This is a genomic window from Pseudonocardia alaniniphila (assembly GCF_022524485.1).
GTDB classification, from domain to species: Bacteria; Actinomycetota; Actinomycetes; order Mycobacteriales; family Pseudonocardiaceae; genus Pseudonocardia; species Pseudonocardia alaniniphila.
This window is the reverse complement of sequence record NZ_JAKXMK010000033.1, coordinates 57,672-105,542: the sequence shown is the minus strand read 5'-3', so window position 1 is coordinate 105,542 and position 47,871 is coordinate 57,672. Positions and strand designations below refer to the sequence as shown.

Below are 47,871 nucleotides of genomic sequence, written 5' to 3'. Positions count from 1 at the left end.
GGGTCGCTGAACCTGTGCCCGGGGGTCGCCGCGCGCCATGATCGGTGCGAGATCCGGCTATCGGCCCTCGCGAGGGCGCAATTCCCAATCTCGCAACGATCTTCGCTAGCGCCGGGGCGTTGGCGGGCGGGTCGCTGAACCTGTGCCCGGGGGTCGCCGCGCGCCATGATCGGTGCGAGATCCGGCTATCGGCCCTCGCGAGGGCAGAAACACCGATCTCGTGGCGATCTTCGCTCCTTACAGGGCGTTGGCGGGCGGGTCGCCCGAACTGCGTCCGCGGGTGGCCCGTTCCTGCGCCGGTCCGTGGGCTGCGCGTCATGATCGCCGCGAGATTCGGGTATCGGCCCTTGCGGGGGCGGAATCCCTGATCTCGCGACGATCTTCGCTAGCGCGGGGCGTTGGCGGGCGGGTCGCTGAACCTGCGTCCGCGGGTCGCCGCGCGTCATGATCGGTGCGAGATCCGGCTATCGGCCTTTGCGGGGGCAGAAGCACCGATCTCGTGGCGATCTTCGCTCCTTCCAGGGCGTTGGCGGGCGGGTCGCCCGAACCGTGTCCGCAGGTCGCCCGTTCCGGCGCCGGTCGTTGGACCCGGCTGCCATGATCGGAGTGAGATCCGGTTATCCGCCCTTGCGGGGGCGGATTCCCTGATCTCGTGGCGATCTTCGCTCACCCGGGGGGCGTCAGGGGGTCAGGTGTTCCAGGGCCTCTGCCAGGTCGATCACGTCGGCGTACTTGGCGTCGAGGTCGGTGAGGTTGGACTCGTGGAGGGCGAGGGAGCGGTCGGCGCACGCCTGCCGGACGACCTGTGGGCGCAGCCCGTGGCCCAGGGCGTCGGTGGCGGAGGCGCGGACGCAGCCGGACGTCGAGACGCCGCAGACCACCACGGTGTCCACGCCGAGGGCGTGCAGGGTGGGGGCCAGCGACGTGGCGAAGAACGCCGAGGCGTACTGCTTCACGACCAGCGGCTCCCCGGGCAGGGGCTTGAGTGTCAGCTCGCCCCAGCCTCCCGCCGCTCCCTCGGCGAACGCGGTCAGCGCGGGCACCTTCCGCACGAAGAGCCCGCCGTCGACGAGGTCGGGGGAGTAGCGCACCACCGTCCAGACGACGGGGTGGCCGCCCGCCCGCGCGGCATCCACGAGCGCGGCGGTGGCGGCCACCGCGGGTGCGGGATCGGGCAGCTCGAAGGGGCCGCCCCGCTCGGTGTAGGCGCGGACGAGGTCCACCACCAGCACCGCGGGACGGGCGCCCCACCCCACCCGTCCCGAGAACGAGCTGCCGTGCGGGCTGGTCATGAGGTCGACCAGACCGGGCGCTTCGGGGCAGGCAGGCCGGTCTCGGCTTCGCAACGTGCCAGGAGCTCGTCGATGGGCGGGCCCATGTCGAATACCGGCAGCTCCGCGGGACGGTCGGCGCGCAGGCGGTTGCGCAGCTCCGCCGTGGCTGCGTCGTCGACCTCGCCGGCCTCGGAGACCACCATGCCATAGCGCTGCGCCCCCGCCGCCGTGACGAGCCCGCGCCGCACCTCCAGAGCGACGAGCGCCGGGTCGCGCTCCAGCGGGTCGCCCCAGCCGCCCCCGCCCCACGTGACGAAGTGCAGCACGTCGCCGGGGAAGACGGGCACGTCATGGCACTTCGAGGGGAGCACCTCGCGGGTGCCGTCGACGCGGTCGATCCACTTCGTGCCACGCGCGCCGGGTGTGCCGCCGTTGACGCCCCACGGGTAGGTGAGCCACCGGTCGTCGTGGATCGCGATGGTGCCCGGCTCCTCGAACACGTATGCGACGTCGACGCCGTTGCCCCCACGATGGAGCCCGGCGCCACCGGTGTCGGCGATCGTCTCCCACTTCTCGATCCGCAGCGGGTAGTAGGACTCCAGGTACTCGCACGGGATGTTGACGAAGCTCGGCCACAGGGAGTGGCCGTCGGGTCCGTCGCCGAGGGGGCGCCCGGGGATGCCGCCGAAGCCGATCGAGTAGAGCTGGAACCACTCGCCCTTGCGGTCGCCGCCGGAGTAGTGCCCCGAGTACATGAAGTGTGGGGACGAGGAGAAGCCCGCTGCGTTGAGCAGCGCCGGGTTGGTCTGGCCCAGGAGCCCGCCGAACAGGTCGAACACACGGCCGATGCCGTGGTTGCGCCCGTTGAGCGACGCCGGGTGCTTCGGCTTCCAGTACGAGCCGTCCGGGATCGTGACGTCGACCAGCGGGTAGAACCCGTCGTTCCACAGGATCTGCGGGTCGGCCACCGTGATCATGTAGATCCCGAAGAACATCCGGGTGAGGTTCTCGTTGATGTAGTAGTTGATCGGCCCGGCGGCCTGCGGGCTCGACCCGGTGAAGTCCAGGTGCACCTTCTCGCCGGTGCGGGTGAGCGAGAGCTTCAGCTCGTAGGGGCCGTTGCCGACGCCGTCGTCGCAGATGTAGTCGGTGAACGAGAGGGTCTTGCCCTCCTCGAACACCATCTCCAGCAGCACCTTCATCGCGTCGTAGTTGCGCTGCAGCAACGCGTCGAGCGCGGACAGGTAGGTGGCCGTGCCGAACCGTTCGCACATCTCGACGACACGCCGGCCCGCCGTCCGACATGCAGCGACCAGCCCGTTGAGGTCGGCGCGGTTCCAGTCCGGCATCCGGACCTGGTTGAGGATGATCCGCAGCGCGTCCTCGTTGAGCACGCCCTGGCGATAGAGCTTGAAGGGCGGGATCACCACGCCCTCCTCGTAGATCGTGCGGGCGTCGGTGGGCATCGAGCACGGCGTCTTGCCCCCGACGTCGGACATGTGCCCGAACATCGACGCCCAGCCCACCACGCGGCCCTCGTGGAAGATCGGCATGACGATCAGCCAGTCGTTGGCGTGGCTGATCGCGGCGCCGCACGCGTACGGGTCGGACGTCAGCAGGACGTCGCCCTCCTCGACGGTGTCGTCGAACCCTTCGAGGAAGTCGGGCACGGAGAGCCCGAACTGGCCGACGACCATTTTCCCGCTGGGGTCGCCGATGAGCGGGAACTCGTCGTGCTGCTCCCGGATGCCCGGCGAGAGCGCTGTGCGGAACAGCACCTCGTCCATCTCGTAGCGGGCGTTGCGCAGCCCGTTCTCGATGAGGTCGAGGGTGACGGGGTCGACTGCGGTCTTCTCGATCTCGCCGGTGGCGGTCTCGATGATCCGTGCCATGCGCTCAGCCCTCCACGGGGTTGATCAACAGGCTGCCGGACGGGTGCACCGTCGCCGTGTGGCCGGGCAGCACGAGGGTGGTGGAGTCCATCTCGGTGACGATCGCCGGACCGGTGATCACGTGGCCCGCCCGTAGTTTCGTGCGGTCGTAGACGTTCGCCTTGACCGACTCACCGGAGATGTGGATCGGGTGCGTGTCGAGCAGCGCGGCGGCTGGGTCGCCGTCGCCGTCGGGCAGGTGCGTGGCCGCCACCTGCGGGCGTGGGCCCGACACGGTGGCACGGGCGTTGACCAGTTCGTGGTCGGTGCTGAGCAGGAACGAGAACAGCCGCTCGTGCTCCACGTCGAACGCGCCGGCGAGCGTGGTGAGCGCCGACGCGGGGTCGTCGAGCCAGCGGGGGTCGACGTCGATGCCGATCTCGAAGCCTTGGCCGTGGTAGCGGACGTCCACCTGGTAGGTCGTGGTCTGGTCGGGCCCGGCGACGCCCTGCTCGGCGAGCCGCCCGCCCGCCTCGGCGGCCAGCTCGCGCAGGATGCCGGCGAGGTCGTCGCCGGTCAGGTCGTGGAAGCGCCGAAGCACCGTGCGGGCCGACTCGCTGCGCTTGGACGTGGTGGCGTCACCCAGAGCGCAGAGCACGCCCGGTGACGGCGGCACGATCACCGGCCACGCGCCGGTCAGCTTCCCCAGCGCGTTGGCGTGCAGCGGGCCCGCGCCGCCGAACGCGACGAGCGCGAAGTCGCGCGGGTCGAAGCCCTGCTGCACCGACACGAGTCGCAGGCCGCCGAGCATGTTCTCGTTGACGATGTCGACGATTCCCGCGGCGGCAGCCTCCGGTGTGGGCAGCCCCATCGCTTCCGCGACCTTGCCGACGGCGTTCCGCGCGGCGTCGACGTCGAGGGTGATCTCACCGCCCGCCAGCGCCGACGGGAGGTAGCCGAGCACCACGTTCGCGTCCGTGACCGTCGGCTCGGTGCCGCCCTTGCCGTATCCGGCGGGCCCGGGGTCGGCGCCCGCGGACTGCGGGCCGACGCGCAGCGCCTTCGTCAGCTCGGGCACGTGCGCGATGGAGCCGCCGCCCGCCCCGACCGTCCGGACGTCCACACTGGACGCTCGCACGGTCAGGTCGCCGACCTTCGTCTCCCGGCCGATCCGCGGCGTGAGGTTCTGTACGAGGGCGACGTCGGTGGAGGTGCCGCCCATGTCGAACGTGATCAGGTCGGAGTAGCCGCACTGCTCGGCGGTCCACACCGCGCCCGTGACGCCGCCCGCAGGCCCCGAGAGCAGCATCGTCACCGGGGCGGCGATCGCGGCGTCCGCCGTGGACAGCCCGCCGTCGCTGCGCAGGATGGCCAGCTCGCCGGCCACACCGCCCTCGGCGAGCTTGCCCGACAGCGTCTCGACATAGCGCTTGACCTGCGGCTGCACGTACCCGTTGGCCACGGTGGTGACCGTGCGCTCGTACTCGCGCAGCTCGGGCAGCACGTCGGAGGAGAGCGAGACCGGCACGCCGGGGAGCATCTCTGCCGCGATCTGCGCGATGCGCCGCTCATGGGTGGGGTCGGCGAAGGAGTTGATCAGGGAGACGGCCAGAGCGTCGATCCCGTGGAGCTTCGCCAGCTGCGTGCGGACGTCGGCCTCGTCGAGATCGCGGATCACCGTGCCGTCGGAGGCGAGGCGCTCGTCGACCTCCACGGTGTTCTCCAGCGCCGCGAGCGGCTCCGGTTTCGGCCAGATGATCCAGCCGGCCAGACCGCCGGGCACGTAGGAGCGCGCGATCTGCAGAACCTGCCGGAAGCCCTTCGTCGTGACCAGCCCGACGGTGGCGCCCTTGCCCTCCAGGATCGCGTTGGTGGCCACCGTGGTGCCGTGCAGCACCTGGGCGACGTCCGAGAGGGCGATCCCGGCCTCGTCGCACACCTTGCCGATGCCGTTCAGCACGCCTACGGCCTGGTCGTACGGCGTGGAGGCGGTCTTGGCGCGCCATGTGGTGCCGCTCGCCTCCTCCACCAGCAACACATCGGTGAAGGTGCCTCCGACGTCGACACCGAGGCGATAGGTCATGGAGCCTCCTGCTCACGAGCGACCCGCAGCATCACGGTGCGGGCGTTCTGGATGTGTGCGGTCATGACGGCCTGCGCCCACGTCGGATCGCCCGCCCGGATCGCGGCGACGATCTCGACGTGGTGGGCCAGGCTGCGGCGCAGCGAGGCGTCGTCGTAGGCGTGGAAGTTGCGCAGCTGGATCGGGGCATGGATGGCGCCGGCGAGCGCGGTGGCGAGCGCGGGCTGGGCGGCGACCACCACCAGCCGGTCGTGGAACCTGCGGTTGAGCGGCACGAGGGCGTCGAGGTCCTGGTCCGGCCCGGGCAGGCCCACGTCGAGCATCGTGCGCGCCAACTCGTCGAGGACGGTGATGTCGGTGGCGTCGGCGCGTGGGACCGCGAGCGCGGTGATCCGGGGTTCGAGCGCCGACCGCAGGTCGAACACGCCCTCCAGTTCGGCCACCGTCCAGCTGGCCACGCGCGCACCGCGGTTGGGAACGATCTCGACCAGGCCCTCCGCGGCCAGCCTGCCCAGCGCCTCGCGCACCGGCGTGCGGCTCACGCCGAGACGTTCGGCCAGCTCCACCTCGCCGAGACGGGTACCAGCGGTGAGGTCACCGCGCAAGATCAGCTCCCGCACCGCGCCCACGGCCCGTTCCGACGCCCTCGTCACACACCCTCCTCGGCTGATTGTGTGCAAAATAGGCCCACCGGTCGTCCCATGGCAAAGCATGGCCGCCATGCCTTAACTTGTTGTATACAAATTGGGAGGTTGGACGTGGGAAACCTGTTGCGACAACCCGCCGCGCCCCGGGCTCGGCTGCGCGAACTGCTGGCCGGGCCGCAGCCCGTGTCCGCCCCCGGCGCCTACGACGCGCTCTCGGCCCGGCTCGTGGAGGAGGCCGGGTTCGACGTCGTGTACATGACCGGCTTCGGCACCACCGCGTCCCTCATCGGGCGCCCCGACGTCGGGCTCCTCTCCGCCGCCGAGATGATCGACAACGCCCGGCGCATCGTCGCAGCGGTGGACGTCCCGGTGATCGCGGACGCCGACACCGGCTACGGCAACGCGATCAACGTGGTGCGCACGGTGCAGGCCTACGAGCAGGCGGGCGTGGCCGGGATCCACCTCGAGGACCAGGTCATGCCGAAGAAGTGCGGCCACATGAGCGGCAAGGCCGTGGTCCCTGTCGCGGAGATGGTGGGCAAGCTGCATGCTGCCGTGGCCGCCCGCCGCGATCCCGATCTCGTGATCATCGCCCGCACCGATGCCGCAGCCGTCGAGGGGCTGGACGCAGCGATCACGCGGGCGCGTGCGTACGCCGAGGCGGGCGCGGACATGCTGTTCGTCGAGGCGCCGACCAGCGAGGACGACATCGCGCGGGTGGCGCAGGAGCTGAAGGGCGTGGCTCCGCTGGTCTTCAACTGGGCCGAGGGTGGCCGCACCCCGCCGATCCCACTGGAGCGGATCGGCGACCTCGGGTTCGCACTGGTCCTCTATCCGATCGGCACCCTGCTGGCAGCGACCACCGCCATCCGGTCCCTGCTGGCGACGATCCGGGCCGACGGCACACCGGCCGCGGCGTTGTCGGGGCTCCCGGCATTCGGCGAGTTCACCGACTTCATCGGGCTGCCCGAGGTGCTCGATCTGGAGCAGCGCTGGGGCGGCTGAACCGGGCCGTCGCGAACGGAATGGTCGAGGGTCAGGCCACGGTGCCGACGAAGACCTCGGGCGGGCAGCCGAAGCCGTAGGGGTCGGGCATGAAGTCCTCGGGGTTGCCGCTCGAGGGCAGGACCTTCCCGCCGGAGACGTCGACGATCAGCTGCGTGCCCTCGCCGTCCTCGATGAGCGCGGTGCCGTCGGCGTTCTGCTGGACGAGCTTCGCGCCGGCGAACCGGGCGGGGTCGACCACGGGGTTGCCGACCCGCTCCGCCTCCGCCCGGCAGGCCGGCTCCTGGGCCTTGAAGAACGCCACAGCGTCGGGCGCGGCCGTTACCGCGGTGGTCGCTGTCGCAACGGTGGTCGGCGCGGTCGCCGTGGTCGTGTCCTGCGCAACCGGCGCGGTGGTGGGCGGGGCACCGGTGGCCTGCGGCGTCTCTCCGCTGGAGGTGCACCCGACGAGGGCCGTGGCCGCAACCAGGCCGACGAGCACCACACGCAGTCGCATGCGATGGAAATCTATTGTGGACCGTCGAGCCGATCTACCGCCGTACGCAGGCAGATTGCGCCATTTCCACGGTTCGTCGCGTCCGGGTCGGACCGACGCTCAGAGCCTCGGATCGACGGCTCGCTGCAGGTGTTCGGGGAGGGCCGACTTCGACCATGGACCCCATCTTGGCCAACTCGGTGGCCAAGTCGGCACGATCCCCTGATCGAAGGCGGCCCCGATCGGTGCCACCGGGTCCGCCCGCCTAGTCTCGGACGTCATGAGCCGGGACAAGGTGCGGGTGGCCGTGGTGTTCGGCGGCCGCAGCAGCGAGCACGCCATCTCCTGCATCTCCGCCGGGTCGGTGCTCTCGCACCTCGACCGCGAACGCTACGAGGTCGTGCCGGTCGGCATCACCAGGTCCGGGGCCTGGGTGCTGGGCACGGACGACCCGCGTCAGCTGGTGATCTCGGGCCGCGAGCTCCCGTCCGTCGACGAGTCGCGCACCGCGCTCGCGCTGCCCGGTGACCCGACGCGCGGCGGGCTCGTCGTCCTCGACCAGGACCGCGCAGGCGAGGTCTTCTCCGGGGTCGACGTCGTGTTCCCGGTGCTGCACGGCCCCTTCGGCGAGGACGGCACGATTCAGGGCCTGCTGGAGATGGCCGGGGTGCCCTACGTCGGCGCGGGTGTGCTCGCGAGCGCGGCCGGCATGGACAAGGAGTTCACCAAGAAGCTGCTGGCGGCCGGCGGCCTGCCCATCGGCGATCTCGTGGTGCTCCGGCGCGGCACCGACACCCTCACGCCCGAGCAACGCGATCGCTTGGGACTTCCGGTGTTCGTGAAGCCCGCGAGGGCCGGGTCGTCGGTCGGGATCACGCGGGTCACCGACTGGGCCGATCTGCCCGACGCGATCGCCACGGCCCGCGAGCACGACCCGAAGGTGCTGGTGGAGGCCGCGATCGAGGGCCGCGAGGTCGAGGTCGCCGTCCTGGAGTTCCCGGACGGCACCGTGCGGGCGAGCGTGCCCGCCGAGATCCGGATCGTCGGCCCCGGTGCAGGCGGCGCCACCCCCGAGTTCTACGACTTCGAGGCCAAGTACCTCGACGACGTCTGCGAGTTCGACATCCCCGCCAAGCTGGGCGACGCGGAGTCCGAGCGGTTGCGGGAGCTGGCCGTGGCCGCGTTCCGGGCGCTCGACGGCCAGGGTCTGGCGCGTGTCGACTTCTTCGTCGGGCCGAACGGCGAGGTCACCGTCAACGAGGTGAACACCATGCCCGGATTCACCTCGATCTCGATGTTCCCTCGGGCGTGGGCGGTGACCGGCCTCGACTACCCGACGCTGCTCACCACACTCGTGGAGACGGCGCTCGCGCGGGGCACGGGCCTGCGCTGACTCAGACCCCGGAGATCGTCCGCCAGATGAGGAAGCCGTTCAGGAGGATGATCACCGCCGCGGCGAGCCCGGCGACCGTGGTGGTGAGCCGCCGGTTGACCAGCTCGGCCATGATGTCGCGATTGCGGGTGAGCAGCACGAGCGGCACCAGCGCGAACGGGATGCCGAACGACAGCACCACCTGCGAGAGCACCAGCGCCTCGGTGGGGTCCACGCCGATGCCCAGCACCACGAGCGCGGGGGCGAGGGTGAGGAGCCTGCGCAGCAGGAGCGGGATCCGGCGCCGGATGAACCCCTGCATCACCACCTGCCCCGCATAGGTGCCCACCCCGGACGAGGCGAAGCCCGAGGCCAGCAGGGCCAGCGCGAATGCGAACGCGGCCGGCTGGTCGAGCACCCGGGCCAGGCCCGCGTAGACGCCCTCCAGGGTGTCGGTGTCCGGCACGCCGCTGCCGAAGAACAGCGCCGCGGAGATCACGAGCATCGACGCGTTGACCAGCCCGGCCAGCCCCATCCCGATGAGGACGTCGATCTGCTGGTAGCGGAGCAGGAAGCGCCGTTCGCTCACGGTGGTGGCCGGGACGCGGGTGTTGGTGAGCGCGGAGTGCAGGTAGATGACGTGGGGCATCACGGTGGCCCCGAGGATCCCCGTGGCCAGCAACAGGCTGTCGGTGCCCTCGAAACGGGGGACGAGCCCGGCGGCGGCTGCGCTGGGGTCGACGCCGATGCGCAGCACCGTGCTGAGGAACCCGAGCAGGATGACGCCGAAGAGGCCCGCGATGGCCAGCTCGAACGGCCGGTAGCCGCGGCCCTGGAGGCCGAGCAGCGCGAACGCGACGATCCCGGTGATCACCCCGCCGGTGAGCAGCGGGATCCCGAACAGCAGGTGCAGCGCGATCGCCCCGCCGATCACCTCGGCCAGGTCGGTGGCGATGGCCACGAGCTCGGCCTGCACCCACATCACACGGGTCACCGGCCGCGGGAACCGCTCGCGGCACATCTCCGGCAGGTTGCGCCCGGTGGCCAGCCCGAGCTTGGCCGAGAGCGTCTGGATGAGCATCGCCAGCAGGTTGGCGGCGACGATCACCCACAGCAGCAGGTAGCCGAACTCGGCGCCTGCCGAGAAGTTCGTGGCGAAGTTGCCGGGGTCGACGTAGGCGATCGCGGCGACGATCGCCGGGCCGAAGAAGGCGAGCCGGCCCCGTACTCTGCCGCGGGCCCGCAGTTCCTCGATGGTGGACGGGGCGGGCTGCGTGGCCGTCACGACTGCGGCACTTCGACGCCGGGGGACTCGTCGACGACGTGGCCGTGCACCAACCTCGTGAGTGGGTCACCGAGGGGATGACGCTCGTCGCCGATCCGCACCCAGCGCGGACCTCCGAACGGGGCCTGCTCCTCGACGCCGACGACGACGCCGGGCACGACCCCGAGGTCGCCGAGGTAGCGCAGCGCCGCACTGTCACGGTCGGAGACGCGTTCGACGAGGAACCGCCGACCGGCCGGCACGGTGGACAGCGCCTCGCCCCAGTTCTCCTCGTGCGGCCCCTCGCGCGGCGGGATGGGGTCGCCGTGGGGGTCGTGGGTGGGGTGGCCGAGCGCGGCGTCGATGCGCTCCTCGAGCCGCTCGGACAGGGCGTGCTCCAGCAGCTCGGCCTCGGCGTGCACCTCGTCCCACGGCACGCCGAGCGTGCGGGCGAGGAAGGTCTCCAGCAGGCGGTGGCGACGCACCACGCGGAGCGCAGCGCGTTCCCCGCTGGCGGTGAGCTGCAGTGATCGATGGTCCGGCCGGGTGATCAGCTCGCCGTCCTCCAGGCGCTTGACCATGGATGAGACCGACGGGGACGAGACGTGCAGCTCGTGGGCCAGCTGGCCGGTGGTGACCGGGCCTTCGCGATGGGCGAGGTGGTATATCGCCTTGAGGTAGTCCTCGGTGGCCCGCGACATAGTCACCATGAAGAACGATGGTAGACGCGTCTAACGACTACCGCTAGCGCACTCTCACGGGCACCGCAGGCAGCTCTGCGCGGATCACGTCGGACAGCTGCTGGAGGGGACCGCTGCCGGAGTCGACCGGTTCGGTCACCACCACGTAGATCGGACGGTCCACGGCCACGTAGGTGACGACCTCGGGGTTCGGTGCGTCGTCGGAGAGCTGTAGCCACTGCACGCCGTTGATCTCCAGGAGTGCCGAGGCCGGGTTCAGCTCGGACGGGCGCGGGAGGCCGCAGCGCAGCACCACGGGCTGGGGCGCCGCCGCCCACGCATGCACGCCGGGCTGCGCCGGCTCGGCCTGCTGGCGGGTCGGCAGGGTGCCGTCGCCGGAGGACAGGCCGGCCGGGAGCGCAGCCAGCAACTTCGTGCAGTCCGGGCCCGTCGCGTCCGGTGCATCCACCGGCACCACCGCGAGGGGCCCGGTCTGCGGCGGCGCGGGTGTGGGCTCACCGACCCCCCGAACCCTCGCTGTGATGGAGATCGCGGCCACGGCCACGGCGAGCAGCAGCGGCAGCGCGATCGCGATCACGACCGGTAGTGAGGGCCGGGAACGGACGGTGGGAGCCATGGCTCAGGAGGCTAGGTGCACCACTGGGCACGTCAGGGTGCGGGTGATACCTGCGACGCCCTGGACCTGGGCAACCACGAGCTGACCCAGGAGGTCGACGTCATTGGCCTGGGCGCGCACGATCACGTCGTAGGGTCCGGTGACGTCCTCCGCGGACAGCACGCCCGTGATGCCGGAGATCTCCGCTGCGACAGCGGCGGCCTTCCCGACCTCCGTCTGGACCAGGATGTAAGCCTGCACCACGGCGTGCCCCTTCCACTTCGGTTGAGCTCTCCGGGGTAGGAAAGTCGGAAGCCGAACGTACCGGAGGTACCGCTGTGCCGACATCGTTCCCGCCCCCCACCGGGGACGCCGAGGCGGAAGACACACTTTCGACCCTCGGCGAGTTCGGGCTCATCGCCCGGCTCAATGCCGGCCGCGCCCAGCCCGCAGGCACGCTCCTCGGTCCCGGCGACGACGCCGCTGTGGTGGCCGCGCCCGACGAGCGTGTCGTTGCCTGCACCGACGTGCTGGTCGAGGGCGTCCACTTCCGGCTGGACTGGTCCGCCCCCGACCAGGTCGGGCGTAAGGCGGCAGCCGCCAACCTGGCCGACATCGCGGCGATGGGAGCGGTGCCCACCGCGTTGCTCGTGGGGCTCGCGTGCAGCCGGGACACGCCCGTCGACACGTTGACGGCCCTGGTGGACGGCCTGTGGACGGAGGCGGGGGTCGTGGGCGTCGGGGTGGTCGGTGGCGACGTGGCCTCGTCACCGACGCTGGTGCTCTCCGTCACAGCGCTCGGAACGCTGGAGGGACGAGCCCCGGTCACGCGCGCGGGAGCGCGGCCGGGCGACGTCCTGGCGATCTGTGGACGGGTCGGGTGGTCGGCGGCGGGTCTCGCCGTGCTGGCGCGCGGATTCCGATCACCGGTGGCGGTGGTCGGCGCTCACCGCGTACCGGACCCGCCCTACGCGGCAGGTCCGCAGGCGGCGAAGGCCGGCGCCACGTCGATGATCGACATCTCGGACGGGCTCATCGCCGATCTCGGCCACGTCGCACGGGCGTCGGGCGTGCTGCTCGACGTGCGCAGCCGCGCCTTCGACGTGCCCGCCCGGCTGGTGGACGTCGGTGCCGCGCTGGGTGTCGACCCGCTGCGGTGGGTGCTCACCGGTGGCGAGGACCATGCGCTCGCGGCCACCTTCCCGGGTCCGCTCCCCGAGGGCTGGACCGAGATCGGCACGGTCCGGGCGGGTGATCCCGCCGTGCTGGTGGACGGGCGGCCCTACGAAGGGCCCCAGAACGGATGGGACCACTTCACCCGCTGAGGCGGCGCGGTCGCGGGCGTCGGCGCTGCGCGCCCGGCGGCGTGACGGTGGGCACGTGCCCGGGCGTCGTGCGTCGACCCGGTGTTAGGTTTTCACCGTCAGCTCTGACGGTGAAACCGGGTTGGAGGTGCTCATGACCACACGCGATCACCAGCGTGCGGCGACCTACCGAAGGATCGTCGACGTTGCGGTGGAGTCGCTGGTGGAGTCCGGCTTCGCCGCGACGACCACGGTGGAGGTGCAGCGCCGAGCCGGCCTCAGCCGCGGTGCGCTCCTGCACCACTTCCCCACCAAGGAACAGCTGTTCACCGCGGCCGTCCACCGGCTGGTGGAGTTCCATCTCGAGGCCATGTGGGAAGAGCTCGCGGCCGCCCCGCCCGACACAGACCCGGTGGCGCGCGGCGTGTGGGTGCTGCGACGCGCGAGCCGGCGGCCGTCGTTCGGCGCCGAGCTCGAGCTGTGGGGCGCCGCGCGCACCGACGAGCGGCTGCGTACGGCACTTCGCTCTGCCGAACGCGGCGCACTCGCCGAACTGCATGCCGTGATCGACGCGATCTTCGGTCCCGAGATCGCCGCCCGGCCCCGCTATCCGATCGTCGTCGACCTGACCGTCCAGCTGATGCGCGGGCTGGCGATCAGCGCATCGCTGCAGGAGCGCGTCAGGGAGGAGGAGCCCCTGATCGACCACTGGGCGGACATCGTCCGCGGGCTCCTCACCGCCGACCCCGTCCGACCCGATTCCTGATCTTCGGAGGTGTCCCGACATGCCATCCACGCACGAGGTCGCCAACCAGGTGCCACCGCTGGGAGACGTCGACACGGCCGCCGACCCCGCGCTGCTCGAGGCGCTGCACCGGGAGGGTGCGGGCTGGGCCGAGGCGGAGGTCCACGCGGCCGGCCGGATCGCCGGGAGCGAGCAGGCCCGGGAATGGGGCCGGCTCGCCAACGAGTATCCGCCTGTGCTGCGCACGCACGACCGCGTCGGACATCGGATCGACGAGGTCGAGTTCCATCCGGCATGGCACGAGCTGCTGGGCACGGCCGTCCGGCTGGGCCTCACGGCCGGCCCGTGGCAGGACGACCGGCCCGGCGCGCACGCCGCCCACGCGGCCACCAGTCTCGCCTGGACGCAGGTCGAGGCCGGGCACATGTGTCCGGTCGGGATGACCTACGCCGCGGTGCCGACGCTGCGGCACGCCCCGGAGCTCGCCGCCGTCTACGAGCCGTTGCTCGCCGCGCCGGAGTACGAGCCGGGGTCGCGCCCGCCTGCGCAGAAGCAGGGGCTGCTCGCCGGGATGTCGATGACGGAGAAGCAGGGCGGCTCGGACGTCCGCACCAACACCACACGGGCGGTGCCCGCAGCCGACGGCAGCTACCGTTTGACCGGACACAAGTGGTTCACCTCGGCACCGATGTGCGACGTGTTCCTGGTGCTCGCCCAGGCACCTGGCGGCATGTCCTGCTTCCTGCTGCCCCGGATCCTGCCCGACGGCAGCCGCAACCGGATGTACCTGCAACGGCTCAAGGACAAGCTGGGGAACCGGTCGAACGCCTCGGCCGAGCTCGAGTACGACGACGCCGTGGCCTGGCTGATCGGTGAGGAGGGCGACGGGCTGCGGCTGATCCTGGAGATGGTCGACAACTCGCGCCTGGCCGTCACCGTCTGGAGTGCGGCCGGGATGCGGGCGGCCACCGTCGCCGCCGTGCATCACGCCACGTACCGCACAGCGTTCGGCGCCTACCTCTACGACCAGCCGCTGATGCGCAACGTGCTGGCCGACCTGGCCCTGGAGAGCGAGGCCGCCACCGCGCTGGTGATGCGGGTCGCCGGCGCCACCGACCGTGCCGTCCGTGGCGACGACAGCGAGGCGGCGTTCCGGCGGATCGCGGGGGCCGTCGGCAAGTACTGGGCCTGCAAGCGCACACCGGCCCATGCCGGAGAGGCGCTGGAGTGCTTGGGCGGCAACGGGTACGTCGAGGACTCGGGGATGCCGCGTCTGTACCGGGAGGCGCCGCTGAACTCGATCTGGGAGGGCTCGGGCAACGTCATCGCGCTCGATGTCCTGCGAGCGCTGCACCGCGAGCCCGAATCGGTCGTGGCGTTCCTCGGAGAGCTCGACGCCGCTCTCGGCGCCGACCGCCACTACGACTCCGCCGTCGCGCGTCTGCGTTCCGGGCTCGAGGCGGCGCAGGCGGCCGGCCCGGGGGATCCGGCCGTCCAGTTCGGGGCGCGGCGCCTGGCGGAGCAGATGGCCCTCACGCTGCAGGCGTCGTTGCTCCTGCGCCACGGCCATCCCGCGGTGGCCGACGGCTTCTGCGCGTCCCGCCTGGCCGGCGACCAGGGCCACACGTTCGGCGCCCTCCCCGCGGGAGTCGACGTGGGGCCGGTGATCGAACGGGCCCTGGTCAAGGCTGCGTAGTGCCCGTCGGGAGGGCTCTCGTCACATGGACGAGAGCCCTCCCGGTGGTTACGGCAGCATCCAGCCCAGCACCGGGGTGGCCTGCAGCGTGATGAGCACCGCCAGCACGAGCAACATCCCGAGGCTCCAGCCGACCACCTTGCGCAGGATCACGCCCTCCTGGCCCTCCAGCCGCACGGCGACCGCGGCGATCGTGAGGTTCTGCGGGGAGAGCATCTTGCCGAGCACACCGCCGGAGGAGTTGGCGGCCGCCAGCAGCTCGGGCGGCAGCCCGGCGCCCTGAGCGGCGGTGACCTGCAGCGAGCCGAACAGCGCGTTGGCGGAGGTGTCGGAACCCGTCACGGCCACGCCGAGCCATCCGAGCACGGGCGACACGAACGCGAGAGCGGCGCCGGCGCCCGCCACGAACAGCCCGATCGCGGTGGTCTGGGCCGAGGCGTTCATGACGTAGGCCAGTGCCAGCACCGCCGCGACGGTGAGGATCGCCCACCGCAGCTCGGACACGGTGCGCCCCCAGATGGCCAGCGCCCGCCACGCCCCGACACCCAGGATCAGGGCGACGATGATGCCTGCGATCACCATGAGCGACCCCGCGGTGGTCAGCCAGGTCAGCGAGAACGAGGTGGTGCTGTGCGGCTTGCCGTCGGTGCCGATGACGTCGAGGAACGGCCAATGGAAGGCGAGCTTCAGGGAGTCGAGCGCGGGCTTGAGGCCCGGAAGCTGGGCCAGCGCGAAGACCACCACGATGATCACGTACGGGGCGTAGGCCTTGCGCACCTCGGCGGGTGAGTCGGGCTGGGTGGCGGTTCCCGGACCGCCCGCAGCGGCCACGGCGGGCCGGCGGGCGGCCCACACCGCGTGCGGCTGCGCCCGCGCCAGCAGGAACACCGCGACCGCGCCGAGCAGCGACGCGACGATGTCGGTGAGCTCGACCGAGATGAAGTTCGACGTCACGAACTGCCCGACGGCGAACACGACCCCGCACACGACGGCCGGTACCCACGCTTCCCGGACGCCGCGCCTGCCGTCGACGAGGAACACCAGCACGAGCGGGACGAACAGCGCGAGCAGCGGCGTCTGGCGGCCGACCATGGACGCGACCTGCTCGAGCGGCAGGCCGGTGACCCGGGCGAGCGTGATCACCGGGACACCCATCGCCCCGAACGCGACCGGTGCCGTGTTGGCCACCAGGGCGACCACCGCCGCCTTCATCGGCTTGAACCCGAGCGCCACGAGCATCACCGACGTGATCGCGACCGGGGCGCCGAACCCGGCGAGGGCCTCCAGCAACCCGCCGAAGCAGAACGCGACCAGGATCGCCTGTGTGCGCTCGTCGATCGAGAGCGCGCCGAAGCTGCGGCGCAGCACGTCGAAGTGGCCGGTGGCCACGGTCATGTTGAACACCCAGAGGGCGTTCACCACGATCCAGAGGATCGGGAAGAGCCCGTAGAAGGCTCCGTGCGCTGCGGCCGACAGGGCCATCCCGAACGGCATGGCGAAGCCGAGAATCGCCACCACCAACGCCGCGGCGAGCCCCGATAGCGCCGCCCACGGCGCCCGGACCCGAAGCACACCAAGCAGGACGAGCACGACGGCCAGTGGCACCACCGAGACGAGCGCCGAGAGCCCGAGGGAGCCCCCGACTGCCTCCGGGTTCTGTTCATAGGCGGCCAGCACGATGGCGGCTGTTGGAGATGGGGAGGACGGCACTATCAGCGCAACGGTGGGCCACATGGTCGCGCAGTGTGCGTCTCCACTTCTGATTCAGCACAGCGAGGTGCCCCATTCGGCGTAATAGCTGTGATCAGATCACCCGTTAGATCCCTTTTGTCCGATACAGATCGCGCAACAAAAGGATCTCTGCGGAGTGGTGGATCGCCTCCCGATTGATGTGGAGCACGAGCGTGGCCATCGAGTGCTCGGCATACGGCCCCTCGGCCGGCCCGACCGCACGCTCCAGCGCCTCCGCATCGAGGCCGCGCACACCCGTGATCCAGGCGGCGTACGTCTCGTCGAGCTGGCGCAGCGCCTCGTCGGCCGTGGCGGCGTAGACGAAGCTGTCGTAATCGAGCTTGGGTGCGCCGAAATGCGACCCGGCCCGCGCCCCGAAGACCCCGACGATGATGTGGGCGAGCCGCCACGCAATGGTGGTGACCGGCGGCGGCACGGGCTCGGGAAAGGCGAACTCGAGGGTGAACTCACCGCTTCCTGCCTGCACCGGCGCACTCGACGTGCCGCGCGGACGCAGGCTCCAGGAATCCGGAGCGGGCTCCCAGAAGTACTCCTCGTCGGCGAGCCCGCGTAGCCGCGGCCGCACATGCCCCTGCCAATGCCAATCCAGCTGCTCGACGAGCTGGGGAGTCCAGTCGATGCTCATGAGCAGACGATATGGAGAAACCCCGACAAAACGCCGAAGCCTGTCGAGCGCAGTTGTTCAGCTGCGGGGGACCGGTATCCCTCGGATCGAGGCGTCCAGCAGCTGTACCGGGTGCAGGAGGGGGATGGGGTCGGTGTCGTCGCCTGCGTTCAGGTGCTTGCCGATCTGGAGCAGGCAGCCGGGGTTGGCGGTGACGATCACGTCGGGCTCGACGGAGCGCACGTTGGCCGCCTTGCGGGCCCCGAGGTCCCCGGCGGCTTCCGGCATCACCATGTTGTAGATCCCGGCGGAGCCGCAGCAGAGCTCGGCCTCGGGCAGGTCCACCAGTTGGAGCTCCGGGATCGAGCGCAGCACCGTACGGGGCTGGGCCCGCACCTTCTGGGCGTGCCCGAGGTGGCACGCGTCGTGGTAGGCCACGCGGCCGCGGAACGGGTGGCGCGGCGCCCGTGGCTCCAGGTCGGCGAGCACCTCGTGGACGTCCCGCACGCGCGCGCTGAACGCCGCCGCGCGCTCGGCCCACTCCGGGTCGTCGGAGAGCAGGTGGCCGTACTCCTTCATCGACGAACCGCAGCCTGCGACGTTCGTGACGACGTGGTCGACGTCGAGCCTCTCGTAGATGGCGATCTCCCGCCTGGCCCGGGCGAGGGCGCTGTCCTCCCGGCCCGCGTGCAGCTCCAGCGCACCGCAGCAGCCCTGCCCCGCGGGCACCAGCACGTCACAGCCCTCGGCGGCGAGCACGCGGACGGTGGCTTCGTTGACGCGGTGGAAGAAGACGTCCTGTACGCAGCCCGACAGCAGTGCCACCCGTGCCCGGCGCTCGCCGACGGCAGGCGTGTACGCGGGCAGCTTGGCGAACGCCTCCCGCACCGACACCGGCGGCAGCAGCGACTCCATCGCGGCGAACCGGCCCGGCAGCTTCTCCGCGAGCTTCGCGATGGCGGGGACCTTGCGCATCTTCTGGTACAGCGCTCCGGGCAGGGCCGCGGCGCGCAGCCTGCGCTTGTAGGGGAAGAGCGCGAAGATCGCGTTGCGGAAGAGCCGGTCGGACGTCTCGCGTTCGACGTTGCGCTCGATCTGCGGGCGTACCGACTCCAGCAGCCGGTCGTACTGCACCCCGGACGGGCACGCCGTGACGCACGCCATGCAGCCCAGGCACCGGTCGATGTGCTCGGTGACGGGCCCGGACAGCCCGATGTCGCCCTTCTCCACGAGGTCCATCAGGTAGATGCGGCCGCGCGGGGAGTCCATCTCCTCGCCCCACAGCTGGTAGGTGGGGCAGGTGGGCAGGCAGAAGCCGCAGTGCACGCAGTCGTCGAGCAGCTCGCGCTCCGGCGGGCGGCGGTCGTCGAAGCCGGACGGCCCCGTGCGGGGCAGGTTGGTCTCGGCGGATCCGGCAGGAGTTGTCACCGGGCGTCCTTCCCATCGTTTCCAGTCACGGGCCAGGGGGCGAACCGGCCGGGGCCGAACCGCCCGCGAGGATCCAGCTCGGCCTTCAGTGCCCTGAGCACGGCGACAGCGGACGGCGGCGGCCCCCACGCCGGGGCGTTCGATCCGGCCGGGCGGGCCCGCAGCACGGACGTGCCCCCGGCGGCATGTACGAGTGCGTGGGCGTCGGCGACGGAGTCGGGGGCCATCGTGACCGTGGCGACCCCGGTGCCCAGCCCGGCGGTGACGGTGCCGGGCGGCAGGTCGGTGAGCAGCCCGGGCAACCTGCTCGGTGTGACGCCCACCCGCAGCACCGCGCGATCAGAGGTGCCCCGCACCAGCTCGGAGTGGCGGGTCCACAGATTGTCGCCCTCGTTGCATGCCGCGTGGGGCGAGCTGTCGGCGACCACCCGCGCGCTGAACCCCAGCACCTCGCGCAGCCGCTGCAGCCGGGCCGACACCGCATCCTCCGTGCCCTCGATGCGCAGGAGCAGGCCCCCGTCGCCTCGCGCGTCTTGGGACACCCACTCCAACGCCGCAGGCTCGTACGGACCGCCGAGCACGCGCCCGGCGAGTTCGGCGGCATCGGCGAGCGAACAGTCGGCCAGCAGCGTGGCCGTGCGCTTCGGGACGGGGTGCAGCCGCAGCACGACCTCGGCGATCACCCCTAGCGTGCCGTAGGAGCCGTGCAGCAGCTTCGCCAGGTCGTACCCGGCCACGTTCTTGATCACGTGGCCACCGCTGCGGGCGACCGTGCCGTCGGACAGCACCACGGTGACGCCGATGACCAGGTCGCGCAGCGAGCCGAAGACCAGCCCCGCCGGACCGGCGTCGCCGGTGGCGATCAAGCCGCCCACGGTGGCCCCGTCGGCGACGCGCGCGGCGTCGAACGAGACGTGCTGCCCGTGCGGCGCCAGTTCGTCGGCGAGCCCCCGCAGCGGGGTGCCTGCACGCACGGAGACGGTCATGTCACCGGGGTTGTGGGTGATCACACCGGACAGGCCGGTGGTGTCGAGCACCGCGTCGACCGGCTCGAGCCGTCCCGCCCAGTCGGCGGCCGTGCCGGCACCGGCGATCGCGACGGTGCCCGTCGTGTCGAGCAGGGCGTCGCGGAGGGACCGTAGATCGTCCGGGCGCAGCGTGGTTGACGTCGTCACCGTGACTCCTCACACGCACCTGACGGCGAACTCGCGAACTCGATCACAGGCGCTCGATCACTCCCGACTCCTCCAGCGGGTGGGGCTTGTACTTGCCCGGCCGTTCCCCGCACAGCCGAGGCGTCGGCAGCACCTTGCCGGGGTTGCAGATCCCCTGCGGGTCGAAGGCCGTGCGTACCCGCGCCATGACGGCGAGATCGTCGCGGGAGAACATCTTCGGCATCGAGCACGCCTTGTCGGTGCCGATGCCGTGCTCGCCCGACAGCGAGCCCCCGAGCTCCACGCAGAGCTCGGCGATCTCGCCGGACAGCTTCTCGGCCCTCTCCGTCTCCCCGGCGTCGGCGCTGTAGAGCACCAGCGGGTGAAGGTTGCCGTCGCCGGCGTGGAACACGTTGGCAACGCGGATGCCGGCCTCGGCACCCATCTTCGCGATCCTGTCGAGCACTTCGGCGAGCCGGGTGCGTGGCACCACACCGTCCTGCACGAAGTAGTCGGGCGAGATCCGGCCGACCGCGGCGAACGCGGCCTTGCGTCCCCGCCAGATCGCCGCACGCTCCTCCGGAGAGCCCGCGATGTGCAGACGGGTGCAGCCGTGGCGGTCGCAGATCTCCTTGACCTGCTCGAACTGGATGTCGCACTCCTCGACCGGCCCGTCCAGCTCGACGACGAGCGCCGCGGGCACGCCGACCGTGTAGCCCGCGTGCACCGCCTCCTCCGCTGCCTCGATGGCCAGGGTGTCCATCATCTCCACGGCCGCGGGCACGATCCCCGCCGCCACGATGTCGGAGACGACGTCGCCCGCGGCGGCGACGGACGGGAAGTCGGCGAGCAGCGTGCGCACCGACTCCGGGGTGCGCAGCAGCCGGACCACGATCTTCGTGGTGATCCCGAGCGTGCCCTCCGAGCCGAGGAACACCCCACGCAGGTCGGGGCCTGCCTGCTCACCGGTGTCGGCGCCCAGCGTGACGACCGAACCGTCGGGCAGGACGGTCTCGAAGGACAGAACGTGATTGGTGGTGAATCCGTACTTGAGGCAGTGGGCGCCTCCGGAGTTCTCAGCGACATTGCCGCCGATCGTGCAGACCTGCTGGCTCGACGGGTCGGGGGCGTAGTACAGCCCGTGCGGTGCCGCGGCAGCCGTGATCTCCAGGTTGGTGACGCCCGGTTCGACGACGGCGCGCCGGTTCACCGGGTCGACCTCCAGCACCCGCTTGAGCCGGGCGAGGCTGATCACCACGCCGTCGGCCACCGGCAACGCCCCACCGGAGAGCCCGGTGCCGGCCCCGCGTGCCACGAACGGCACCCGGCGCTCGGCGCACACCCGCACCGCCGCGGCCACCTGCGCCGCGTTGCGGGGCAGCAGGACCAACTCCGGCACGACCCGGTAGCCGGTGAGGCCGTCGCACTCGTAGGCCCGGCACTGCACCGGGTCGCTGATCACGTCGGCAGGATCGAGCGCCAGCTCGAACGCCTGCCGTACTCCGCCGTCCAGCGCCACTGGTCACCCTTTCCACCTCGTGCGCGTCGTTGCCCGGATGAGCCTACGTCTGCGCCGGGTAGATCGTGGACCTTGCGTTGCGCATCTCCTGCTTCCCCGGCGGTACGGCCGCTGTGTGGGGGATCTGGGTGCCCGCGTACGGTACGACCCGCTTACGCACCAGGTGCGTGGCGCGCTCGCCCCAGGAGCTCGTCACACCGCCCGGGCGAATGATCGCTTTGTCGTCGCTGATTCGAGCCCTCAGGAGGCTGAGAGCGTTGGGTCCCCGTCGGACGCTGCAGCTGTCCCTTGTCGTCGCGGCAGCGCTCGCGCTGCTGCTTGCCCTCACCGGCGCGGTCGGTCCCGCGGCGGCAGCCCCCGTGCCCGCATCCACGAGCATGATTGCTCCCTAACCCCATCTTCCGCAATGCGGAAACCACAGTCCGTCTGGTAGAAGAATGTTCGGGGACGGGTCGCGTTCGGGTAACCGCCGGACGGCGACCCTGCCGAACGACGAGCGGATGGTGGAGAAGTGACGGATCTGCAGGTCGACCCCGTGCTGCGCGCATTCGTGGCCGATGAGCTCCTACCCGGCCTGGACCTCGATCCCACCTGGTTCTGGTCCACCTGCGCCGCCCTGCAGGAGCGGTTCGCCGGCCGGACCACCGAACTGCTCGCCCGTCGCGCCGAGCTGCAGGAGCGGATCGACGCCTGGCACCGGGAGAACGGGGCGGGTGACGTCGAGGCGCTGGAGGCCTTTCTCACCGAGATCGGCTACCTGCTCCCGCCGGAGTCGCCGCAGGTGAACGTCTCGCGGGTCGACCCGGAGATCGCCCAGATCACCGGCCCGCAGCTGGTGGTCCCCGCCACCGTGCCGCGGTACGCGCTGAACGCCGCCAACGCCCGGTGGGGCTCGCTCTTCGACGCGCTGTACGGCACCGACGTCCTTCCACTGGACCACGAGCTCGAGCGTGGCTACGACGAGCGCCGCGGCGCCCAGGTGATCGCCGAGGCCGACAAGCTGCTCGACGAGCTCTTCCCGCTCCGGTCGGGCAGCCACGCCGACGCCACCGCCTACCGCGTGCAGGACGGTGCGCTCGTCGTGGAGACGACGGGCGGGAGCAGCGGCCTGGCCGACCCCGCCCAGTTCGCCGGGCACCGCGCCGGAGCCGACGACGGGCACTCCGGCGCCGTTCAGGCGGTTCTGCTGCGCCGCAACGGGCTGCACGTCGAGCTCACGATCGACCCCGCGCACCGCGTCGGGCGCCAGCACCACGCGGATGTGGCCGACGTCGCGCTCGAGGCGGCGGTCACCACGATCGTCGACTTCGAGGACTCGGTGGCCACCGTCGACGGGCCGGACAAGGTGGGTGCCTACCGCACCTGGCTCGGCCTGATGACCGGCGCGCTCACCTCGACGTTCGAGAAGGGCGGCGAGACGATCGAGCGCAAGGTCAACGGCGACCGCCACTACACCGCGCCCGACGGCTCCGAGCTGACGCTGCCCGGACGCTCCGTGCTGCTCGTGCGCAACGTCGGGCACCACATGACCACCGACGCCGTCCGCACCGCCGACGGCGAGCCGATCGGCGAAGGTGTGCTCGACGCGATGGTCTCGGCCGTCGCGGCACTGCACGACCTGCGCGGGCTCGGGCGGTTCTCCAACTCCCGCGCCGGCAGCGTCTATATCGTCAAGCCCAAGCAGCACGGGCCCGACGAGGTGGCGCTCACCGTGGAGCTCTTCGCCGCGGTGGAAGAGGCGCTCGGTCTGGAGCCCGCAACCCTGAAGATCGGGATCATGGACGAGGAGAAGCGCACGTCGCTCAACCTCGAGAACTGCATCGCCCGGGCCCCGGACCGCACGATCTTCGTGAACACCGGGTTCCTCGACCGCACCGGCGACGAGATCCACACCGACCTCGAGGCCGGCCCGGTCGTGCGCAAGAACGACATGAAGACCACGCCCTGGCTGATCGCCTACGAGGACCGCAACGTCGACGTCGCGCTGCGCGCGGGCTTCCGCGGACAGGCGCAGGTCGGCAAGGGCATGTGGGCCAAGCCCGCCGCCATGCGCGAGATGCTCGACACGAAGGGCGCGCAGCCGGAGGCCGGTGCGAACACCGCCTGGGTGCCGTCGCCCACGGCCGCCACGCTGCACGCGCTGCACTACCTGCGCACCGATGTCGCCGCCAGGCAGCGCGAGCTCGCGGGGCGCACGACCGACCGGCGTGAGCTGCTGCGGGTGCCCCTCCTGCCCGGTGAGCTCACCGACGACGAGAAGCGTCACGAGCTGGAGACCAACGCGCAGTCCATCCTGGGTTACGTCGTTCGCTGGGTCGGGCTGGGCATCGGCTGCTCCACGGTGCCCGACCTCGCGGGCGTCGGGCTCATGGAGGACCGGGCCACGCTGCGGATCTCCAGCCAGCTCATCGCCAACTGGCTGCACCACGGCCTGACCGACGAGACGCAGGTGCGCGAGACCTTCGCCCGCATGGCGGCCCTGGTGGACGAGCAGAACGCGAACGAGCCCGGCTACGAGCCGATGGCGAAGGACCTCGAGAGCAGCCCGTCGTTCCAGGCGGCGCTCGAGCTGGTCTTCACCGGCCGCGACGAACCCAACGGCTATACGGAGCGGGCGCTCACGAAGTGGCGTCAGGCGGCCAAGGCCGGCTGACGCTCCAAGTCCTGCGCGGATACGGCCGCCCCCCTCCGGCCGTATCCGCGCTCTCGCGCGGCGGTGAGGAGCGCAGGTGCGGGCGTGGGTTCGCGTTGTGGCCGTGCTGTTCGTGATCGCCTACGGCGCCAACCAGTTCAGCCCGTTGATGGTGCTCTACCGCGAGCAGGGCCACTTCTCGGCCGTGACGGTGGCCGCCTTCTTCGCCGTCTACATCCTGGGTCTCGCGCCGGGGCTGCTCCTCGGTGGACCCGCGTCGGACGTCCGGGGACGCCGGTGGGTCCTGCTGCCGGCACTGGTCGTGTCGGTGCCGGCGAGCGCGGTGCTCGCACTGGGCGGCGTACCCGGCGTGTCGGAGCCGGCGCTCTTCGCCGGACGGTTCCTGTTCGGGGCTGTCATCGGCGTGGCGATGGCCGTGGGCACGACATGGGTGAAGGAGCTCTCCCAGCCGCCGTGGGACCCGGGCGCCGACGCGGGAGCGGGTGCGCGCCGGGCGGCCCTGGCCCTCTCGGCGGGGTTCGGCGGTGGTCCGCTCGTCGCCGGGCTGTTGGCGCAGTGGGCGCCGCTGCCGATGGAGCTGCCCTATCTCGTGCACATCGTGATCACGCTGGTGGCCTTTGCCGCGGTGCTGGGTGTGCCCGAGACGCGCGTGACGACCGCGCCGCGGCAGCGGATCCGGCTGCGGGTGGCCCTTCCCGCCCGGTTCCGGTGGGTCGTCGCGCCGATGGCGCCGTGGGTGTTCGGGGGACCGTCGATCTCCTTCGCCGTGCAGCCGGCCGCCCTGGCGCACGTGACCGGGGGTCTCGGTCTGGTCTTCGCCACGCTGGTCACGGTCGTCACCCTCGGGGCGGGGGTGGCGGTGCAGCCGTGGGCGCGGCGGCTCGACCGTCGCTCGCCCTCGCTCACCGCGCGCGTGGGGCTCGCCGCGACGGTCACCGGCGTCCTGTTCGCCGCGGGATCCGCGGCACTCGGGTCCGTGCTCCTCGCCGTGACGGCCTCGGCGGTGCTGGGAGCGGCCTACGGCCTGTGCCTGGTGGCGGGCCTGCTGGAGGTGCAACGGATGGCCGCTCCCGAGCACCTCGGCGCGCTCACGGCCGTGTACTACACGATCACCTACGTCGGGTTCTTGTTCCCGGTGGTGCTTGCGGCGCTGACCCCGATGGCCGGCTACCCCGAGCTGCTGCTCGGGCCCGCCGTGCTCGCGCTCGTCAGCCTGGCGGTGGTGGTACGCAGCGGCCGCCTGCCTGCGCAGTCCGGCCTCCCGGAGCCCCGGCGGGCGCGCGGCGCGGCGGGCGGGTCATCGTAGTCTCGGGCGTGTGCTCCAGCTTTGCGCCGTATCGATCGACAACGCCGACGCCGTCCGTCTGAACGCGGAGCTGCAGCAGGAGTACCGAATCCGGTACGGCGGTGAGGACACCACGCCGATCGACCCGACGCAGTTCGACGCTCCGTACGGCCTGTTCGTGGTCGGCTACGTGGACGGTGCCGCGGTCGGATGTGGGGGCTGGCGGGCCCGGGACGGCGGTGAGGACCCCGAGCTGTGGCCCGGGGACGCCGAGATCAAGCGGATGTACGTGGGGGCGGCGCACCGCGGGCGCGGCTACGCCCGCGCGATCCTGGCCGAGCTGGAGCGGACGGCTGCGGCCTCGGGCCGGCTGCGGGCCGTGCTGGAGAGCGGCACCCACCAACCCGAGTCCGTGGCCCTCTACCGCAGTTCGGGGTATGAGCCCATCCCGGCGTTCGGCCATTACCGCGACTCACCGAACAGCCTGTTCTTCGGCAAGCCGCTGATCGCTGCCACCGGGCCTGCAACGGGGGCGACGAGGAACGGCGGTCGCTCGTCGACGACGACGCACAGGTGACCGCCGAGCGGGAGCAGGCCTGGCCACTCAGGGGCCATACCCGTCGCGCCGGCAGGGCCGAAATGGCCTAGTCCGTTGACCCACCAGGGTCTTCACTGCCATCGGTGGGGCAACTGGAGGGTGTCGATCGGGCGTACGTCGCTCCCAGCGATGGCGAGACACGCCCACGTGGCGAATGATCCGCACACCACGGGTTCGACGAGCGGTGGAGGGGACAACGGTGGCGGTGCTCGCACAGACCGATCTGCGGCTCGACACGACCGCGATCGACTACGTGTTCGTCGTCTTCTATTTCGTGCTGGTGCTGGGGATCGGGGTGATGGCCCGCCGGTCGGTCGCCTCCAGCCTGGACTTCCTGCTGTCGGGCCGGTCGTTGCCGGCGTGGGTGACGGGGTTGGCGTTCGTCTCGGCCAACCTCGGCGCGATCGAGCTCATCGGGATGATGGCCAACGGCGCGCAGTACGGCGTGGCGACATTCCACTATTACTGGATCGGCGCCATCCCGGCGATGGTGTTCCTCGGCATCGTGATGATGCCCTTCTACTACGGCAGCAAGGCTCGTAGTGTTCCGGAGTTCCTCCGCAAGCGGTTCAACAAGACGACACAACGGGTCAACGCCGTGACCTTCGCCGTCGCGGCCGTGCTGATCGCCGGGGTGAACCTGTTCGCGCTGGGTCTGATCCTCGAGGCGCTGCTGGGCTGGTCGCTGAACCTCGCGATCCCGATCGCCGCGCTGGTGGTGCTCAGCTACACGTTCCTGGGCGGGTTGTCCGCGGCGATCTACAACGAGGTGCTGCAGTTCTTCGTCATCATCGCTCTGCTGGTGCCGCTCACGGTCGCCGGGCTCGCCCGGGTCGGTGGGTGGGACGGGCTGAAGGCACAGGTGGTCGGTCTTCCGCCGGGGCCGGAGCAGGTGTCGACGTGGCCGGGCACCGCGCTCACCGAGATCGCCAACCCGTTCCTGTCGGTGCTCGGGATCGTGTTCGGGCTCGGGTTCGTGCTCTCGTTCGGCTACTGGACCACCAACTTCGCCGAGGTGCAGCGTGCGCTCTCGGCGCGCAGCATGTCGGCTGCCCGGCGTACGCCCATCATCGCCGCGTTCCCGAAGGCGCTCATCCCGCTGGTCGTGGTGATCCCCGGCATGATCGCGGGTGTGCTGGTGCCGCAGCTCACCACCCTCAAGGAGGGCGGTGCCACCGACATCACCTACAACAACGCGCTGTCGCTGCTGATGAACGAGGTGCTGCCCAACGGCATCCTCGGCGTGGCCCTGGCCGGGCTGCTGGCGTCGTTCATGGCGGGCATGGCGGCGAATGTCAGCTCGCTGAACACGGTGTTCACCTACGACATCTGGCAGGACTGGGTGCGTCCGGGCCGGCCGGACGATTACTACTTGCGCGTGGGCCGCACGATCACCGTCGTCGGGTGCCTGCTGGCCATCGGCACGGCGTTCATCGCCGGCAGCTTCCAGAACCTGATGGACTACATCCAGACGCTGTTCAGCTTCTTCAACGCCCCGCTGTTCGCGATCTTCATCCTCGGCCTGTTCTGGAAGCGGATGACCGGCACGGCGGGCTGGACAGGACTGATCTCCGGCACCATCGCGGCGATCGTGATCGACGTGCTGGTGCGGTCCGGCGTCATCGCCGTGTCGTCGCAGGCGGGGTCGTTCATCGGCGCGAGCGCCGCGTTCGTGGTCGGGATCGCGGTCGCGGTGGCGGTCTCGGCGGTCACCGCCCCGAAGCCGGACGCCGAGTTGGTCGGCCTGGTCTGGTCGCTCACCCCGCGGGAGCGGATGCGCACCGGTGAGGACGAGGGCAGCTGGTGGCAGTCGCCCGTGGTGCTGGGATCGATCGTGATCGCGCTGACCATCGTGCTGTACCTGCTCTTCGCGTGACCCACCCGAGACTGACGCAGAACCCGAGAGGGAGGCATCCGTGAGCGAACCCGAGGGCAACACCGTCAACCACGCCGCCACCGAGGCCGCACCCAGCGCCGCGTCGCAGCTGTTCGACCTGCGCTCGATCATCGCGCTGCTGTTCGGCGTCTACGGGATCATCCTGCTGGTGATGGGCCTGTTCTTCGAGAGCCCCGGCGAACTCGAGAAGGCCGGCGGGATCGACATCAACCTGTGGTCGGGGATCGTCATGATCGTGATCGCCGTGCTGTTCGCGCTGTGGGCCTACCTACGGCCACTGGTCCCGCCCGGCGAGCGCCACTGACGAGCGGCGCCCGCCGGTTCGTGCTCAGCCGCGCCGGCCCGGCGTGGGGTAGCGCGGGTTGAACGCGACCAAGGTCCAGTCGTCGAGGCGACGGAGCGCCTCCCGGAGCCCGGCGGCGAATCGCCTGGTGGTGTCGGTCATGCGGTCCTCCTCGTCGTTCGTCGAACGCCCGCTCCACTGCGGGTGGCAGTCGCACTGTGCGCCTACACCCAGTGCAGCGAATCGATCTACTGGATCGTTCCAGATCGACGTGTGAGACGAAGCACGCATGTGACGGGAGGCCGTCGGCCGAGGTCGGGGATTTGGGGCGTCCCGTCCGAAAAAGGACGGAAGGTAGGGTCGTACCGAGCGCCGGGGCCGCCCGGATCATCGGATCCGGTGTGCGGCAGGGGTGCGCGAGCCCGGGCCGATCGCCCCGCTGATCCGGGGATCGCTCTCCCGTTCGGGCAACTCGCCCGTGGTCCGGTCCAGGACGAGAGGAGTCGCCCTTGCTCGCGCTCGTCGTCGCGCACTTCGTGGTCGCCGCCCTGTTGCCGCTCGTCTCGGCGCGCAACCGGCGGGCGGGCTTCGCGGTGGCGGCCGTCCTACCCGTCGTCGCCCTGGTGTGGGCTCTCGCCAACACCGCGCCGGCGCTCGCGGGCGGGATCACCGAGACCACGGCATGGGCTCCCGCGCTCGGGCTGATGCTCGGGTTCCGGCTCGACGCCCTGGCGCTCGGGATGGTCGTGCTGGTGTCGGGGATCGGCGCGGTGATCCTCGTGTACTGCATGGGCTACTTCGGCCCGGACTCGCCGGATGCCCCGCGTACCGCCGCCCTGCTGCTCGTCTTCGCGGGCGCGATGCTCGGCCTGGTACTCGCCGACGACCTCCTCACGCTCTACGTGTTCTGGGAGCTGACGTCGGTGGCGTCGTTCCTGCTGATCGGACAGAGCGGTGAGCGAGGGGAGGAACGGCGCAGCGCGGTGCAGGCTCTGCTGGTCACCGTGTTCGGCGGCCTGGCGATGCTGCTCGGGTTCGTTCTACTCGGCGAGGCCGCGGGCACCTACCAGATCTCCGAGATCGTGGCCGCCGGGAGCGCGGGCAGGCTGCACGGCACGCTCGTGTCGGCGGCGCTGCTGCTGATCCTGCTCGGGGCATTCACGAAGTCGGCCCAGCTGCCGTTCCACCCGTGGCTGCCCGCTGCGATGGTCGCCCCCACACCGGTGAGCGCCTACCTGCACGCGGCGTCCATGGTGAAGGCGGGCGTCTATCTCGTGGCGCGGTTGGCGCCGGGGTTCTCCGATCTCGCCGTCTGGTGGGTGCCGGTGATCGCCGTCGGCCTCGGCACGATGCTCGTCGGAGGCTGGCGCGCCCTGTCGGCCACCGACCTGAAACAGCTCCTCGCCCTGGGCACGGTCAGCCAGCTCGGCTTCCTCATGGTGCTGCTCGGGAGCGGCGGACGGCTGGGGGAGATCTCCGCGCTCGCCGGGATGGCCCTGTTGCTCGCTCACGGGCTGTTCAAGGCGTCGCTCTTCATGACCGTCGGCACGATCGACCACGCGACGGGCACGCGCGACCTGCGGAAGCTCTCTGGTCTGTACACCGCGCTGCCGGGCTCCGCCGTCGCTGCGACACTCGCCGCGGCGTCGATGGCGGGGCTGCCGCCGTTCCTGGGCTTCGTCGCCAAGGAGGCCGCGTTCGAGGCGTTCGTCCGCGAGGGGGGCGCGCGCGGGTGGACCGTCACGCTCGTCCTGCTGCTCGGGTCGATGTTCACCGTGGCGTACAGCGCGCGGTTCCTGTGGGGGGCGTTCGCGCGCAAGCCCCGCGTCGAACCGACCCGTGTGGCGCACCCTCCCGGCCCGCTGCTCACCGCGCCCGTCTGGGTCTGCTCGGTCGCCGGTCTGGTGCTCGGGATCGCCTACCCCGTGGTCGACGCGCTCGGCGCGAGCTACGCGCGCCCCTACCCCCGCGGGTCCGGCTACCACCTCGCGCTCTGGCACGGCGTCGGTCCGCCGTTGCTGCTCGCCGCCCTGGCGGTCGCGGGCGGCCTGGTGCTGTACGCGCAGCGCGACCGTGTCACCGCTCTCTCCCACCGCAGCCCGTTCACCGCGCAGCGTGCGTACGAGCTCACGATCGCGGCCATCGCCCGCGTCGCCCTCGCCGTGACCGGCCGACTGCAGGTCGGGTCCCTCCCTGCGTACCTGGCCACGATCCTCGTCGCGTTCGTGCTGCTGCCCGGGATCGCCGTCGCGGTGGGCGGCGCCTGGCCGGCGGGCCAGACGCTGTACCACTCGGTGATGCAGGTGCCCCTCGCGATCATCGTCGTGATCGCGGCGGTCGCAGTACTGCGAGCGCGCCGCCGCTTCACGGCCGTGCTCCTCGTCGGGGTGATCGGTTACGGCGTCGGTGGGCTCTTCATCGTGGACGGGGCGCCGGACCTGGCGCTGGCGCAGTTCCTCGTCGAGACCCTGTCGGTGGTGGCGTTCGTCTTCGTACTGCGCAGGCTGCCCGCGGAGTTCACCGAGGAGCGGCCGCCGCGCCGGGTGCGGGTACCCAAGGCGCTGCTGGGGATCGTGGGCGGGGCCGCTGTGGCCGCCTACGCGGTGGTGATGACCGGAGCCCGCACCACCCCGTCGGCGACCACCGAGGAGTTCGCGCGGCTCGCACCCACCGAGGCCGGGGCGACCAACGTGGTCAGCGCGATCATCGTCGACTTCCGGGCGCTGGACACGGTCGGGGAGATCGGGGTGCTGTTCGTCGCCGCAGCCGGGGTGGCCAGCCTCGTGCTCGCCACCCGCTACGACCGGCAGCGCGAGCGCCGCCGCGTCGAGAGCGGTCGGAGCAGCCCCCGGCACGAGGACGACGTACTGCGCCGCGGAGGAGTGGGAGGACCGACGGGATGACCACAGACGAGACCCCGCACCAGCGCCCCTTCGAGGAGTGGGACCGGCCGCAGGAGCCATGGATGCTGCCGGGGGAGTGCCGCAACCCCGAGGACCGCAGCCTGCTGCTGGAGATGACCACGCGCGCGGTGTTCCCGACCGTGCTCGTCTTCTCCCTGTACCTCCTGCTGGTGGGGCACTACGGGCCGGGCGGCGGGTTCTCCGCGGGCCTCGTGGCCGGGCTCGCGTTCGTGCTGCGCTACATCGCGGGCGGCAGCGCCGACCTCGGAGCGGTGATGGCCCCGCGCGTACCCGCCGTGATCGGGAGCGGGCTGGCGCTGGCGCTCGTGACCGGGCTGGTGCCGGCGGCGTTCGGTGCGCCCGTGCTGTCCACCACGAAACTCGCGGTGGACCTGCCGCTGCTCGGCCCGATCGAGCTGCAGACCAGCCTGTTCCTCGAGATCGGGGTCTACGTGCTGATCATCGGGGTGGTCCTCGACCTGCTACGCGCCCTCGGCACCGGCATCGAACGGGACATGGACGACGCCGGGGAGCTGCCGTGACCATGATCGTTCCGCTTCTGGCCGCGGAGGCCGGCTCACCGATCACGATCAACGTGGTCATGGCGCTGACCGTGGGCGTCCTCTACGCCGTCGGCTTCACCCTGCTGCTGTCGCGGTCGCTGATGCGCGTGCTGATCGGCGTGGTGGTGCTGGGCCACGGCACCAACCTGCTGCTGCAACTCGCCGGTGGTCCGCCGGGGCGGCCGCCGATCGTCGGAACCGCGCCGCCGGAGTCGTTCGCCGACCCGTTGCCGCAGGCTCTCGCGCTCACCGCCATCGTGATCACCTTCGCGCTCACGACCTTCCTGCTCGCGCTGGGCTACCGCGCCTTCGTGCTGGTCGGCCACGACGAGGTGCAGGACGATGTCGAGGACCGGCGGATCTCGCGGCAGAAGACGCCCTCGGCGCCGCTCGAGGCCGATGACGGCGACGAGGACGCCCTCGAACGCGCCGACGACGAGATCGAGGCGCGGGCCGCGCGCGGGCAGGAGCGCTCGTGACGACGATCATCACGCTGCCGGTGCTGCTGCCGATGCTCGCCGCCGCGGTCTCGGTGATCGGCAGCCGGTCCGCTGCGCTGCAGCGCGTGGTCGGCGTCGCCGTGCTCGCGGTGGTGGCGGTGATCGCCGGGGTGCTGCTCGTCGTGGCCGACGAGCGCGGCCCGGTCGTCGCCGAACTCGGTGGCTGGGCCGCTCCCGTGGGCATCGCGCTCGTGGCCGACCGGCTCTCGGCGCTGCTGCTGCTCGTCTCGACGCTGGTGACGCTCGCCGTGCTGGTGTACGCGATCGACCAGCGGATCACCGACTACGGGCGCCGCACGGCGAGCACCACGTTCCACCCGATGTACCTGATGCTCTGCGCCGGAGTCTCCCTCGCCTACCTCACCGGGGACCTGTTCACCCTGTTCGTGGCGTTCGAGCTGATGTTGACCGCGTCCTACGTGCTGATCACACGGCGTACGGGCGCTCGGCGGATCCGGGCCGGCATGACGTACGTGACGGTCAGCCTGCTGTCGTCGCTGCTGTTCCTCACGGCGGTGGCCCTGGTGTACGCAGCGACCGGCACCGTGAACCTGGCGGATCTCTCCGAGCGCATCGGCATGCTGCAGCCCGGCGTGGGCCAGGTGCTGGCTCTGATGTTGCTGGTCGTCTTCGGGATCAAGGCGGCGATCGTGCCGCTGCACTTCTGGCTGCCCGACAGCTACCCCAACGCGCCGGGGCCGGTGGCCGCGCTGTTCGCGGGCCTGCTGACGAAGGTGGGCTTCTACGCGCTGCTGCGCACCGAGACGCTCCTGTTCGGCCGCGACGCGCCGTGGACGCTCCTGCTCGTGCTCTCCGTCGCGACCATGCTGGTCGGGGCGCTGGGCGCGCTGGCACAGAACGACCTCAACCGGCTGCTGTCGTTCCTTCTGGTCAGCCACATCGGGTTCATGCTCTTCGGGCTGGCCGTTTTCGACGCGGCAGGGCTGTCCGGGGCCATGCTGTACGCCGCCCACCACATCACGGTGCTCGCCACGCTCTTCCTGGTGAGCGGCCTGATCACGCGCCGCACCGGCACGGTGGCCCTCGACGAGATGGGCGGACTCGCACGCAGCGCACCCGGCCTCGCCGTGCTCTTCGCCGTGCCGGCCCTGACGCTGGCGGGCATCCCGCCGACCGCGGGGTTCGTCGCGAAGCTCGCGCTCCTGGAGGCCGGTGCGGGGGCGGGCCCCTTCCCCCAGGTCGTGGCCGGCGTGCTGATCCTGGCCAGCCTCCTGACGCTCTACGCGCTGGTCCGGGTGTGGGTCCGGGTGTTCTGGGGGAAGCCGAAGCCACCGCGTCCCGACGACGACCCCACCGACGAGGTGCTGGTCGGCACGGCCAGGACGTCCGCGCCGATGTACGCGGCGACGGGTGGGCTGATCGCGGTCAGCCTCGCGATCGTGGTCTTCGCCGGCCCACTGACGGCCGTCACCGCCCAGGCCGGCGTGGACCTCATGGAGCGGACTCCGTACATCGACGCGGTGCTGGGCCCACAGGGGGGCCGATGATCGACCACGACCGGCCACCCGTGCCGCGGCGCGCTCCCGGCCTGCTGGCCAGGCTGCCGCGCGTCGCCTGGCTGACACTGGTGTGGGTGCTGCTGTGGGGAACGTTCACGCCCCAGAGTGTGCTCGGCGGTGTGGTGGTCGCGGTGATCGTCACGGCGCTGTTCCCGATGCCGCGGCTGCCCGACCGGCTCTCGGTGCGGCCGCTGCGCCTGCTCGGGCTGGCCGCCTTCCTCCTCTACGACCTCGCGGCCTCGAGCGTGGAGGTGGCCTGGCAGATCCTGCGCCGCGGCACGGACGCCCGGGGCGCGATCGTCGCCGTTCCCCTGCTCACCACGTCGGACCGGGTGATCACGATCATGGCCAACGCGCTGTCGCTGTCGCCGGGCGCGATGGCGCTGCAGATCGATCAGGAACAGAAGGTCTGGTACGTCTACGCCCTCGGCCCGCGCGACCGTGCGGGAGCCGAACGGACCCGGCTGCGCACCCTGGACATGCAGCGGCGGGTGCTCGCGGCGTTCGGTACCGCGGAGGAGCTGGCGGAGGCGCGGCGCCGGATCGTGCAGGAGGGAGGGCCGCGATGAACGGCGGAATGACCATCGTGTTCGTGGTGGTTCTGTGCATGCTCGGGCTCGCCGCCGCCCTCACACTGGTGCGGCTGCTGCTGGGCCCGGAGACGCTCGACCGCATCGTGGCGCTCGACGTGCTCGTGCTGTTGATGGTCGCCGCCGCCGCGGTCTACGTGGCCTTCTACGAGGACGGTTCCAACATCCCGCTGCTCGCGGCGGTCGCGTTGCTCGGTTTCGTCGGGTCGGCCTCGGCGATGCGGCTGGCCGAGCGTAGGGAGCGGCACCGGTGACCCCCGCCCTCCACACCGCACGGGACATCGCGTCCGCGGTGCTGCTGCTCCTCGGGGCGCTGTCGTGCCTGTTGGGCGCGGTCGGCCTGCTCCGGCTGCCGGACCTGCTCGGGCGGCTGCAGGCGGCCACCAAACCGCAGACGCTGGGCCTGCTGCTGGTGCTCGCCGGCACCGCGCTGAGGGTGGAACTGGAGAGTGCCGTGACGCTCGTACTCGTCGCGTTCTTCCAGGTGATCACCGCGCCGGTGATCTCCCAGCTCGCGGGCCGGTCGGCCTACCGCAGCGGTGGTGTGCGGCGCGACCTGCTCGTCGTCGACCAACTGGCCGGGAAGCTGCCGCGAGATGGCTCGTCATAGGCTCGCCGCGTGCCCCTCTACGCGCTCGGCGACGCCGAACCCGTCATCCATCCGGATGCGTATATCCATCCCGACGCCGTGGTCATCGGCACCGTGACGATCGGCGCGGAGGCCTCGATCTGGCCCGGGGCGGTGCTCCGCGGCGACGACGGACGCATCGAGGTCGGTCCGCGCACCAGCGTGCAGGACGGCTCGGTCATCCACTGCACCCCGCGCCACCCCACGATCATCGGCGCCGAGGTGACGGTCGGGCACAACGTCCACATCGAGGGAGCCACGGTCGGCGACCGGGCACTCATCTCGTCGGGCTCGGTGGTGCTCAACGGGGCCACGGTCGGCGAGGGAGCCGTGGTCGGTGCCGGTGCTGTGGTGTCGCCGAACGCGAAGGTCCCGGCACGGCGGATGGCGCTGGGCGTGCCGGCGCGCGTGCGGGAGGGCTACGAGGTGCCCGAGGGCTACTACGACCGCGCCGTACAGAGCTACATCCAACGCGGGAAACGGTTCCGCGCCGAGCTGCGGAGGCTTCCCTGATGGCCAAGCCACTCGAAGAGGTCGTGGAAGCCGGATGGGCGCGGGCGCTCGCCCCCGTCGCACCGGTGGTGGCCGAGATGGGCGAGTTCCTGCGCGCGGAGATCGCTGCGGGGCGCCGCTACCTTCCGGCCGGGGCGAACGTCCTGCGTGCGTTCACCCAGCCGTTCGACCAGGTGCGCGTGCTGATCGTCGGCCAGGACCCCTACCCGACGCCGGGCCACGCGATCGGGCTGTCGTTCTCGGTGGCACCGCAGACGCGTCCCGTCCCGCGGTCGCTGGCCAACATCTTCCGTGAGTACAGCGAGGATCTCGGCCACCCCACCCCGTCCACCGGTGACCTCACGCCCTGGGCCGAGCAGGGTGTGCTGCTGCTCAACAGGGTGCTGACGGTGGAGCCGGGCAACCCGGGCTCGCACCGCAACAAGGGCTGGGAGAAGGTCACCGAGCAGGCGATCCGCGCTCTCGTGGACCGCGAGGGCGAGCCGCTGGTCGCGATCCTCTGGGGCCGTGACGCGCGCAACCTGGTGCCGTTGCTCGGGGACGTGCCGTGCGTCGAGTCGGCGCACCCCAGTCCCATGTCGGCCGACCGCGGGTTCTTCGGGTCGCGTCCGTTCAGCCGGGTCAACGCGCTGCTGGACGAGCTCGGCGGGGACCCGGTGGACTGGAAGCTGCCCTGACCGACCTGACCTGATCTGACCTGATCCGAGCTGGTCAGGCGGGCAGCGGCCGCGTGGCGATGTGGAGCGCGTTGAGGCCGTTGATCAGCACGGCGTCGTCCACGGGCACGTCCGCGGCGGCCTCGGCCAGCCGGAGGTGGGGGAAGCGGCTGATCAGGGAGCCGAGCGCGATACGGGCCTCGAGGCGGGCGAGCGGTGCACCGAGGCAGTGGTGGATCCCGTGCCCGAAGGCCAGGTGCGGAGTGGGCGTGCGGGTGATGTCGAGAACGTCAGCGCCCGGCAGGTGGGACGTGTCGCGGTTGGCGGCGAGGAGCCCGACGAGCACCGGGTCCCCCGCGGAGATCGTGACGCCGCCCAGCTCGAACGTCTCGGCGGCCACCCGCTGCGTCGCGATCTGCAGCGGACCGTCGAACCGCAGGAACTCCTCGACGGCGGCCGGGAGCCGCTCGGGCTCGGACCGCAGCAGGGCCAACTGGCCGGGATGGGTCAGCAGGGCGTAGGTGGCGTTGGTGAGCAGGTTCACGGTGGTCTCGTGGCCCGCGATCAGCAGCAGGACCACGAGCGACGTCAGCTCGTCCTCCGATAGCCGGTCCGTGCCGTCCCGCACGGCGACCACCGCTGAGAGCAGGTCGTCGGCAGGCTGCACGCGCTTGATCGCGATCAGTTCGCGCACGAAGCCGACGAGCGCCTCGGTCGCGGCCGCGAAGGCGTCGAAGCCGCTCACCGCAGGATCGATGACCAGCGAGGACCAGGTGCGGAAGTCGCGCCGCCGTTCCTCCGGGATGCCCAGCAGCTCGCAGATCACCGTCATCGGCAACGGGTAGGCGAACGCGGCGACGAGATCGGCGGACTCGACGTCGACGAGGTCGTCGAGCAGTCCGTCGACGATCTCCTGGATGCGGGGGGCGAGCTGGTCGATGCGCCGCATGGTGAACGCGCCCGACACGAGCTTGCGCAGCCGGGTGTGGTCCGGCGGGTCGCTGCTGAGCATCTCCGTGCGGGTGGCGGCGAGCAGCCCCGGATCGAGCCGCTGGCCGAAGATGTTGGCGCTTCCCCCGCCCTTGACCAGCCGGGGGTCGGTGAGGCACGCGCGGGCCTCGGCATAGCCCGTGACCAGCCAGATCGACCGGGAGCGGGTCCGCCGTACGAGGTGCACGGGCCCGCGGTCGTTGAGCTCGGTGTAGGCGCTGTGGCGCTCTCCGTGGGAGGCCGAGGTGAAGGGGTCGGGGGCGAGCGTCACGCGGGTACTCCTCGAGCGGGCGGTAGGCGTCCGGTTGATCCCGATAGTGGCACGAGGGTGCGCGGTGCGAACTGCAAGAACGATCACTCCGGCGGCACGACGAAACGGCGCCGCCGTCCGCATGGAGCGGAGGGCGGCGCCGTCCGAGAAAACCTGGTGTCGCTCGCGCTCAGGCGCGGGCGACCTTGCCGCCCTTCAGGCAGGACGTGCAGACGTTCATGCGGCGGCGGTTGCCGCCACCGATGCGGGCACGCACGGTCTGGATGTTCGGGTTCCAGCGACGGTGGGTGCGGCGGTGCGAGTGCGAGACGGACATGCCGAAGCCCGGACCCTTTCCACAGACGTCGCAGACGGCAGCCACGTCGAACACTCCTCGGGTAGACAATGGGGGAGCCGGGTCCAGCCCGGTCGCGAGAGACCAGAGTACCTGCGCCGCTGCACCGGCCGCACACCGCCCGTCGCTACCCTGTGGCGAGTGCCCCCGACCCTCGACTCCGCGCTGCTCACCGGCTGGACGCGGGCCGCCACCCAGGCGCTGGAACGGCACCGCGCCGAGATCGATCGCATCAACGTCTTCCCGGTGCCCGACGGTGACACCGGCACCAACCTGCTGCTGACCATGCGCGCCGCGGCTGAGGCCGTGCGCCGGGCGCGGCGGGAGAGCCGGGAGAACGGCGACGGGGCAGCGCGCGGGGTCGCGGCGGTGGCCGGGGCGCTCGCCCGCGGCGCGCTCGTGGGGGCACGGGGCAACTCCGGGATGATCCTGTCGCAGGTCATGCGCGGAGTGGCCGACGCACTGGCAGCGCGCGCGGGTCCCACGCCCGCCGGGGCCGTGCTCGCCGACGCGCTCTGCCGGGCCCACCGGCTGGCCACCGCCGCGGTCGCCCGGCCACGGCAGGGCACGGTGCTGACGGTGCTCGACGCCGCCGCGGGCGCCGCGGTCGCGGCCGGCCCCGAGCGGCTCGACGACGTCGCGCTCGCTGCCGCCGAAGCGGCGGCAGGCGCGGTGCAGGCCACCACCGGGCAGCTCCCCGAGCTCGCCAGGGCAGGGGTCGTCGACGCAGGCGGCCTCGGTCTCTACATCGTGCTCGACGCACTGGCCGCGCTGGTGAGCGGGCGCAGCGGCACCGACCGTCTCCCGGCCCCGGTCGTGTCCGTCCCGAAGTCGATCAGCCCCCGGGACGTGCTCGTCGCGCAGCGGGAGGGCGGCCGGCCAGGCCACGACTACGAGGTCATGTACCTGCTCGAGGGCACGTCCACGGACCGCGTGAACGCGCTGCGGGCGGAGCTAGAGGCGCTGGGGGACTGCGTCTCCGTGGTCGGCGACGGCGACGGCCTCTGGAACGTCCACGTGCACTGCACCGACATCGGGGCGGCCATCGAGGCGGGTCTGTCCGCCGGCAGGCCGCACCGGATCGCCGTGATCCGGTTCGCCGACCAGATCGGCGACGCCCCGGGGTCCGGGTGCGACGCCCGGTTCGTCCGGGACCGTGCGGTGCTGATGGTCGTGGGTGGGGCGGAGATCGCTGAGCTCGCACGGTCGGCGGGAGCCGCGGTGCTGGAGCGCCCGCGCGACCGGGAGGTGGACGTCGCCGACCTCGTCGCCGCGCTCGCCGGCACGCGGGCCCGGCACGTCGTGCTGCTCCCGGACGACTCCGAGCTCACCGCGCCTGCCGAGCGGGCCGCGGTGCTGGCGCGCCGGGACGGGCAGGAGGTGCTCGTGGTGCCCACGGCGTCGGTGCTGCAGGGGTTGTCGGCACTGGCCGTGCACGACCCGCAGCGCCGGGTGGGCGACGACGTCGTCGCGATGGCCGAGGCCGCCGCAGGTACCCGCACCGGCGGCCTGCTGACCGCCGAGACCGAGGCACTCACGTGGGTGGGCCCGTGCGAGCCCGGTGACGTCCTCGGGATCACCGACGGCGAGGTCGTCGTGATCGCCCCCGACCTGGCCGTCGGCGGGCTGTGGTTGGCTAATCGCATGCTCACCGTCGGCGGAGAGCTCGTCACCGTGCTCCTCGGCGAGGGCACCGACCCGTCACTCGCCGACGCGCTCGCGGCCGAACTGAGCCGCGCCCATCCCGAGGTCGACATCGTTGTGCACCGGGGCGGGCAGTCCGACTACGCGATCGTGCTGGGGGTGGAATGACGGACGTCGACATGCTCAGCCCGCTGCTCCCGCTCATCGGCAAGCGGGCGGCCGACCTGCTCGCGGCGCAGCTCGAGATCCATACGGTCGGCGACCTGGTGCGCCACTACCCGCGCCGCTACGTCGACCGCGGCAAGCTCACCGACATCGCGGGGCTCGAGATCGGCGAGCACGCCACCCTCGTCGCCCAGGTGGAGAAGGCCACGCTGCGGGACATGAGGGCCCGGCGCGGCAAGCTGCTGAACGTCGTCATCCGCGACGAGAAGGGCGCCACGCTCGACTGCACCTTCTTCAACGGCCACAAGGTCCAGCACGTCATCCGGCCCGGGGTGCGCGCGGTGTTCTCCGGCAAGGTCGGGGTGTTCAACAAGAAGCTGCAGCTCACCCACCCGCAGTTCGAGCCGCTCGACGAGGCCGACGAGGTGCGGCCGTTCCTCTCCGTCTACCCGGCCACCGGCAAGGTCAACTCGCAGGAGATCGCACGCTGCGTGCGTCAGGTGCTCGAGCTCCTCGACGACCCCACCGACCCGCTTCCCGCCGGGCTCCGGCAGCGCGAGGGCCTCGCGGAGCTGGGGCGGGCCCTGCGGCGCATCCACGTGCCTGAGTCCGAGGCCGATTTCCACGCCGCCCGCAACCGGCTCGTCTGGGACGAGGCGATCGGCGTCCAGCTCGCCCTGGCGCTGCGCAGGCAGGCCACGGTCTCGCGGCCGGCCGCGGCGTGCCCACCCAAGCCGGGTGGCCTGCTCGACGCGTTCGACGCCGCGCTGCCGTTCACGCTCACCGCGGGCCAGCACGCGGTCGGCGCGGAGATCTCCGCGGATCTCGCCGGCGAGCACCCGATGAACCGGCTCGTGCAGGGCGACGTCGGCGCGGGCAAGACGGTCATCGCGCTGCGGGCGATGCTGCAGGTCGTCGACGGTGGCAGGCAGGCGGCCCTGCTGGCGCCCACCGAGGTGCTCGCCGCCCAGCACGCGCGGTCGCTGCGCACCCTGCTGGGCCCGCTCGGGCGCCGCGGCGAGCTCGACGGCGCCGAGCAGGCCACCGCCGTCACGCTCCTCACCGGTTCGCTCGGCACCAAGGCCAAGCGCCAGGCGCTGCTCGACGCCCAGTCCGGCGCTGCCGGGATCGTCGTCGGCACCCACGCCCTGATCCAGGACAACGTCGGGTTCGCCGACCTCGGCCTGGTCGTCGTCGACGAGCAGCACCGATTCGGTGTGGAGCAGCGCGACGCGCTGCGCGGGCGCGGTGAGCTCGCGCCGCACATGCTGGTCATGACGGCCACGCCGATCCCGCGCACCGTCGCGATGACGGTCTACGGCGACCTGGAGGTCTCCGCGCTGCGCGAGCTTCCGGGCGGACGCTCGCCGATCGCCACCACCGTCGTGCCCCTGGCGGAGAAGCCCGCCTGGCTGCAGCGCGTCTGGCGCCGCGTGCACGAGGAGGTCGAGGCCGGGCACCAGGTCTACATCGTGTGTCCGCGGGTGGGCGGCGACAACGGCGACAACGGCAGGGACGACCCCGGCGACGATCTCGTCGACCTCGACGATCCCGACGAGGGTGCCGACTCCGACGACGGCAGCGCCCGCCGCCCGCCGCTGGCGGTGCTCGAGGTGCTGCCGCGGCTGGAGGAGGGAGCGCTCCACGGGCTGCGGCTCGGTGTGCTGCACGGCAAGCTGCCGCCCGACGAGAAGGACACCGTGATGCGGGCCTTCGAGCGCGGCGAGCTCGACGTCCTGGTGGCCACCACGGTGATCGAGGTCGGTGTCGACGTGCCCAACTCCACCGGCATGGTCATCCTCGACGCCGATCGGTTCGGTCTCTCCCAGCTCCACCAGCTCCGCGGCCGGGTGGGCCGGGGCTCCGCGCCGGGCGTCTGCCTGCTGGTCACCGAAGCGCCTGCGGCGAGCACCGCGCGGGAACGGCTCGACGCGGTGGCCGGCACCACCGACGGGTTCGAGCTCGCCCGGCTCGACCTGGAGCTGCGGCGGGAGGGCGACGTACTGGGCGCGCTGCAGTCGGGCCGCCGTTCCGGCCTGCGGCTGCTGTCACTGCTGCGCCACGAGGAGATCATCGCGAAGGCACAGGTCTATGCGGCCGACATCGTGGCCGACGACCCAGGTCTCCGCGACCACCCCGGACTCGCCGCGCTCGTCGGCGAGACCGTGGGCGACGAGGAGCGCGCCGCCTATCTCGACAAGGTCTGACGCGGCTCGGCCCCGCACGAGCGGCCCGCTCGTGCGGGGCCGTCGGACTGCCGGGCCGTTCGTGCACCGCGGTCGCGGGAGTCAGCCGGGGAGCGCTCCTCGTGCCGCGGCGTCCAGTGCAGCCGCGGCCGTCGGGGGAAGGTGGATCACCCCGGCGCGGTCGAGCTTGGCGAGCTCCGAGCGGGCGCGGGAGTAGGCGGCGAGCCGCTCGGGGTCGCTGTCGGAGTCGCGAGCGGTGGTGAGCAGCTTGATCACGCGTTCCACGGTGGCGCGCTCGGCGGGGGACAGCCCCGAGAGCCGGATGCGTTGGGCTGCCTCACGGGCGGCCTGCCATGCGCGTTCGGCCCGATCGACGGCGGCCTCGAACGCGGCGGCGTGCGAGGCGGGCGGGAACCGGTCGGTGTCGAGGGCCTGGGCCTCGGCGAAGGCGTCGACGAACCGCGCGGTGCTCGGCACCGACACGTCGGCGAGCGCGGGCAGCCGCAGCACCTCCATGGGGTCGCACTCGAACGCGGCGTACGCGGACCGCAAGGCGTGGAACCGGTTGCGGACCTTCCCCCACTCGAGGTCGGGCCGGCGTACCGGCCGCGCGGGGGGCGGCGGCGTGGGCACGGACACGCTCCGGTGGCGCAGGGCCGCGTGGCGCCTGCTGCGGTGCACGGCGACGAAGGTGAGCGCACCCGCCACGAGCAGCGGCGCCGAGCCCGCGACGATCGCCACACCCAGCACGATGATGCTGAATATCGTCGCCATAGCGAGCGCACCCGCCCCGCCGGCGATGACGGGCACAGCGAACAACAGCAGCCACGGCGATCGGGGATGACGTCCGCCGTGGCGCCGCCTGCGCCTCTCTGCCTGCTCCCGCAGTCGACGTCCTTCCGCGAACGCCGCGGACTGCCCCGGCCGGACTCGTGGCATCACGTCGCACCCTTCGTCGTCACGAACGGCGACGCATCTCTACCCGAGGCGACGGCCACGGAGTCCAGATGGTGTCGCACCTCTCCTTAGTACCGAAGCACAGTGCCGTTCGCAGGGTCCGATCGAGTGCCCACAGGTACCGTTCGGCTTCGCACCACCGATCAGCAGGGAGGCGTTGCCGTGTTCAGCAAGGTGCTCGTCGCGAACCGGGGAGAAATCGCGATCCGGGCGTTCAGGGCGGCTTATGAGCTCGGCATCTCGACCGTCGCGATCTTCCCGTACGAAGACCGCAACTCTCTGCACCGTGCCAAGGCCGACGAGTCGTACCAGATCGGCGAACCGGGCCATCCGGTCCGCGCCTACCTGTCGGTGGACGAGGTCATCAACGCCGCGCGCCGGGCCGGGGCCGACGCCATCTACCCGGGCTATGGCTTCCTGTCGGAGAACCCCGATCTCGCCGAGGCGTGCGAGCGCGCCGGCATCACGTTCGTCGGGCCGCCGCCGAGCGTGCTGCACCTGACGGGCAACAAGGCCCGCGCCGTCGCCGCCGCCCGCGAGGCAGGGGTGGCGGTGCTCGATTCGTCCGAACCCTCCGACGACGTCGACACGCTCGTCGCGGCGGCCGAGGAGATCGGGTTCCCGGTCTTCGTCAAGGCGGTGGCGGGTGGCGGCGGCCGCGGGATGCGCCGCGTGATGGAGCCCGGCGAGCTGCGCGAGGCCATCGAGGCAGCGATGCGGGAGGCCGAGTCGGCGTTCGGGGATGCCACGGTCTTCCTGGAGCAGGCGGTGGTGAACCCGCGCCACATCGAGGTGCAGATCCTCGCCGACGCCACGGGCGAGGTCGTGCACCTCTACGAGCGCGACTGTTCGGTGCAGCGGCGCCACCAGAAGGTCATCGAGATCGCGCCTGCGCCCAACCTCGACCCGGAGCTGCGCGACCGGATCTGCGCCGACGCCGTGGCGTTCGCCCGTCACATCGGATACATCAACGCGGGCACGGTCGAGTTCCTGCTCGACGAGCGCGGCAACCACGTCTTCATCGAGATGAACCCGCGCATCCAGGTGGAGCACACCGTCACCGAGGAGGTCACCGACCGTGACCTCGTGATCGCGCAGCTGCGGATCGCCTCCGGGGTGACACTCGCCGAGCTGAACATGGCGCAGGAGAACATCGTCCTGCGCGGCGCGGCGCTGCAGTGCCGGATCACCACGGAGGACCCTGCCAACGGCTTCCGTCCCGACACGGGCGTGATCGGCGCCTACCGCTCGCCCGGCGGCGCAGGCGTGCGTCTGGACGGCGGCACCACGCACACGGGTGCGGAGGTCAGCGCCCACTTCGACTCGATGCTGGTGAAGCTCACCTGCCGGGGTCGCACGTTCCCCATCGCGGTACGCCGAGCGCAGCGGGCGGTGGCGGAGTTCCGCATCCGGGGCGTCTCCACGAACATCCCGTTCCTCGCCGCGGTGCTGAGTGATCCGGACTTCCAGGCGGGGCGCGTCACCACGAGCTTTATCGAGCAACGCCCCGAGCTGCTCACCGCACGCCAGCCTGCCGACCGCGGCACCCGCCTGCTCACCTATCTCGCCGAGACCACGGTCAACCGGCCGAACGGGCCGCGGCCCAAGGTCGTCGAGCCGGTGGACAAGCTGCCGTTCTGCGACCTGGAGGCGCCCGCGCCCGACGGCTCACGGCAGCTGTTGCGAGAGCTGGGTCCGCAGCGGTTCGCCGAGCGGCTGCGCGCGCAGCAGAACGTCGCCGTCACCGACACCACCTTCCGCGACGCCCACCAGTCGCTCCTGGCCACGCGGGTGCGCAGCCGCGACCTCCTGGCGGTCGCCCCGTACGTGGCGCGGACCGTTCCGGAGATGTTCAGCCTGGAGTGCTGGGGCGGCGCCACGTACGACGTGGCGCTGCGGTTCCTCGCGGAGGACCCGTGGGAGCGGCTCGCGGCGATCAGCGAGGCGGTGCCCAACATCTGCACGCAGATGCTGCTGCGGGGCCGCAACACCGTGGGCTACACGCCCTACCCGGTCGAGGTGACCGATGCCTTCGTCGAGGAGGCGGCGCGCACCGGCATGGACATCTTCCGGATCTTCGACGCGCTCAACGACGTGGAGCAGATGCGCCCGGCGATCGAGGCGGTCCGAGGCACCGGCACCGCCGTGGCCGAGGTGGCGCTCTGTTACACGGCCGATCTCTCGGATCCGGACGAGAGGCTCTACACCCTGGACTACTACCTGCGGCTGGCCGAGCAGGCGGTCGATGCGGGCGCTCACATCCTCGCGATCAAGGACATGGCCGGGCTGCTGCGCCCGCCCGCGGCACGCAAGCTCGTCACGGCCCTGCGCGAACGTTTCGACCTGCCCGTCCACCTGCACACGCACGACACGGCAGGTGGCCAGCTGGCCACCCTCGTGGCGGCGATCGACGCCGGGGTCGACGCCGTGGACGCGGCTGTGGCGAGCATGGCCGGGACGACGAGCCAGCCCTCGCTCTCGGCGCTGGTGGCGGCCACCGACCACACCGACCGTCCCACCGGGCTCTCGCTCACCGCGGTGGGAGACCTGGAGCCGTACTGGGAGGCCGTGCGCAAGGTCTACGCGCCGTTCGAGGCCGCGCTGCCGTCGCCCACCGGGCGCGTCTACCACCACGAGATCCCCGGCGGGCAGCTGTCGAACCTGCGCCAGCAGGCGATCGCGCTCGGGCTCGGCGACCGGTTCGAGCTGATCGAGGACTGCTACGCCGCCGCGGACCGGATGCTCGGGCGGCTGGTCAAGGTGACGCCCTCGTCGAAGGTGGTGGGCGACCTCGCGCTGCACCTCGTCGGGGCCGGGGTGCAGCCGAAGGACTTCGAGGCCGACCCGGGCGAGTTCGACGTGCCCGACTCGGTCATCGGGTTCCTGCGCGGAGAGCTGGGCGACCCTCCCGGCGGCTGGCCCGAGCCGTTCCGTTCGCGGGCGCTGGAGGGCCGCAGCGAGGAGTCGGACTCGGCCGAGCTGACGATCGAGGACCGCCGCGGGCTGCGCGACGATCGCCGCGCCACGCTCAACCGGCTGCTGTTCCCCGCGCCTGCAAAGGAGTACGTGGCCCACCAGGAGGCCTACGGCGACACGTCGGTGCTGTCCACCAAGGACTTCCTCTACGGCCTCGAGTCCGACATCGAGCACAAGGCAGAGCTGGAGCCCGGCGTGACGCTGCTGATCGAGCTGGAGGCGATCTCCGAGGCCGACGAGCGCGGTATCCGCACGGTGCTGGCCACCCTCAACGGTCAGCTGCGCCCCGTATCGGTACGCGATCTGTCGGTGGACAGTGCCGTCAAGGCGGCGGAGAAGGCCGATCGCTCCAACCCGCAGCACGTCGCCGCGCCGTTCGCCGGCGTCGTGACGCTCGCGGTGGCCGAGGGCGACACCGTGGAGTCGGGCCAGACGGTGGCCACCATCGAGGCGATGAAGATGGAGGCGTCGATCACCGCCCACCGGTCGGGCACGGTGGCCCGGCTCGCCATCGGGCAGGTCCAGCAGGTCGAGGGCGGCGACCTGCTGCTGGAGCTGTCGTGAGGCACGGCGGAGCCGCATGACACGGGTGATCGCCGGAGTCGCCGGAGGGCGCCGCCTCGCGGTGCCGGCCAAGGGCACCCGCCCCACGTCGGACCGGGTTCGCGAAGCGCTGTTCAGCGCGCTGGAGAACGACCCGGGACTCGACGGCGCGGCCGTGCTCGACCTGTGCGCCGGGTCGGGTGCCCTCGGGCTCGAGGCGCTCTCGCGCGGTGCGGCGCACGCGCTGTTCGTCGAGTCGGACCGGCGCGCGGCCACCGTGCTGCGCCGCAACATCGACGCCCTCGGGCTCCCGGGTGCGGTGGTGCGCGCGGCGTCGGCGGCGTCGGTCCTGGCCACGACCGCCGATCGCGCCTACGACGTCGTCCTCGTCGATCCGCCCTACGACGTCCCGGACAGCGAGGTCGCGGGCTGGCTCGCAGCGGCCGCTGCGCACGGCTGGCTGGCGGAGGAGGCCACCGTGGTGGTGGAGCGCTCGGCGCGCTCGGGTTCGTTCCCGTGGCCCGAGCCGCTGCGCGGTGTTCGTGAGCGCCATTACGGAGAGACGGCACTGCACGTCGGCCTCCGGTAGCGTCCGCATTGTGAGGATGCCGAGATGACGCGTGCCGTGTGCCCCGGTTCGTTCGATCCCCCGACGAACGGGCATCTCGATGTGATCGGCCGGACAGCTGCCCTGTTCGACGAGGTCGTCGTCGCCGTGCTGATCAACAAGAACAAGAAGAGCCTGTTCACCGTCGACGAGCGGATGGCGTTGCTCCGCGAGATCGTCGCCCCGTACCCGAACGTCCGTGTCGCCTCGTTCCACGGTCTGCTGGTGGACTACTGCAAGGAGAACGACATCCAGGCCATCGTCAAGGGCCTGCGTGTGGTCACCGACTTCGACTACGAGCTGCAGATGGCGCAGATGAACAAGCGCCTGTCCGGCGTGGACACGCTCTTCATGTCCACGAGCCCCGACTACAGCTTCGTGTCCAGCTCGCTCGTCAAGGAAGTGGCGACGTACGGTGGCGACGTCGCGCACCTTCTGCCGGAGTCGGTGCACCGCCACCTGCTCGAACGGATCGCCGAACGAGCTTGAGTCACCCGTTCGGAACTTGACACGCGGGTGCTCGGAATGACGCGGCACGGGCTGCCGCGGTGAGAGGATGCCCAGCGTGTACCGGGTCTTCGAATCGCTCGACGCGCTGGTCACGCTGGTCGAGGAGGCTCGGGGTGTCCCGATGACCTCGAACTGCGTCGTACCTCGTGGTGACGTGCTCGAGCTGCTCGACGACGTCCGCGAGGCGTTACCCGGTGAACTGGACGACGCCCAGGATGTGCTCGACCGCCGTGACGAGCTGGTGGACGACGCGGCGCAGGAGGCCGAGCAGACGCGGTCGACCGCGCAGACCGACGCCGAGGAGATGCTCGCCGAGGCGCAGTCCGAGGCCGAGCGCATGGTCGCCGAGGCGCGCGCGGAGGCCGAACAGCTCCTCGCGAAGGCCCGGCACGACGCCGAGCGGGCCGTCACCGACGGACGCCGCCAGTACACCGAGCTGACCGACCGGGCCCAGATCGATGCCGACCGGCTCGCCCACGCCGGCCGTGCCGCCCATGACCGTTACGTCGCGGACGGACAGGCCGAGCAGGCCCGGCTGGTGTCGCAGACCGAGGTGGTGCGCGCGGCCAACGCCGAGGCGGCCCGGATCGTCGACGAGGCCGACAGCGAG

At 71.7% G+C, this 47,871-nt stretch carries 42 protein-coding genes and 1 pseudogene (1 of these 43 cut by a window edge); 25 read left to right on the top strand and 18 right to left on the bottom strand.

The features are described from left to right. Window positions 1-680: 680 nt before the first annotated feature. The 4 genes from MMF94_RS33050 to MMF94_RS33035 are packed head-to-tail and all read right to left on the bottom strand — an operon-like array spanning window position 681 to window position 5,881. Window positions 681-1,292 carry an isochorismatase family protein gene (locus MMF94_RS33050; protein WP_241041363.1) on the bottom strand — a complete coding sequence of 204 codons (612 nt, stop codon included), beginning with the start codon at window positions 1,290-1,292 and terminating at the stop codon, window positions 681-683. Next, a complete protein-coding gene (locus MMF94_RS33045; protein WP_241041362.1) occupies window positions 1,289-3,166 on the bottom strand; it encodes a hydantoinase B/oxoprolinase family protein in 1,878 nt (625 codons plus the stop codon). The genes MMF94_RS33050 and MMF94_RS33045 overlap by 4 nt, the downstream gene beginning before the upstream one ends. Window positions 3,167-3,170: 4 nt before the next feature. Continuing rightward, complete coding sequence (locus MMF94_RS33040) at window positions 3,171-5,228, bottom strand: hydantoinase/oxoprolinase family protein (protein WP_241041361.1); 2,058 nt, start codon at window positions 5,226-5,228, stop codon at window positions 3,171-3,173. Next, window positions 5,225-5,881: a GntR family transcriptional regulator gene (locus MMF94_RS33035; RefSeq protein WP_241041360.1), complete on the bottom strand. Its 657-nt coding sequence runs from the start codon at window positions 5,879-5,881 to the stop codon at window positions 5,225-5,227. Before MMF94_RS33035 ends, MMF94_RS33040 begins: the two co-directional genes overlap by 4 nt. Before the next feature lie 105 nt (window positions 5,882-5,986). Between MMF94_RS33035 and MMF94_RS33030 the strand changes: the two genes are divergently transcribed. Further along, window positions 5,987-6,880: an isocitrate lyase/PEP mutase family protein gene (locus MMF94_RS33030; RefSeq protein ID WP_241041359.1), complete on the top strand. Its 894-nt coding sequence runs from the start codon at window positions 5,987-5,989 to the stop codon at window positions 6,878-6,880. 31 nt (window positions 6,881-6,911) lie between these two features. Here MMF94_RS33030 and MMF94_RS33025 read toward each other — a convergent pair whose 3' ends face one another. After that, entirely contained in the window at window positions 6,912-7,376 is a 465-nt protein-coding gene (locus tag MMF94_RS33025; RefSeq protein ID WP_241041358.1) for a hypothetical protein, read from the bottom strand. Between the two features lie 259 nt (window positions 7,377-7,635). Here MMF94_RS33025 and MMF94_RS33020 point away from each other — a divergent pair, with 259 nt between their 5' ends. Further along, window positions 7,636-8,748 carry a D-alanine--D-alanine ligase family protein gene (locus tag MMF94_RS33020; protein ID WP_241041357.1) on the top strand — a complete coding sequence of 371 codons (1,113 nt, stop codon included), beginning with the start codon at window positions 7,636-7,638 and terminating at the stop codon, window positions 8,746-8,748. Window position 8,749: 1 nt separating this feature from the next. Here MMF94_RS33020 and MMF94_RS33015 read toward each other — a convergent pair whose 3' ends face one another. The 4 genes from MMF94_RS33015 to MMF94_RS33000 are packed head-to-tail and all read right to left on the bottom strand — an operon-like array spanning window position 8,750 to window position 11,551. After that, window positions 8,750-10,012: an Nramp family divalent metal transporter gene (locus tag MMF94_RS33015; protein WP_241041356.1), complete on the bottom strand. Its 1,263-nt coding sequence runs from the start codon at window positions 10,010-10,012 to the stop codon at window positions 8,750-8,752. Continuing rightward, window positions 10,009-10,701, bottom strand: coding sequence for a metal-dependent transcriptional regulator (locus tag MMF94_RS33010; protein ID WP_241041355.1), 693 nt, complete (start codon window positions 10,699-10,701; stop codon window positions 10,009-10,011). The genes MMF94_RS33015 and MMF94_RS33010 overlap by 4 nt, the downstream gene beginning before the upstream one ends. Window positions 10,702-10,735: 34 nt before the next feature. Continuing rightward, a complete protein-coding gene (locus MMF94_RS33005; protein WP_241041354.1) occupies window positions 10,736-11,308 on the bottom strand; it encodes a DUF3515 domain-containing protein in 573 nt (190 codons plus the stop codon). A gap of 3 nt (window positions 11,309-11,311) precedes the next feature. After that, entirely contained in the window at window positions 11,312-11,551 is a 240-nt protein-coding gene (locus tag MMF94_RS33000) for an Lrp/AsnC ligand binding domain-containing protein (protein WP_241041353.1), read from the bottom strand. Window positions 11,552-11,625: 74 nt separating this feature from the next. Between MMF94_RS33000 and MMF94_RS32995 the strand changes: the two genes are divergently transcribed. From MMF94_RS32995 to MMF94_RS32985, 3 genes are all read left to right on the top strand, one after another. Next, window positions 11,626-12,612 (top strand): thiamine-phosphate kinase, encoded by a 987-nt coding sequence (locus MMF94_RS32995; protein WP_241041352.1) that lies wholly within the window; start codon window positions 11,626-11,628, stop codon window positions 12,610-12,612. 133 nt (window positions 12,613-12,745) lie between these two features. Continuing rightward, complete coding sequence (locus MMF94_RS32990) at window positions 12,746-13,357, top strand: TetR/AcrR family transcriptional regulator (RefSeq protein WP_241041351.1); 612 nt, start codon at window positions 12,746-12,748, stop codon at window positions 13,355-13,357. A 19-nt stretch (window positions 13,358-13,376) separates the two neighbouring features. After that, window positions 13,377-15,032: an acyl-CoA dehydrogenase family protein gene (locus tag MMF94_RS32985; protein WP_241041350.1), complete on the top strand. Its 1,656-nt coding sequence runs from the start codon at window positions 13,377-13,379 to the stop codon at window positions 15,030-15,032. A gap of 48 nt (window positions 15,033-15,080) precedes the next feature. On the opposite strand, the gene MMF94_RS32980 is transcribed toward MMF94_RS32985, so the two are convergent. The 6 genes from MMF94_RS32980 to MMF94_RS32955 all read right to left on the bottom strand — a co-directional run bounded on the left by MMF94_RS32980 (window position 15,081) and on the right by MMF94_RS32955 (window position 21,685). After that, window positions 15,081-16,766, bottom strand: a complete 1,686-nt coding sequence (locus MMF94_RS32980; RefSeq protein ID WP_241041349.1) for an L-lactate permease — start codon at window positions 16,764-16,766, stop codon at window positions 15,081-15,083. Window positions 16,767-16,848: 82 nt separating this feature from the next. Next, window positions 16,849-17,409 (bottom strand): DinB family protein, encoded by a 561-nt coding sequence (locus tag MMF94_RS32975; protein ID WP_241041348.1) that lies wholly within the window; start codon window positions 17,407-17,409, stop codon window positions 16,849-16,851. Between the two features lie 57 nt (window positions 17,410-17,466). Then, window positions 17,467-18,816 carry a (Fe-S)-binding protein gene (locus MMF94_RS32970; protein WP_379660413.1) on the bottom strand — a complete coding sequence of 450 codons (1,350 nt, stop codon included), beginning with the start codon at window positions 18,814-18,816 and terminating at the stop codon, window positions 17,467-17,469. After that, window positions 18,813-19,991, bottom strand: a complete 1,179-nt coding sequence (locus MMF94_RS32965; RefSeq protein WP_241041347.1) for an FAD-binding oxidoreductase — start codon at window positions 19,989-19,991, stop codon at window positions 18,813-18,815. The genes MMF94_RS32970 and MMF94_RS32965 overlap by 4 nt, the downstream gene beginning before the upstream one ends. A 43-nt stretch (window positions 19,992-20,034) precedes the next feature. Continuing rightward, window positions 20,035-21,489 carry an FAD-linked oxidase C-terminal domain-containing protein gene (locus MMF94_RS32960; RefSeq protein ID WP_241041346.1) on the bottom strand — a complete coding sequence of 485 codons (1,455 nt, stop codon included), beginning with the start codon at window positions 21,487-21,489 and terminating at the stop codon, window positions 20,035-20,037. A 43-nt stretch (window positions 21,490-21,532) separates the two neighbouring features. After that, window positions 21,533-21,685: a hypothetical protein gene (locus MMF94_RS32955; RefSeq protein ID WP_241041345.1), complete on the bottom strand. Its 153-nt coding sequence runs from the start codon at window positions 21,683-21,685 to the stop codon at window positions 21,533-21,535. 315 nt (window positions 21,686-22,000) lie between these two features. On the opposite strand from MMF94_RS32955, the gene MMF94_RS32950 reads away from it, so the two are divergent. The 14 genes from MMF94_RS32950 (at window position 22,001) to MMF94_RS32885 (ending at window position 36,099) form a co-directional block, all read left to right on the top strand. Beyond that, window positions 22,001-24,142 carry a malate synthase G gene (locus tag MMF94_RS32950; protein ID WP_241041344.1) on the top strand — a complete coding sequence of 714 codons (2,142 nt, stop codon included), beginning with the start codon at window positions 22,001-22,003 and terminating at the stop codon, window positions 24,140-24,142. Window positions 24,143-24,218: 76 nt separating this feature from the next. Further along, window positions 24,219-25,448 (top strand): MFS transporter, encoded by a 1,230-nt coding sequence (locus tag MMF94_RS32945; protein ID WP_241041343.1) that lies wholly within the window; start codon window positions 24,219-24,221, stop codon window positions 25,446-25,448. Between the two features lie 10 nt (window positions 25,449-25,458). Beyond that, window positions 25,459-26,004 (top strand): GNAT family N-acetyltransferase, encoded by a 546-nt coding sequence (locus MMF94_RS32940; protein WP_241041342.1) that lies wholly within the window; start codon window positions 25,459-25,461, stop codon window positions 26,002-26,004. Between the two features lie 220 nt (window positions 26,005-26,224). Further along, window positions 26,225-27,901, top strand: coding sequence for a sodium:solute symporter family protein (locus MMF94_RS32935; protein WP_241041341.1), 1,677 nt, complete (start codon window positions 26,225-26,227; stop codon window positions 27,899-27,901). A gap of 40 nt (window positions 27,902-27,941) precedes the next feature. Continuing rightward, entirely contained in the window at window positions 27,942-28,226 is a 285-nt protein-coding gene (locus tag MMF94_RS32930) for a hypothetical protein (protein ID WP_241041340.1), read from the top strand. Between the two features lie 488 nt (window positions 28,227-28,714). Continuing rightward, on the top strand, window positions 28,715-31,108 hold the full coding sequence (mbhE, locus tag MMF94_RS32925; protein ID WP_241041339.1) for a hydrogen gas-evolving membrane-bound hydrogenase subunit E: 2,394 nt from the start codon (window positions 28,715-28,717) through the stop codon (window positions 31,106-31,108). Then, window positions 31,105-31,650, top strand: a complete 546-nt coding sequence (locus tag MMF94_RS32920) for an MnhB domain-containing protein (RefSeq protein WP_241041338.1) — start codon at window positions 31,105-31,107, stop codon at window positions 31,648-31,650. Before mbhE ends, MMF94_RS32920 begins: the two co-directional genes overlap by 4 nt. Window positions 31,651-31,691: 41 nt before the next feature. Then, window positions 31,692-32,150 carry a Na(+)/H(+) antiporter subunit C gene (locus MMF94_RS32915; protein ID WP_241041367.1) on the top strand — a complete coding sequence of 153 codons (459 nt, stop codon included), beginning with the start codon at window positions 31,692-31,694 and terminating at the stop codon, window positions 32,148-32,150. Continuing rightward, window positions 32,147-33,679, top strand: a complete 1,533-nt coding sequence (locus MMF94_RS32910; protein ID WP_241041337.1) for a Na+/H+ antiporter subunit D — start codon at window positions 32,147-32,149, stop codon at window positions 33,677-33,679. The genes MMF94_RS32915 and MMF94_RS32910 overlap by 4 nt, the downstream gene beginning before the upstream one ends. Beyond that, window positions 33,676-34,260, top strand: a complete 585-nt coding sequence (locus MMF94_RS32905; protein WP_241041336.1) for a Na+/H+ antiporter subunit E — start codon at window positions 33,676-33,678, stop codon at window positions 34,258-34,260. The genes MMF94_RS32910 and MMF94_RS32905 overlap by 4 nt, the downstream gene beginning before the upstream one ends. Beyond that, window positions 34,257-34,535, top strand: coding sequence for a monovalent cation/H+ antiporter complex subunit F (locus MMF94_RS32900; RefSeq protein WP_379660412.1), 279 nt, complete (start codon window positions 34,257-34,259; stop codon window positions 34,533-34,535). Before MMF94_RS32905 ends, MMF94_RS32900 begins: the two co-directional genes overlap by 4 nt. Further along, a complete protein-coding gene (gene mnhG, locus MMF94_RS32895; protein ID WP_241041335.1) occupies window positions 34,532-34,891 on the top strand; it encodes a monovalent cation/H(+) antiporter subunit G in 360 nt (119 codons plus the stop codon). The genes MMF94_RS32900 and mnhG overlap by 4 nt, the downstream gene beginning before the upstream one ends. A 9-nt stretch (window positions 34,892-34,900) precedes the next feature. Beyond that, window positions 34,901-35,422 carry a gamma carbonic anhydrase family protein gene (locus tag MMF94_RS32890; RefSeq protein ID WP_241041334.1) on the top strand — a complete coding sequence of 174 codons (522 nt, stop codon included), beginning with the start codon at window positions 34,901-34,903 and terminating at the stop codon, window positions 35,420-35,422. After that, entirely contained in the window at window positions 35,419-36,099 is a 681-nt protein-coding gene (locus MMF94_RS32885; protein WP_241041365.1) for a uracil-DNA glycosylase, read from the top strand. Before MMF94_RS32890 ends, MMF94_RS32885 begins: the two co-directional genes overlap by 4 nt. Window positions 36,100-36,133: 34 nt before the next feature. On the opposite strand, the gene MMF94_RS32880 is transcribed toward MMF94_RS32885, so the two are convergent. Continuing rightward, window positions 36,134-37,339: a cytochrome P450 family protein gene (locus tag MMF94_RS32880; protein ID WP_241041333.1), complete on the bottom strand. Its 1,206-nt coding sequence runs from the start codon at window positions 37,337-37,339 to the stop codon at window positions 36,134-36,136. A gap of 169 nt (window positions 37,340-37,508) precedes the next feature. Further along, the gene (gene rpmB / locus MMF94_RS32875; protein WP_241041332.1) at window positions 37,509-37,700 is read right to left on the bottom strand and encodes a 50S ribosomal protein L28; all 192 of its coding nucleotides are present in this window, start codon (window positions 37,698-37,700) and stop codon (window positions 37,509-37,511) included. 114 nt (window positions 37,701-37,814) lie between these two features. Between rpmB and MMF94_RS32870 the strand changes: the two genes are divergently transcribed. Next, the gene (locus MMF94_RS32870; RefSeq protein ID WP_241041331.1) at window positions 37,815-39,485 is read left to right on the top strand and encodes a DAK2 domain-containing protein; all 1,671 of its coding nucleotides are present in this window, start codon (window positions 37,815-37,817) and stop codon (window positions 39,483-39,485) included. Then, window positions 39,482-41,689 (top strand): ATP-dependent DNA helicase RecG, encoded by a 2,208-nt coding sequence (locus tag MMF94_RS32865; protein WP_241041330.1) that lies wholly within the window; start codon window positions 39,482-39,484, stop codon window positions 41,687-41,689. The genes MMF94_RS32870 and MMF94_RS32865 overlap by 4 nt, the downstream gene beginning before the upstream one ends. Before the next feature lie 81 nt (window positions 41,690-41,770). Here MMF94_RS32865 and MMF94_RS32860 read toward each other — a convergent pair whose 3' ends face one another. Then, window positions 41,771-42,607, bottom strand: a complete 837-nt coding sequence (locus MMF94_RS32860) for a hypothetical protein (protein ID WP_241041329.1) — start codon at window positions 42,605-42,607, stop codon at window positions 41,771-41,773. Window positions 42,608-42,787: 180 nt separating this feature from the next. Between MMF94_RS32860 and MMF94_RS32855 the strand changes: the two genes are divergently transcribed. The 4 genes and pseudogenes from MMF94_RS32855 to MMF94_RS32840 all read left to right on the top strand — a co-directional run. Beyond that, complete coding sequence (locus tag MMF94_RS32855; RefSeq protein ID WP_241041328.1) at window positions 42,788-46,165, top strand: pyruvate carboxylase; 3,378 nt, start codon at window positions 42,788-42,790, stop codon at window positions 46,163-46,165. A gap of 13 nt (window positions 46,166-46,178) precedes the next feature. Then, window positions 46,179-46,733 (top strand): annotated as a pseudogene (gene rsmD, locus MMF94_RS32850) (16S rRNA (guanine(966)-N(2))-methyltransferase RsmD); the annotation flags it as partial. 24 nt (window positions 46,734-46,757) lie between these two features. Beyond that, a complete protein-coding gene (gene coaD, locus MMF94_RS32845; RefSeq protein WP_241041326.1) occupies window positions 46,758-47,240 on the top strand; it encodes a pantetheine-phosphate adenylyltransferase in 483 nt (160 codons plus the stop codon). Window positions 47,241-47,316: 76 nt separating this feature from the next. Beyond that, a protein-coding gene (locus MMF94_RS32840) for a DivIVA domain-containing protein (protein WP_379660415.1) crosses the window boundary here: on the top strand, window positions 47,317-47,871 show its 5' portion. It continues 192 nt past the right edge of the window; the window shows 555 of its 747 coding nt (coding positions 1-555); its start codon is at window positions 47,317-47,319; its stop codon lies off the right edge, out of view.

Bases quoted from the DNA above. Each gene is read 5' to 3' on its own strand.
- MMF94_RS33050 (WP_241041363.1), bottom strand. From the start codon at position 1,292: ATGACCAGCCCGCACGGCAGCTCGTTCTCGGGACGGGTGGGGTGGGGC.
- MMF94_RS33045 (WP_241041362.1), bottom strand. From the start codon at position 3,166: ATGGCACGGATCATCGAGACCGCCACCGGCGAGATCGAGAAGACCGCA.
- MMF94_RS33040 (WP_241041361.1), bottom strand. From the start codon at position 5,228: ATGACCTATCGCCTCGGTGTCGACGTCGGAGGCACCTTCACCGATGTG.
- MMF94_RS33025 (WP_241041358.1), bottom strand. From the start codon at position 7,376: ATGCGACTGCGTGTGGTGCTCGTCGGCCTGGTTGCGGCCACGGCCCTC.
- MMF94_RS33020 (WP_241041357.1), top strand. From the start codon at position 7,636: ATGAGCCGGGACAAGGTGCGGGTGGCCGTGGTGTTCGGCGGCCGCAGC.
- MMF94_RS33010 (WP_241041355.1), bottom strand. From the start codon at position 10,701: ATGGTGACTATGTCGCGGGCCACCGAGGACTACCTCAAGGCGATATAC.
- MMF94_RS33005 (WP_241041354.1), bottom strand. From the start codon at position 11,308: ATGGCTCCCACCGTCCGTTCCCGGCCCTCACTACCGGTCGTGATCGCG.
- MMF94_RS32990 (WP_241041351.1), top strand. From the start codon at position 12,746: ATGACCACACGCGATCACCAGCGTGCGGCGACCTACCGAAGGATCGTC.
- MMF94_RS32985 (WP_241041350.1), top strand. From the start codon at position 13,377: ATGCCATCCACGCACGAGGTCGCCAACCAGGTGCCACCGCTGGGAGAC.
- MMF94_RS32980 (WP_241041349.1), bottom strand. From the start codon at position 16,766: ATGTGGCCCACCGTTGCGCTGATAGTGCCGTCCTCCCCATCTCCAACA.
- MMF94_RS32975 (WP_241041348.1), bottom strand. From the start codon at position 17,409: ATGAGCATCGACTGGACTCCCCAGCTCGTCGAGCAGCTGGATTGGCAT.
- MMF94_RS32920 (WP_241041338.1), top strand. From the start codon at position 31,105: ATGACCACAGACGAGACCCCGCACCAGCGCCCCTTCGAGGAGTGGGAC.
- MMF94_RS32905 (WP_241041336.1), top strand. From the start codon at position 33,676: ATGATCGACCACGACCGGCCACCCGTGCCGCGGCGCGCTCCCGGCCTG.
- MMF94_RS32900 (WP_379660412.1), top strand. From the start codon at position 34,257: ATGAACGGCGGAATGACCATCGTGTTCGTGGTGGTTCTGTGCATGCTC.
- MMF94_RS32865 (WP_241041330.1), top strand. From the start codon at position 39,482: ATGACGGACGTCGACATGCTCAGCCCGCTGCTCCCGCTCATCGGCAAG.
- MMF94_RS32860 (WP_241041329.1), bottom strand. From the start codon at position 42,607: ATGCCACGAGTCCGGCCGGGGCAGTCCGCGGCGTTCGCGGAAGGACGT.
- coaD (WP_241041326.1), top strand. From the start codon at position 46,758: ATGACGCGTGCCGTGTGCCCCGGTTCGTTCGATCCCCCGACGAACGGG.